Origin of the sequence: Myceligenerans salitolerans (assembly GCF_017349295.1) — a bacterium.
In the GTDB taxonomy this organism is placed as follows: domain Bacteria; phylum Actinomycetota; class Actinomycetes; order Actinomycetales; family Cellulomonadaceae; genus Myceligenerans; species Myceligenerans salitolerans.
In genome coordinates this window covers 1-51403 of record NZ_JAFMPK010000018.1, presented here as the reverse complement: position 1 = coordinate 51403, position 51403 = coordinate 1, and the positions used below count along the sequence as shown (strand labels likewise).

At 72.8% G+C, this 51403-nt stretch carries 46 protein-coding genes; 12 read left to right on the top strand and 34 right to left on the bottom strand.

Annotation, left to right across the window (positions count from 1 at the left end; translation table 11 throughout):
* Positions 1 to 57: 57 nt before the first annotated feature.
* The 3 genes from J0911_RS01970 to J0911_RS20680 all read right to left on the bottom strand — a co-directional run bounded on the left by J0911_RS01970 (position 58) and on the right by J0911_RS20680 (position 1788).
* Positions 58 to 966: an asparagine synthetase B family protein gene (locus tag J0911_RS01970; protein WP_207273722.1), complete on the bottom strand. Its 909-nt coding sequence runs from the start codon at positions 964 to 966 to the stop codon at positions 58 to 60.
* Positions 967 to 971: 5 nt separating this feature from the next.
* Entirely contained in the window at positions 972 to 1568 is a 597-nt protein-coding gene (locus J0911_RS01965; RefSeq protein ID WP_207273721.1) for a hypothetical protein, read from the bottom strand.
* A gap of 88 nt (positions 1569 to 1656) precedes the next feature.
* Positions 1657 to 1788 (bottom strand): hypothetical protein, encoded by a 132-nt coding sequence (locus J0911_RS20680; RefSeq protein WP_278186731.1) that lies wholly within the window; start codon positions 1786 to 1788, stop codon positions 1657 to 1659.
* Between the two features lie 162 nt (positions 1789 to 1950).
* Here J0911_RS20680 and J0911_RS01960 point away from each other — a divergent pair, with 162 nt between their 5' ends.
* On the top strand, positions 1951 to 2613 hold the full coding sequence (locus J0911_RS01960; protein WP_207273720.1) for a YdcF family protein: 663 nt from the start codon (positions 1951 to 1953) through the stop codon (positions 2611 to 2613).
* A gap of 6 nt (positions 2614 to 2619) precedes the next feature.
* Here J0911_RS01960 and J0911_RS01955 read toward each other — a convergent pair whose 3' ends face one another.
* A complete protein-coding gene (locus tag J0911_RS01955; RefSeq protein WP_207273719.1) occupies positions 2620 to 3855 on the bottom strand; it encodes a hypothetical protein in 1236 nt (411 codons plus the stop codon).
* A gap of 293 nt (positions 3856 to 4148) precedes the next feature.
* Between J0911_RS01955 and J0911_RS01950 the strand changes: the two genes are divergently transcribed.
* Genes J0911_RS01950 through tmk form a run of 3 tightly spaced genes read left to right on the top strand, consistent with a single transcriptional unit; the run spans position 4149 to position 7728 of the window.
* A complete protein-coding gene (locus J0911_RS01950; protein WP_207273718.1) occupies positions 4149 to 5300 on the top strand; it encodes a radical SAM family protein in 1152 nt (383 codons plus the stop codon).
* Entirely contained in the window at positions 5297 to 5938 is a 642-nt protein-coding gene (locus J0911_RS01945; protein WP_207273717.1) for a 3'-5' exonuclease, read from the top strand. Before J0911_RS01950 ends, J0911_RS01945 begins: the two co-directional genes overlap by 4 nt.
* Positions 5935 to 7728: a dTMP kinase gene (gene tmk, locus J0911_RS01940; RefSeq protein WP_207273716.1), complete on the top strand. Its 1794-nt coding sequence runs from the start codon at positions 5935 to 5937 to the stop codon at positions 7726 to 7728. Before J0911_RS01945 ends, tmk begins: the two co-directional genes overlap by 4 nt.
* Positions 7729 to 7731: 3 nt before the next feature.
* Here tmk and J0911_RS01935 read toward each other — a convergent pair whose 3' ends face one another.
* The 8 genes from J0911_RS01935 to J0911_RS01900 all read right to left on the bottom strand — a co-directional run bounded on the left by J0911_RS01935 (position 7732) and on the right by J0911_RS01900 (position 15115).
* Positions 7732 to 8136, bottom strand: a complete 405-nt coding sequence (locus J0911_RS01935; protein ID WP_207273715.1) for a metal-sulfur cluster assembly factor — start codon at positions 8134 to 8136, stop codon at positions 7732 to 7734.
* Between the two features lie 10 nt (positions 8137 to 8146).
* The gene (sufU, locus tag J0911_RS01930; RefSeq protein ID WP_207273714.1) at positions 8147 to 8638 is read right to left on the bottom strand and encodes a Fe-S cluster assembly sulfur transfer protein SufU; all 492 of its coding nucleotides are present in this window, start codon (positions 8636 to 8638) and stop codon (positions 8147 to 8149) included.
* A 57-nt stretch (positions 8639 to 8695) separates the two neighbouring features.
* Positions 8696 to 10111 carry an aminotransferase class V-fold PLP-dependent enzyme gene (locus J0911_RS01925; protein WP_372434804.1) on the bottom strand — a complete coding sequence of 472 codons (1416 nt, stop codon included), beginning with the start codon at positions 10109 to 10111 and terminating at the stop codon, positions 8696 to 8698.
* 170 nt (positions 10112 to 10281) lie between these two features.
* Positions 10282 to 11052 (bottom strand): Fe-S cluster assembly ATPase SufC, encoded by a 771-nt coding sequence (gene sufC / locus J0911_RS01920; protein WP_207273712.1) that lies wholly within the window; start codon positions 11050 to 11052, stop codon positions 10282 to 10284.
* A 99-nt stretch (positions 11053 to 11151) separates the two neighbouring features.
* Entirely contained in the window at positions 11152 to 11499 is a 348-nt protein-coding gene (locus J0911_RS01915) for a non-heme iron oxygenase ferredoxin subunit (protein WP_207273711.1), read from the bottom strand.
* Between the two features lie 7 nt (positions 11500 to 11506).
* Positions 11507 to 12778, bottom strand: a complete 1272-nt coding sequence (gene sufD / locus J0911_RS01910; RefSeq protein WP_207273710.1) for a Fe-S cluster assembly protein SufD — start codon at positions 12776 to 12778, stop codon at positions 11507 to 11509.
* Position 12779: 1 nt separating this feature from the next.
* Positions 12780 to 14210 carry a Fe-S cluster assembly protein SufB gene (gene sufB, locus J0911_RS01905; protein WP_207273709.1) on the bottom strand — a complete coding sequence of 477 codons (1431 nt, stop codon included), beginning with the start codon at positions 14208 to 14210 and terminating at the stop codon, positions 12780 to 12782.
* Positions 14207 to 15115, bottom strand: a complete 909-nt coding sequence (locus J0911_RS01900) for a helix-turn-helix transcriptional regulator (RefSeq protein WP_207273708.1) — start codon at positions 15113 to 15115, stop codon at positions 14207 to 14209. Before J0911_RS01900 ends, sufB begins: the two co-directional genes overlap by 4 nt.
* A gap of 292 nt (positions 15116 to 15407) precedes the next feature.
* Here J0911_RS01900 and J0911_RS01895 point away from each other — a divergent pair, with 292 nt between their 5' ends.
* The 6 genes from J0911_RS01895 (at position 15408) to J0911_RS01870 (ending at position 21798) form a co-directional block, all read left to right on the top strand.
* Positions 15408 to 15785 (top strand): PadR family transcriptional regulator, encoded by a 378-nt coding sequence (locus J0911_RS01895; RefSeq protein WP_207273707.1) that lies wholly within the window; start codon positions 15408 to 15410, stop codon positions 15783 to 15785.
* A complete protein-coding gene (locus J0911_RS01890; protein WP_207273706.1) occupies positions 15782 to 16771 on the top strand; it encodes a permease prefix domain 1-containing protein in 990 nt (329 codons plus the stop codon). The genes J0911_RS01895 and J0911_RS01890 overlap by 4 nt, the downstream gene beginning before the upstream one ends.
* A gap of 45 nt (positions 16772 to 16816) precedes the next feature.
* Positions 16817 to 17896, top strand: a complete 1080-nt coding sequence (locus tag J0911_RS01885) for an ABC transporter ATP-binding protein (RefSeq protein ID WP_207273705.1) — start codon at positions 16817 to 16819, stop codon at positions 17894 to 17896.
* Positions 17893 to 18747, top strand: a complete 855-nt coding sequence (locus tag J0911_RS01880) for an ABC transporter permease (RefSeq protein ID WP_207273704.1) — start codon at positions 17893 to 17895, stop codon at positions 18745 to 18747. The genes J0911_RS01885 and J0911_RS01880 overlap by 4 nt, the downstream gene beginning before the upstream one ends.
* Before the next feature lie 223 nt (positions 18748 to 18970).
* On the top strand, positions 18971 to 20605 hold the full coding sequence (locus J0911_RS01875; protein ID WP_207273703.1) for a S8 family peptidase: 1635 nt from the start codon (positions 18971 to 18973) through the stop codon (positions 20603 to 20605).
* A gap of 152 nt (positions 20606 to 20757) precedes the next feature.
* Positions 20758 to 21798 (top strand): COX15/CtaA family protein, encoded by a 1041-nt coding sequence (locus J0911_RS01870; protein ID WP_207273702.1) that lies wholly within the window; start codon positions 20758 to 20760, stop codon positions 21796 to 21798.
* A 138-nt stretch (positions 21799 to 21936) separates the two neighbouring features.
* Here the strand turns inward: J0911_RS01870 and J0911_RS01865 are convergent, their stop codons facing one another.
* The gene (locus tag J0911_RS01865) at positions 21937 to 24408 is read right to left on the bottom strand and encodes a glycoside hydrolase family 48 protein (protein ID WP_207273701.1); all 2472 of its coding nucleotides are present in this window, start codon (positions 24406 to 24408) and stop codon (positions 21937 to 21939) included.
* A gap of 214 nt (positions 24409 to 24622) precedes the next feature.
* Between J0911_RS01865 and J0911_RS01860 the strand changes: the two genes are divergently transcribed.
* Positions 24623 to 25561 carry a hypothetical protein gene (locus tag J0911_RS01860; protein WP_207273700.1) on the top strand — a complete coding sequence of 313 codons (939 nt, stop codon included), beginning with the start codon at positions 24623 to 24625 and terminating at the stop codon, positions 25559 to 25561.
* 201 nt (positions 25562 to 25762) lie between these two features.
* On the opposite strand, the gene J0911_RS01855 is transcribed toward J0911_RS01860, so the two are convergent.
* The 21 genes from J0911_RS01855 to J0911_RS01755 form a co-directional block, all read right to left on the bottom strand.
* The gene (locus J0911_RS01855) at positions 25763 to 26752 is read right to left on the bottom strand and encodes a hypothetical protein (protein WP_207273699.1); all 990 of its coding nucleotides are present in this window, start codon (positions 26750 to 26752) and stop codon (positions 25763 to 25765) included.
* Positions 26753 to 26871: 119 nt separating this feature from the next.
* Complete coding sequence (locus tag J0911_RS01850; protein WP_207273698.1) at positions 26872 to 27642, bottom strand: DUF4230 domain-containing protein; 771 nt, start codon at positions 27640 to 27642, stop codon at positions 26872 to 26874.
* A gap of 90 nt (positions 27643 to 27732) precedes the next feature.
* The gene (locus J0911_RS01845; RefSeq protein ID WP_207273726.1) at positions 27733 to 28305 is read right to left on the bottom strand and encodes an NUDIX domain-containing protein; all 573 of its coding nucleotides are present in this window, start codon (positions 28303 to 28305) and stop codon (positions 27733 to 27735) included.
* A 154-nt stretch (positions 28306 to 28459) separates the two neighbouring features.
* The gene (gene pyrG, locus J0911_RS01840; RefSeq protein ID WP_207273697.1) at positions 28460 to 30136 is read right to left on the bottom strand and encodes a CTP synthase; all 1677 of its coding nucleotides are present in this window, start codon (positions 30134 to 30136) and stop codon (positions 28460 to 28462) included.
* 103 nt (positions 30137 to 30239) lie between these two features.
* The gene (gene murJ, locus J0911_RS01835) at positions 30240 to 31982 is read right to left on the bottom strand and encodes a murein biosynthesis integral membrane protein MurJ (RefSeq protein WP_207273696.1); all 1743 of its coding nucleotides are present in this window, start codon (positions 31980 to 31982) and stop codon (positions 30240 to 30242) included.
* Positions 31979 to 33001, bottom strand: a complete 1023-nt coding sequence (locus J0911_RS01830; RefSeq protein WP_207273695.1) for a hypothetical protein — start codon at positions 32999 to 33001, stop codon at positions 31979 to 31981. Before J0911_RS01830 ends, murJ begins: the two co-directional genes overlap by 4 nt.
* A 19-nt stretch (positions 33002 to 33020) precedes the next feature.
* Positions 33021 to 34019, bottom strand: coding sequence for a copper transporter (locus J0911_RS01825; protein WP_207273694.1), 999 nt, complete (start codon positions 34017 to 34019; stop codon positions 33021 to 33023).
* Positions 34020 to 34138: 119 nt separating this feature from the next.
* Positions 34139 to 35335 (bottom strand): putative cytokinetic ring protein SteA, encoded by a 1197-nt coding sequence (steA, locus tag J0911_RS01820; RefSeq protein ID WP_207273693.1) that lies wholly within the window; start codon positions 35333 to 35335, stop codon positions 34139 to 34141.
* 5 nt (positions 35336 to 35340) lie between these two features.
* Positions 35341 to 37110, bottom strand: coding sequence for a DNA repair protein RecN (gene recN / locus J0911_RS01815; RefSeq protein WP_207273725.1), 1770 nt, complete (start codon positions 37108 to 37110; stop codon positions 35341 to 35343).
* A 1-nt stretch (position 37111) separates the two neighbouring features.
* Positions 37112 to 38041, bottom strand: coding sequence for an NAD kinase (locus J0911_RS01810; protein ID WP_207273692.1), 930 nt, complete (start codon positions 38039 to 38041; stop codon positions 37112 to 37114).
* Entirely contained in the window at positions 38038 to 39024 is a 987-nt protein-coding gene (locus J0911_RS01805; protein WP_207273691.1) for a TlyA family RNA methyltransferase, read from the bottom strand. The genes J0911_RS01810 and J0911_RS01805 overlap by 4 nt, the downstream gene beginning before the upstream one ends.
* Before the next feature lie 15 nt (positions 39025 to 39039).
* Positions 39040 to 39303 (bottom strand): hypothetical protein, encoded by a 264-nt coding sequence (locus J0911_RS01800; protein WP_242636153.1) that lies wholly within the window; start codon positions 39301 to 39303, stop codon positions 39040 to 39042.
* 176 nt (positions 39304 to 39479) lie between these two features.
* On the bottom strand, positions 39480 to 40472 hold the full coding sequence (locus J0911_RS01795; protein WP_207273690.1) for an HAD-IIA family hydrolase: 993 nt from the start codon (positions 40470 to 40472) through the stop codon (positions 39480 to 39482).
* Positions 40469 to 41473, bottom strand: coding sequence for a hypothetical protein (locus tag J0911_RS01790; RefSeq protein ID WP_207273689.1), 1005 nt, complete (start codon positions 41471 to 41473; stop codon positions 40469 to 40471). The genes J0911_RS01795 and J0911_RS01790 overlap by 4 nt, the downstream gene beginning before the upstream one ends.
* Entirely contained in the window at positions 41443 to 42627 is a 1185-nt protein-coding gene (locus tag J0911_RS01785) for a hypothetical protein (RefSeq protein ID WP_207273688.1), read from the bottom strand. The genes J0911_RS01790 and J0911_RS01785 overlap by 31 nt, the downstream gene beginning before the upstream one ends.
* 128 nt (positions 42628 to 42755) lie before the next feature.
* Positions 42756 to 44123 carry a heterodisulfide reductase-related iron-sulfur binding cluster gene (locus J0911_RS01780; protein WP_207273687.1) on the bottom strand — a complete coding sequence of 456 codons (1368 nt, stop codon included), beginning with the start codon at positions 44121 to 44123 and terminating at the stop codon, positions 42756 to 42758.
* Positions 44123 to 45571 (bottom strand): FAD-binding oxidoreductase, encoded by a 1449-nt coding sequence (locus J0911_RS01775; protein WP_207273686.1) that lies wholly within the window; start codon positions 45569 to 45571, stop codon positions 44123 to 44125. Before J0911_RS01775 ends, J0911_RS01780 begins: the two co-directional genes overlap by 1 nt.
* Entirely contained in the window at positions 45571 to 47073 is a 1503-nt protein-coding gene (locus J0911_RS01770; RefSeq protein ID WP_207273685.1) for an FAD-linked oxidase C-terminal domain-containing protein, read from the bottom strand. The genes J0911_RS01775 and J0911_RS01770 overlap by 1 nt, the downstream gene beginning before the upstream one ends.
* Before the next feature lie 142 nt (positions 47074 to 47215).
* The gene (gene aceB, locus J0911_RS01765) at positions 47216 to 48802 is read right to left on the bottom strand and encodes a malate synthase A (protein ID WP_207273684.1); all 1587 of its coding nucleotides are present in this window, start codon (positions 48800 to 48802) and stop codon (positions 47216 to 47218) included.
* Between the two features lie 62 nt (positions 48803 to 48864).
* The gene (locus tag J0911_RS01760; protein WP_307864865.1) at positions 48865 to 49617 is read right to left on the bottom strand and encodes an IclR family transcriptional regulator; all 753 of its coding nucleotides are present in this window, start codon (positions 49615 to 49617) and stop codon (positions 48865 to 48867) included.
* Positions 49618 to 49790: 173 nt separating this feature from the next.
* On the bottom strand, positions 49791 to 50204 hold the full coding sequence (locus J0911_RS01755; RefSeq protein WP_207273683.1) for a MerR family transcriptional regulator: 414 nt from the start codon (positions 50202 to 50204) through the stop codon (positions 49791 to 49793).
* A gap of 64 nt (positions 50205 to 50268) precedes the next feature.
* Here J0911_RS01755 and J0911_RS01750 point away from each other — a divergent pair, with 64 nt between their 5' ends.
* Positions 50269 to 51255, top strand: a complete 987-nt coding sequence (locus J0911_RS01750) for an aldo/keto reductase (protein WP_207273682.1) — start codon at positions 50269 to 50271, stop codon at positions 51253 to 51255.
* The last annotated feature ends 148 nt before the right edge of the window (positions 51256 to 51403 follow it).

Here is a 51403-nt window from a genome sequence, read left to right as displayed (position 1 = left end):
GATAGGGCTTGGGCACGATGACATCCTTCCAGCCCGCCGAAGCAGGCAAGTCAGTTGTCACCTATCCGTGCAGCAGACCCACTCGAACCTCCCGGTGCGTTCCAGGTCCCCGGTCGCGACCCGCAGTATCTGACCGTCGAGGTAGCCGCCGTCGACCAGAATCGACTCCGCGAGCATGGCGCGCAGGTGCGCCACGCCGTACTCGCGCATTCCGCGGTCCATCAGGGACAGGAAGTTCTCGGGCTGAGTCGGCCGCACGACACGTTCGGGTAGCCCTGCCCGCCGCAGACGCTCGCGCAGGAGGTGTTTGCCTCGCCGGTACTCCACAGGTAGTTGTTCGGCGAACCGGACCACGAGGGGGTGGGCGAGGGGCGCGACGGGCCAGATGCCGGCGTCGAGGTAGGCGGGGTTGTGCAGGGTGAAGGCGTTCAGGGTGGGGATCGGGACCGCCGAGACGGGTGCGGCATCGGCGGCCAGGTCGCCCGCTACAGCACGGACCACCGGCCCAGCCCAGTCCGGCAACGGCACACTCCCCCGCTGGTTGTCCAGCTTGTCGGCTCGGTCGGGCGCGCGCTCGTGTGGGTGCAGTGCGCTGATCTCGTCCCCGCCCAGGCCCGTGTAGACGAGGGTGGCCGCGTGGTCGCGGGCGGCGTCGCGCAGGGCGTCGAACGCCTCCCGGTAGAACGCGGCCTCCGGATCGTGAGGCTCACACCGGCCACGGACGCCGTCCGGCGCGAACGGCGGATGCGAGGCAGCGGCGATGGCGACGTCGTGAGCACCGAGGTGGCGTACCAGGGTCTGGCGGCGTCCGGCCTGGGCGCGGCCGATGTCGCCGTCGACCACGAGCCCCACGGTGCGGATGGTGCCGTGCCGCGCAGCAGCGGTCAGGGCGACGCCCGCCGAGTCCGCGCCGCCGGACAGCTCGGCGGCGACCTGTCCCCCGGGAGCTGGCAGGCGAGCGACCACGTGGCTCAGACTTCGTCGAAGGACGCAACCAGGTCGGTGCCGCCCGGTTCCCGCGCGGCCAGGACATGCTCGGCCGGGTCCGGGTAGGTGACCTGGACCCCGCGCGTGTCAAGGTGGGCCGTGGCGCGCTCGGTCAGCCGCAGTACGCCGTCGAACAGGGTGGTGCTGGAGTACACCGGCGTACGCAGCAGAGCTCGGGTCACGGCGGTGTCGACGAGCTTCGCGGGCTCGAACCGGCCGAGCAGATCGGTGACGTTCCACGAACCCGCCGCTATCCCGTCGGCGACGGTCATGTACAGGGGCGCAGTGCCGAACTCTCCGTTGTGAACGGCGATGCCCTGCGGGGTCAGCTCCACAGTGACGTGATCGCCCGGCCATGCCAGAGCGTCGGCGAGGGTGCGGGGCGCGGGGAACAGGCGACCGCGCAGGTCGCGCTCGCGGGCAATGACCAGACACGACCGCTCCCCCGTCACGACCAGGAACGACTCCACCGACGGGTTGACCAGCGGTTCGATCCAGCCGCCGCCCGAACGCCACGCCCGGGCGTCCCAACTCCAGGCTGGGTCGGTCAGGTCGGACAGGCGGATGGTGAATTTCAGCATCGTGGGCCTCCGCGAACAACGAGTGGGAGCTCGCGGGGACCGGGCGCTCCAGGCGGCCCGGTCCCCGCGAGCGGTCAGGGGCGGCGGGTCAGCCGCACAGGTCGCCCTGCTTGTCGGAGTCGGCGGCGCCGGGCATCTTGCGGCCGGCCTGGTCCCGCAGCTCGGGCACGCCCGCCGTGATCGGGCCGGTGAAGAACTCGTCCACGTTCATCGTCTTCATGTCGGCTGCCTTCCATTCGGTGACGCCGCCGACCGTGTTCGACGGCGTCACCACCCTCGCCGGACCGGGAGCAGGAGGGCATTCTGCGACCGGCCACCCGGCAATCTGCCGCTCCCGAGGACAGCAACTCGCCCGGTTCTGCCCCGTGCCAGACTGGCGGCCATGCCTTCTGCGAGCGTGATCCGGGACGCCCAGGTTCTGTGGGAGTTCCATCAGATGCCCGACGAGCGCCGTGCCACCGATATCGCGATCGGGCTGGGTGGTCATGACATCAGCGTGGCCGAGCACGCGGCCGACCTGTATCGCCAGGGCCGGTTCCCCTTGGTCGTCTTCACCGGCGCGAACGCCCCCACGACTCTGGAGCGGTTCCCGCGGGGAGAGGCGGTGCACTTCGCCGAACGAGCCGAAACCCTCGGCGTCCCGCCCGAGGCGATCGTGCTGGAGACGAAGGCGACCAACACCAGCGAGAACTTCACGTTCACCCGCGAACTGCTGCTGGGGCGCGGGCTGGATCCGAAGTCGGCGACGATCATCAGCCGCCCCTATCAAGGCCGGCGGGCGTGGGCCACGGTCCGGAAGGTGTGGCCGGAGCTGGAGGTGGTGTGTTCTGCCCGGTGGTTGGCGCTGGAGGACTACATCGCGTCCATCGGGGATGAGCAGCGGGTGCTGAACATGCTCGTCGGAGACACACAGCGGCTGTGGGCGTACGCAGACGCCGGGTTCGCCGTGCCGGTCGAGGTGCCCGACGACGTCCACGGCGCGTACGAGCGACTCGTGGAGGCCGGGTACACCAAGCGACTGATCGCAGAAGCCGGTGAGTCCTGACCGTCCTTAGGTGGTGGGGACGCCGACCAGGCCGGCGAGGCGGGTCAGTTCCGGACCGGGTCGCCGAACAGCCTCCGTGATCAACGAGGTCACGACGTCTTTGGTGATGTGATGGTGCCGCACCTGCGAAGGCGCGGCAGCCTCGGCGCGAACGAGCGTGGCGAGGGCATCCCCATGATCCCCGGCGGCGAGGCTGGCGCGCGCGACGTCCAGGTGCAGCCGCACGCGCCGTTCTGCGGGCAGGTGTTCGACCCGGAGGGGGCCGCCGACGGCCAGGACGGTGTCCATGTCACCGGCAGCGGCCGCGACGTTGGCCCGGTGGATCGCGACGTTGGTGGGGCCGAACGCGGTCCACAGGTCGTTGCGATCGGTATCGGTGACCATGGCGGCCCGCTGTGCTTCGTCGAGGTAGGTCGCGGCAGCCTTCTGGTCGCCGGCTCCGGCCAGCAGGACCGCGCCCGTCAGCAGGATCGTGCCGTAGACGGCTGCCGACGTCATGGTCCTGGACATGCGCCCCTGGAATTCTCTGGTGGCGGTCTTGATCGTGACCAGCGCGTCGCCCCTGTGACCGGCGGCGGCCATCGAGAACGCGGCTGTACGCAGTAGTGACAGGCGCAGGCATGCGTCGTTGCTCGCCTCGGCCGCTGCGACTCCTCGGTCCGCGGCGATCCACGCGATGTCGGTCCGGCCCGCCTTCGACAGCACGATCGCGGCGACCTGGTACGCCAGCGCCCGCACCCTGGCATCGGTGGTTGCGCGGCCGTGTTCCGCCGATCGCAGAGCGGCAAGAGCCTTGGACGCCCTTAGCGCCGCCGCTTCGAAGCTGCCGGCCTGGTACGACGCGAAGGCGCCGGCGACGGCTGGCCTGGCTCGCTCCAGCCGATCGAGTCCGCCCTCGGCAGGAGGGTAGGACAACACGGCGCGGCACAAGAGATCGATCGCCGTGGCCGGGATCTCGGAGTCGGCGCTGGCCACTGCATCCTTGTGGGCCCAGGTGGCGATCCACGCTCCCACATCGTGCGTCGGTGCCGCGGTCCGACCGCGCCGGGTCGGGTGGAACCCGAGGTCGGCGTCGGATCCCACGCCGAGCACCGCGCGTAGCCCGTCCCGGTAGTCCGCCCCTGGCCAGCGGGGCTGTCCGTTCTCGTAGCGGCGGAGGGTGTCGACATCGAGGTGGACCTCCTTGCCTGTGGTGCGCCAGAGGTACTGGTTGACCGCCTCGGCCAGCTCTCTGCGCGACATCGGCAGACCGCTGCCCGAAGGCGAGGGCGTGGATTCGCGTCGCTGTCGCAAGTGGTCGTTGGCCATGACGTCCTCCGCCGACGTTCGTGGTCCCTCTGGAGTGCCGCCCGTTCAGGGTAGTGAGCCGTGCCTCGGTGTGTGCGAGGTCACTCCAGATTGCCGGACTCTGCCGCCCAGAATGCCCTCCAGCACAAGGCGGTGGGTGACAGACAGTGGGGGTGCGCCGCCGGCCTGGTCGGCGCGGTGGAATCCACGTCCTTGGGGAGGCGCCCGTGCCCGTCACTGTTCCGCTCTTGTCTCGTGAACAGATCGCCCGGCTGCCCGAACGTGCTCGTGAGGTGGTCGAGTACCGCAAGTCCGGCCTGTCGCTGAACCACATCCAGGGCTGCCCGCTGGACTGCGCGTACTGCATCCGGCACACCTACGGCGTGTGGGACATGACCCAGCCGCGTGCCCTGATGTCCGACGACGACGCCGTCCGGGAACTTATCTCCCACCCCTACTTCCAGCCGCACAAGACCCCGATCCAGATCTTCAACCGCGCCACCGACCCGTTCCTGCCCCGGGTCAAGGAGCACCTGTTCACGGTGCTGGAAGCACTGGACACACTCGGGCTGACCAACCACGTCCTGGTCATCACCCGCTACCGGATCGACGCTGAGGACTGCGCCCGGCTCAACCGGCTACGGCACATCCGGCTGACGCTCCTGATCACCTACTCGGGGATCGCCGACGAGCGGATCGAGCCGGTCAAGTCCTCGATCGCCGAGGCGTCCTTGAAGACGGCGTTCGAGCATGCCGACCGGTACCGAGTCATCCTGTACTGGCGCCCGCTCGTACCCGGCGTGAACGACACCCCCGAACACCTGGGCAAGGCAGTCGAGCTGTCCCGGCACGCGCACGCGACGGTGTTCACCGGGCTGTTCTACCGGGGCGAAATCGCCGACTACTACAAGGCCAACGATCTGCCCGAGCCCTACAGCGACACGGCCCGGCGCAAGATCGTGCCCGAGACCCTCGAGCGGCGCATCCTGGATGCGTTCGCCGACGGCGCGGGCGGACCGTTGTTCCGCAAGACGTCCTGCTCGGTGTCCTTCGCCCACCAGGAGGCCGACTACAACGGGCACTACGGTATCCGGGAACTGTGCGACATCTGCCCGGCCAAGCAACTCAAGATCTGTGCCGACGCTCACCACGTCCCGGCCTCTGACGACATTCACGACCTCGCGCAACGGCTCCCGGGCAGGGAGGATGTCGAGATCGTGGAGATCACCGAACGTGCCGCCGTCGTGGCCGGCCTGGACGAGCAGCCCCGCTACTTCCTCCAGCACGGCCTCGGCTTCCAAATCCACGACCAGCGCCACCCGCACAAGCACCGCTTGCACGGCCGCGCCGACCTCGGTTGGGACTCGACCACGCCGTCGGACCAGGAGGACCCGTCATGACCACCGGCCGCTGGGATGAGCTCAACTATGTCGTCGTCGACGTCGAAGGCAACGGCTACCGGCCACCCGACCTCGTCGAACTCGCCGCCGTTCCGATCCGGCACGGCCGGATCGGCCAGCCGCGCTCCTGGCTCGTACGCCCGCCTCACCCGATCCAGTGGCAGGCTCGCAACATCCACGGCATCAGCAACGATGACGTCGCCGGCTCCCCGACCATCGCCGAGGTGGCCGACGACGTTCTTGCGGCTCTCGGCGACGCGGTCCCGGTCGGGCACAACGTCCACGTCGACCTCGACGTCCTGACCCGCTCCCTGCCCGGCTGGAAGCCGGTCGAAGCGTTCGACACGCTCAAGCTCGCGCGCCGCGCCTGGAGTCTGCCCAGCTACCGGCTCGGCGCCCTGGTGCGGCACCGGCGTCTCGACACCGACCTTCCTGGCGGCCTGCGACCCCACCGCGCAGGCTACGACGCACTGGTGACGGCCCGGCTGTTCGTGGACCTCGTCGCAGGCAGCGACGTGGGTGAAGGCGCGATGCTCCAGGAGCTGCGCCAGTTCGGCCTTGCCGCTGGGCTGGGTGCAGCTTCTGCGGCCGCCGTCAGACCTGCGGCGTCCGACCCAACCCTGTTCGACCTGCCATGACCACCACACCGCCCGCGAGCGGTGGGATGTTCATCGCGGTCGATGGGCCCTCCGGCGTCGGGAAGTCGACCCTGACTCGCGCGCTGACGATCCAGCTGGGCCAGGACGGGCACGCTGTCCACCGCACCGCGGAGCCCTCGGACGGGCCGATCGGGACGCTGGCGCGCGGGATGACGAACGCCGCTGACGGCCTGACGCTCGCGTGCCTGTACGCCGCCGACCGGTACCACCACCTGGCGCACGAGATCGAACCACGCCTCGCCGCAGGTGCCATCGTGATCACGGACCGGTATGTCGCCTCCGGCCTGGTCATGCAGCGTCTCGACGGCGTCGACCCCGACCTGTTGTGGGCGCTGAACGAGCAGGCCCGCACGCCTGACCTGCTCCTGAGCCTCACCGCGGACGACGACGTCATCCGCCGCCGCCTGACCCGGCGCGGGACGCACAACCGCTACCAGGATCAGCACACCTCCAGCCGCGACGAAGCCACCTGGCACAAGGAAGCCGCCGAACACCTCGCGGCCACCGGCGCCGTCGTCCACGCCATCGACACCACTCACCTCAGCGCCAACGCGGTCACCGCCCTGGCCCACCGGCACGTCCATGACGCCCTGGCCGCCCCACGAAGAAGACACAGCGGCATGACCGCTACCACGCTCGATGCTGCCAGCCCCGCGGCAGCCTCCGGAACGTTCCTCCTCGGCGGGGACCTGCCCGTGCATCGGATCGGGTACGGCACCATGCAACTCACCGGCCCCGGGCATTGGTACCACCCCGCCGACATCAACGCGGCGAAGCAGGTGCTGCGCCGCGCCGTCGACCTGGGCGTCAACCATCTCGACACCGCCGACGCCTACGGTCCCGAGACCGTCGAACACCTCATCCGCAAGGCACTGCACCCCTACCCCGACCACCTGGTCATCGCCACCAAGGGCGGCATGACACGACAAGGACCCAACAGGTGGGCACCCGTGGGACGGCCGGAGTACCTGCGGCAGTGCGTGGAGATGAGCCTGCGACGCCTCGCGGTGGACCGGATCGACCTGTACTACCTCCATCGCGTTGATTCCAAGGTGCCGCTCGAGGACCAGGTCGGCGAACTCGCCGCGCTCCGCGACGAGGGCAAACTCCGGCACATCGGCCTGTCCAAGGTCACCACCATCCAGCTCGAGGCAGCACGACGGATCGCGCCGATCACAGCCGTCCAGAACAAGTTCAACCGCCACGAGCCAGACTGGGCGATGTTCGACCACTGCACCAGAACGGGGACCGCGTTCGTCCCGTACGCGCCGCTGGCCGCCGGAGCCCTGGCCGGCAGACCGGGAGCGGCCCGCCGGGAACTCTCCTGGCTTCTCGGACTGTCCCCAGTGGTCTTACCGATACCCGGCTCAACGTCGATCCAGCACCTCCAACAGAACGTCCACGTCTGGTGGTGTCGCTCCGTGTCCGGCCCGACATACCGGGCCCTCCAGCCCGTGACCTGGCCGGTCTTGGCGTTCTTGCGCTTCTCCACCTCACCGAAGACGCGCTTGCCCGGTTTGCCTGCCATGGGTGGTCCTCTCCACCCGACAGGTGTCCCACCGGCTCCCTGTGGGGGAACGACGCACCGCACACTTCCGCGAACTGAGCCTCCACCTGCGAGAACGCCTCGGATCCCGTGGGGGAACTGTGGGGCAACGGATGGCCTCAGAAGGTCATCCCTGTCCACCACCGTCCCGCACGCCCGAAAGCGTTGTCGCAGGTCATCCCGCATCCGGCCTGGTCAGCCGACCAGCCCGAAACCCGGGTGAAGCTCAGACGTTGAACCCCAGCATCCGCAGCTGCTCCTTGCCCTCGTCCGTGATCTTCTCCGGGCCCCACGGCGGCATCCACACCCAGTTGATGCGGTGGCCGGTCACGATGCCCTCCAGGGCCTGGGCGGACTGGTCCTCGATCACGTCGGTGAGCGGGCAGGCCGCGGACGTGAGCGTCATGTCGATCGTGGCGAAGCTGTTCTGGTCGATCTGCACGCCGTAGATGAGGCCCAGGTCGACGACGTTGATGCCCAGTTCCGGGTCGATCACGTCGCGCAGCGCCTCCTCGACGTCGGCGACGTTCGCGGGCGTGCCGGCTGCGGCCGCCGCCTCGGTGGTGGGAGCCTCCGTCGTGGGCGCCTCGGGCGCTTCCTGGCCGACGTCGGTCGTGGTTCCCTCGGTCATGTCTGTCACCTCAGTCGTTGGTGGCCGACGCGCCGCTGCGCACCAGCGAGTCCTTGAGCGCGGCCCAGCCGAGCAGCGCGCACTTGATCCGGGCGGGGTACTTGGAGACCCCGGTGAAGGCGGTGGCGTCGCCGAGGTCGTCCTCGACGCCCTCGTCGTCGAGCCCCTTGCCGCGCGAGCCCATCAGGTCGTGGAACAGCGCGTCGAGGCGCGCCACCTCGTCCAGCGGCTGGTCGCTGACCAGCTCCGTCATCACGGAGACGGACGCCTGCGAGATGGAGCAGCCCTGTCCTTCCCAGGACACGCCGGCCACCCGGGCGGGCCCGCCGTCGACGCCGGGCAGGACGTCGACCCGCAGTGTCACCTCGTCGCCGCAGGTGGGGTTCACCTGGTGCGACTCCCCGTGCAGGTGGTCGGCGTCCACCGCGACCAGGCCCCGGCCCACGGGATGCTTCGCGTGATCCAGGATCACCTGCTGGTACATCTGCTCGAGCGAGCTCACGCCTGTTCCTTCCGAAGTTCTCTGGTCCAGCCTAGGCGCGACCGCGCCGCGCCGTCGTCATTCCGCTCCGAAGAACGCCCGGACCCCCGCCAGAGCTTCCCGGAACGCCGTGACCTCGTCGACCGTCGTGTACACCGACGCCGACGCGCGCGCCGTGGCGGCGATCCCGAACCGGCGGTGCAGCGGTTGCGCGCAGTGGTGCCCGACCCGCACGGCGATGCCGGCGTCGTCCAGCACCTGCCCGACGTCGTGCGCGTGCACGCCGTCCACCACGAACGACACGGCCGCGACGCGGTCGGGCAGCCCGGCCTCCGGGCCGGCGTCCTGCCCGAGCGTCCCGACCGTCGCGGGACCGATCACCCGGACGCCGGGGATCTCCGCGATCCTCAGGAGCTCCGTGGCCAGCTCCGCCTCGTGGGCGCAGACCGCGTCCATGCCGAGCTCCCGCAGGTAGTCCGCCGCGGCGCCGAACCCGACGGCCTGCGCGACCATCTGCGTGCCCGCCTCGAACTTCAGCGGCGGTGGGGCGAACGTCGTGCCCTCCATGGTCACGACCTCCACCATGGACCCGCCCGTGGTCACCGGGGGCAGCGCCTCCAGCAGCTCGCGTCGCCCGTACAGGGCACCCACGCCCGTAGGCCCGAGCGTCTTGTGCGCGGAGAACACCGCGAAGTCGACTCCCAGCGCGTGCAGGTCGACCGGCCGGTGCGGCACGGACTGGCAGGCGTCCAGCACGGTCAGTGCGCCCACCCGGCGCGCGGCGGCCACGATCCGGGACACCGGGGCCACGGCACCGGTCACGTTCGAGACGTGCGCGAACGCGACCACCCGGGTGCGTTCGTTGATCAGTCCGGCCCCGCCACGGCCGTCGTCGTCGGCCCGCCCGGCACCGGATCCCGTCGTCCCGCCGGCCGCCTCCAGCCCGGACAGGTCCAGCCGCCCGTCGTCCCCCACCGGGATCCAGCGCAGCGTGGCGCCCGTCCGGGCCGCGAGCTCCTGCCACGGCACCAGGTTGGAGTGGTGCTCCGCCTCGGTCACGAGGATCTCGTCACCCGGCCCGACGCGGAACCGCTCGGCCGCCTCTCCCCCGCGTCCGAGCGTCGCGTGCTGGATGCCGGTGGCCACGAGGTTGATCCCCGTCGTGGCGCCCGGCGTCCACACGATCTCGCCGACGTCGGTTCCCACCAGCGCCGCGACCTGCTGCCGCGCGTGCTCGAACGCCTCGGTGGCCTCCTCGGCGAGCGCGTGCGCCCCGCGGTGCACGGCGGCGTTGCGCTGCTCGTAGAAGTCGACCTCGGTGTCCAGCACCACCTGCGGTTTCTGCGACGTCGCGGCCGAGTCGAGGTAGACGAGACGTTTCCCGTCGCGCACCGTACGCCCGAGCAACGGGAAGTCCGCCCGCACGGCGACGAGCTCGGCGGGCGTGAAGGTCCGGCCGCTGGGCCCGGTCCCTACCTCAGTGGTGGTCATCATCTCTCCTCGGCACCGATGTTCTCCGGCGGCGCGAACCGCCCGTGCGGCCGGCCGATGCGCGACCGGCCGGGTGTGCGATCGGCCCTCCACGACGGGCCGGCAGGTCGAGCGACCCGCCGGCCGGCGGACGACCGACCGCGCGGCCCGGCCACCGGGCCGCCGGTCCTGCGTCAGACGGCGGCCGGCGCCGACGTGCCGACGTACTTGTCGTAGCCCTCTTCCTCCAGGCGGTCGGCCAGCTCCGGGCCGCCCTCCTCGGCGATGCGGCCGTCGACGAAGACGTGGACGAAGTCCGGCTTGATGTAGCGCAGGATGCGCGTGTAGTGCGTGATGAGCAGGACGCCGACGTCGGTGTTCTCCTTGGCGCGGTTCACGCCCTCGGACACGACGCGCAGCGCGTCGACGTCGAGCCCGGAGTCGGTCTCGTCGAGGATCGCGATCTGCGGCTTGAAGAGCTCCATCTGCAGGATCTCGTGGCGCTTCTTCTCACCGCCGGAGAAGCCCTCGTTCACGGAACGCTCGGAGAACGCGGAGTCGATGCGCAGGTTGCCCATCGCCTCCTTGACCTCCCGGCCCCAGGTGCGCAGCTTGGGGGCCTCGCCGTCGATGGCGGTCTTGGCGGTGCGCAGGAAGTTCGCCACGGACACGCCGGGGACCTCGACCGGGTACTGCATGGCGAGGAACAGGCCGGCACGGGCGCGCTCGTCGACGCTCATCTCCAGGACGTCCTCGCCGTCCAGCGTGACGGTACCGGAGGTCACCTGGTACTTCGGGTGGCCCGCGAGCGCCGAGGCGAGCGTGGACTTGCCGGAGCCGTTGGGGCCCATGATGGCGTGGGTCTGGCCGGACTCGATGGTCAGGTCGACGCCGCGCAGGATCGGCTTGGGGCCTTCCTTGGTCTCGACGCTGACGTGCAGGTCGCGGATCTCGAGGGTGGACATACGTTCTCTCCAGGTTCTGACGGAAGCTTCGTGTGGTGGACGACGGCGGTCGTGGTGGCGCTGGGTGCCGGGTGTGCGGTTCCCGGCGCCGCCGGGCGGTCAGGTGCCGCCGGTGGGTTGCTCGTCGATGTCGATGAGCACCTTGCCTTCGTCCACCTTCACGGGGTAGACGGGGACGGGCCGGATGGCGGGGAGCTGGACGGGCTGACCGGTGCGCACGTCGAACTGCGAGCCGTGCAGCCAGCACTCGACGAGGCAGCCCTCGACCTCGCCGTCGGACAGGGACACCTGCCCGTGGGAGCAGATGTCGCTGATGGCGTGGTAATCGCCGTCGGCGTCGCGGACGACGGCGACGGGGACGGGTGCCCCGTCGACACCGTCCAGTTCGACGAGCATGGCCTCCTCGGGGGCCAGGTCGTCGGTGAGGCAGGCGGTTTGGAAGGTCACCGGCCGGTCACTCCGCTTCTTCGGCGCCGTCGGCCGGCGCGGCCGCGCCGGTGATGACGCTCATCGACTTCTCCAGCTCGGCCTCGATGGACGCGATGAGGCGCTCCTCGACGGACTCGACGCCGATCTCCTGGATGAGCTCGGCGAAGAAGCCGCGCACCACGAGGCGGCGGGCGTCGGTCTCGGGGATGCCGCGGGCCATGAGGTAGAAGAGCTGCTCGTCGTCGAACCGGCCGGTCGCGGACGCGTGGCCGGCGCCGTCGATCTCGCCGGTCTCGATCTCGAGGTTGGGCACGGAGTCGGCGCGCGCGCCGTCGGTGAGGACGAGGTTGCGGTTGAGCTCGTAGGTGTCGGTGCCCTCGGCGTCGGCCTGGATGAGCACGTCGCCCACCCAGACGGTGTGCGCGCCGGAGCCCTGCAGGGCGCCCTTGTAGGTGACGCGGGACTTGCAGCGCGGGACCGCGTGGTCCACGAAGAGGCGGTGCTCCTGGTGCTGGTCGGAGTCGGCGAAGTACAGGCCGACCATCTCGACCTCGCCGCCCTCGGCCGTGAACTCGGCGTCGGGCGTGATGCGCACGACGTCGCCGCCGAACGTGACCACGACGTGCTTGAGCTTGGCGTCGCGGCCGATGCGGGCGCGGTGGCTGGAGGCGTGGACGGCGCCGTCGGCCCAGTCCTGGACGGAGACGACGGTGAGCTGGGCGCCGTCGGCGACGTCGATCTCGACCGTCTGGTTGAGCGTGGCGAGACCGGCGTGGTCGATGACGACGACGGCCTCGGCGTGGTGCTCGGCCTTGACGAGCACGTGGGCGGCGGACGGCGTGGCGCCGGCCTGCTCGCCGTCGAACCGCACGGAGGTGACGTCGGACGCGACGGCCTCGGCGGGCACGGTCACGATCGTGGCCTGCTCGAAGGAGTTCCAGGCCGCGACGCCGGTGCGGTCGCCGGGCTTGCCGGCCTTGCCGAGGCGGGCGTCGTCGCGCCCGACGGTCTCGACCTTCACCTCGGGGGCGGCGTCCACGCTCACCCGGACGCCGGAGCCGTCGGCGCCCGCGGTCGTCAGGCCGCCGTCGAACAGCGGCTGGATGCGGGCGACCGGGGAGAAGCGCCACTCCTCCTCGCGTCCGGTGGGTACGGGGATGTCGTCCAGCGAGAACGAGGTGAGGCGTTCGGCGCGCGAGCCCTGCGGGGCCGCCGACGCCGCGCCCGGTGAATGGGTGTGGGAGCCGTCGGCCACGGCGCGCGAGTGGTCCGTGGTCAGATCAGTGGTAGTGGTCATGTCAGCCGACGGAACCTTCCATCTGGAGCTCGATGAGGCGGTTGAGCTCGAGCGCGTACTCCATGGGCAGCTCGCGCGCGATGGGCTCCACGAACCCGCGCACGATCATCGCCATGGCCTCGGTCTCGTCCAGGCCTCGGGACATCAGGTAGAACAGCTGGTCCTCGCTCACGCGGGACACGGTGGCCTCGTGGCCCATGGACACGTCGTCCTCGCGCACGTCCACGTACGGGTACGTGTCGCTGCGGGAGATCTGGTCCACGAGCAGGGCGTCGCACAGCACGTTGGACGCGCTGGCGCTGGCGCCCTCCAGCACCTGCACGAGGCCTCGGTAGGACGTGCGGCCGCCGCCGCGCGCCACCGACTTGGACACGATGGAGCTCGACGTGTGCGGTGCGGCGTGCACCATCTTCGCGCCGGCGTCCTGGTGCTGGCCCTCGCCCGCGAAGGCGATGGACAGCGTCTCGCCGCGGGCGTGCTCGCCCAGCAGGTAGATCGCCGGGTACTTCATGGTGACCTTGGAGCCGATGTTGCCGTCGACCCACTCCATGGTGGCGCCCTCGGCGGCCGTGGCGCGCTTGGTGACCAGGTTGTACACGTTGTTCGACCAGTTCTGGATCGTCGTGTAGCGCACGCGGGCGTTCTTCTTCACGACGATCTCGACGACGGCCGAGTGCAGCGAGTCGGACTGGTAGATCGGCGCGGTGCAGCCCTCGACGTAGTGCACGTAGGAGCCCTCGTCCGCGATGATCAGCGTCCGCTCGAACTGGCCCATGTTCTCCGTGTTGATGCGGAAGTAGGCCTGCAGCGGGATCTCGACGTGCACGCCCGGCGGCACGTAGACGAACGAGCCGCCCGACCACACGGCCGAGTTCAGCGCGGAGAACTTGTTGTCACCGGCGGGGATGACGGTGCCGAAGTACTCCTGGAAGAGCTCCGGGTAGTCGCGCAGGCCCGTGTCGGTGTCGACGAAGATGACACCCTGCTTCTCCAGGTCCTCGCGGATCTGGTGGTACACGACCTCGGACTCGTACTGCGCGGCGACGCCGGCGACGAGACGCTGCTTCTCCGCCTCCGGGATGCCGAGCTTGTCGTACGTCTGCTTGATGTCGTCGGGCAGGTCCTCCCAGGAGGTGGCCTGCTTCTCCGTGGAGCGGACGAAGTACTTGATCGCGTCGAAGTCGATGCCCGACAGGTCCGAGCCCCACGACGGCATCGGCTTCTTGTCGAACAGGCGCAGCGCCTTCAGGCGCTGCTTCAGCATCCACTCCGGCTCCTTCTTCAACTCCGAGATGTTGCGGACGACATCCTCGTTCAGGCCGCGCTGAGCGGCCTGACCGGCTTCGTCGCTGTCGCGCCAGCCGTACTCGTAGCCGCCGATCGAGGCAATGATCTCCTCGTCGGTGCGCTGCTCCTGCGTCGGTGCACTCATCGTGTTCCTTCGGTGGTGGGGGTCGTTCCCAGGGGGATGTTCGTGGTGCAGGCGTGCGCTCCGCCCGCGATGGTCGCCAGGCGCTGCACGTGCGTCCCGAGCAGCTCGGTGAACGCCCGCGCCTCGGCCTCGCACAGCTCGTTGTGTTCCTCGGCCAGGTGCTGCACCGGGCAGTGTCCCTGGCAGAGCTGGACGGCGGGGACGACGCCGCCGACCGCGACCGCGCCGCTGGGTGCGGACGCGGGGGCGGCTGCGTCGGTGGTGTCCCCGGACAGTGTCGCCGCCGCGGGCACGGGTCGCACGGAGGCGGCGTAGCCGTCCTCGCTCAGGAGTGCGGCGAGCCGGGCGGCGCGGGCGGCGACGTCGGGCGCCGCCGTGGCTGTCTCGGGCGCCGCCGTGGCGGTGCGGGACGCGCCGGCCGCCGAGGCGTCCGGGCGGGACGAGGCGTCGTCGGACCCCACGGACCCGGCACGGGCGGCGGGCGCGTCGAGCCGCGCGGCGTAGCGCCGCACGAAGGCGTCGTACCGCTCGCGGGCGAACGCCGCCACGGCCTCGTCGCCACCCTGGCGGCGCAGGTGGCGCAGCAGGTCGGCGGCGATCTCCTGATAGCCGCCGGCCAGTTCGGACTGCCCGCCGTGGGTGACGACGTAGTGCCTCGCCGGACGGCCGCGGCGGGCCGGGCCCGGCTGGCCCTCGTGGACCTCGATCCGGCCCTCGTCCTCCAGGAGGGTGAGGTGGCGGCGGACCGCCGGTGCGGTGAGGCCGAGCGTGGAGGCCAGGTGCGTGGCCGTGACGGGGCCGTCGGAGGCGACGAGCTGCAGCACGCGGCGGCGGGTGGTCCCGTCCGTCTCGTGCGGATGCGCGGGCTGCGACGCGGTGGCGGCCGCGGAGACCTGTGTGCTCATCTCACCTCCCGGGTCGTCGTGCCTGCTGTCGCCGGGCGGCGGGCCCGGCGGGTGGTGCGGCCCCTCGGCGGGAACCGGCACGATGCGGGTGCCGTGGCGACGCCACGTTCCAGCACTCCGCAACGCTTTACGGAACATCCTTGTTCCCTAAATCGCGCTTGGCAAGGAAGGCGAACCTCAGAACTCCTCGGATCGAGGCGAAGATCACATCCGCGCCCCCGGAGACGCGCCGATGACGCGTGGTCGAGAAAAGTCTTTGTCATCAGGTAGTTAATCAGATACAGTACTCGGCGTGAACGAGACCGACTCCTCCGACGCCTTCGCGGCCGACCTGCTGCGCGGCCACACCGACACGATCGTGCTCGGCACGCTGCGCACACGAGACCGGTACGGCTTCGAGATCTACAAGGCCATCCGCGAGGCGACCGGCGGCGGCTACGAGATCAAGGAGGCCACGCTCTACGCGGCCTACCGCCGGCTCGTGAAGGACGGTCTCGTCGAGGCCTACTGGGGCGACGAGACCCAGGGCGGCCGCCGCAAGTACTACCGGATCACGGACGCCGGCCGCGCCGTGTACCGGAACAACGTCCGGGCGTGGGTGGCCACGCGCCGGATCATCGACTCGCTCCTCGGCACCGAGGGCGACCGGACGAAGGGAACCCACCGATGAGCGACAACACCTCGGTCCACCGGCTGCTCGACGAGGCGTTCGCGGGCGTCGCGATGACCCCCGAGGTCCAGGACCTCAAGGAGGAGATCCGCACCAACCTCGTCGACCGCGTCACCGAGCTGGCGGTGGGCGGCGCCTCCCCCGTCGACGCCGCCCGCCGCGCCGTCGACGAGCTCGGCGACGTCCGCGCGATCGTCCAGGGGCAGTTTCCCGGCTCGGTGCCCGACGGCGCCGCACGCACCCACGGCGACGTCGACGACGACGCCCTCCTCGCCGCGGACGGCCATGCCACCCGCGCGCGACATGAGTCGGCGGCAGCCCTGGCGGCGCGGCACCGCGTACGCCCCCGGCCCGGCTACGTCGCCGTGACGGTACTGATGTCGATCGTGCTCGCGGGCTCGCTGGTGGGCACGGTGCTCGCGGCTGCCGGCGTCGCGCGGGCGGAGACCGGCCCCTGGCTGCCGACGCTGTTCACAGCGGCCGCCGCCGCAGCGCTCGGCTGGATCGTGGGCGCGTCGCTCGCCCAGGAGACGACGAACAACTACCCGATGCCCGCCGGCCGCGCCGCGCTGTTCGCGCTCGGCTGGGCGCTCGTACTCCTCGGCGCGCTGCTCGCGGTCGCCCACCTCCTCGGCTCGGCACCCCCCGCATGGCTCGCCCTGGACGGACTCGCCCTCGTGGCCGGCGTCGTGCTCCTCGCCTACCTGGCGACCACCTCGACCAACCGCACCAAGCCCTGGGCGCTGGAGCAGAGCCGCCGCCACGCCGAAGCCGGCAGCCGCTTCGACGAGGACCCCGCCGCTGCCGCCCGGTTCGGCATCTACACCGTCGTCCTGTGGACGCTGACCGGCGCGGCGATCTTCGTCGTCGGCTCCACGGCAGGCTGGACGTGGGTCCCGGTCCCCGCACTGATCGGCTTCGCGGTCTTCATGCTCCTGCTCGCCAGGATGAACTTCGGGCCCGCCTCCACCAGGCCGCGCGAGTAGACCCGCCCGGCAGCGCCGCTCGGCGCGGGCCATAGGATTGCCCGGGTGACCGTCTCCCCGCCCGCACCCGGTCGCCCCGCCGTGGAGGTGCGCGGCCTCGTCAAGCGGTACGGAGGCCGAGCCGTCGTCGAACACCTCGACCTGACCGCCCGAGCGGGTGCCGTGACCGCCGTGCTCGGCCCCAACGGGGCCGGCAAGACCACCACCGTCGAATGCTGCGAAGGCCTGCGCACGCCGGACGGCGGAACCGTCCGGGTCCTCGGCCTCGACCCCGCCGCCGACGCCACCGTCCTGCGCCCGCACGTCGGCGTCATGCTGCAGGACGGCGGCCTGCCCTCCGGCGCACGTGCCGGCGAGGTACTGCGCCACGTCGCCGCCATGTACGCCACCCCGCGCGATGTCGGAGAACTGACCGAACGGCTCGGCATCGGCGGCTTCGCCCGCACCAGCGTCCGCCGGCTGTCCGGCGGGCAGCGGCAGCGGCTCGCGCTCGCGTGCGCTCTCGTCGGGCGGGGACAGGTCGTCTTCCTCGACGAGCCCAGCGCGGGCATGGACCCGCAGTCCCGGCGCGCCGTGTGGGACCTCGTCCGCGAACTGCGCGACGACGGCGTCGCCGTCGTCCTCACCACCCACCTCATGGACGAGGCCGCCGACCTCGCCGACCACGTCCACGTCGTCGACCACGGCCACGTCATCGCTGCCGGGACGGTCCCGGAACTGCTCGCGGCCGACGGCCCGCAGGCGTCCACGGCCTCCCGCGTCCGTGTCGAGGCCCGGCCCGGACTCGACACGGACGACCTGGAAAAGGCGCTGCACGACACGACGCGCCGCCCTGCCGCGGGGCCCGCCGGAGCCTCGACCGGGCACCCCGGCGCACCGGCGGCCTCCACCGGCCCACCGGCGGCACCCGTCCCCGCAACGGCCACGCGACCGGCGGGAGCACGCTGGCGCGTCGCCGAGACGGAGCCCGGCGTGTACCTCGCCGAGGGCCCCGTCGACCCGGCGGCGCTCGCCGCGGTCACCGCCTGGCTCGCCGGCGCCGGGGCGCTCGCCCGGACGATCACCACCGGCGGCCGCACCCTGGAGGACGTGTTCCTCGACCTGACAGGAAGGCAGCTGCGGTGAACGACACGACCCGCCCGGCCGGCGGCGCACGGACACCGCACGCCGAACCGCACGCCGAACCGCACGACCGCCCCGGCTCCGCCCGCCCGGCGGACGCCACCGCCCCTCCGGCCGCCGCCTCCCCCTCCCGGCGCGTCCTCACCCAGGCCGCGTTCGAGGCCCGCACCCTGCTGCGCAACGGCGAGCAGCTGCTCGTCTCGCTGATCCTGCCCGTACTCGTCCTGATCGGGATGGCCACCGCACCGTTCCTCGGCATCGCCACCGGCGGCACCAGCCGCATCGACTTCGCCGTACCCGGCGTCCTGGCCCTGGCCGTCGTCTCGAGCGCCTTCACGTCGCAGGCGATCGCGACCGCCTTCGACCGGCGCAACGGTGTGCTGCGCCTGCTCGCCACCACCCCGCTCGGGCGCGGCGGCCTGCTCGCCGGCAAGGCGCTCGCCGTGCTCGCGGTACTCGTGGTGCAGCTCGCGGTCCTGGGTGCCGTCGCCGCGGTCCTCGGCTGGAGCCCCGACCCCGCCGGCCTCGCCCCTGCCGGCGTCGCCCTGCTGCTCGGCACGGCCTGCTTCACCGCGCTGGCGATGCTGCTGGCCGGGACGATGCGCGCGGAGGGCGTCTTGGCCGTCGCGAACCTCGTGTGGATCCTGCTGGTGGTCGGCGGCGGACTCGTGGTGCCGCCGGACCGGCTGGGACCGCTGGGCCCGCTCGCGGCGGCGCTGCCGTCCGGCGCACTGGGCGAGGCGGTTCGCGCCGCCCTGCTCGACGGCGCCCTGACGGGCGGGCCGCTGCTCGTGCTGACGGCCTGGACGGTGGGTGCGGCACTCGCGGCGGCGCGCTGGTTCCGGTGGCACTGAGCCGCACACGGAACCTGCGGCTCCCGGGGCGACACGGACCCTGCGCCCCCCGGGGCGAGCGAGGTTCTCCCCATACACATCCGGTATGACTTATTTGGCATCGGACAATCTTCCCGTAAGCCTACGTTTTTTCTTGATGCAAACCTATGCTTCCCGTGACCCTTGCGATGCTTTGCCGCATCGCAGTCCGATTCCGGAGAACCCGGACACCGGGAGGTACACCATGAAGCGCGTCACCCCACACGACCCCGGCTCACACCGGAGCCCCCGCGCCAGGCGATGGGCCGCGACCGCGGCCGGACTCGCCGTCATCGCCGCACCCGCACTGGCCGCACCGGGCATCGCCCACGCCGCGGCACCCTCGGACGACAAGTCGCGGATCATCGCCGCCGACTCCCCCGACGCCGTCCCCGGCGAGTACATCGTGGTGCTCGACGACTCCGAGGTCGGCATCCAGCAGGTCAACGGCAAGGCCCACGGACTCGTCAAGAAGTACGGCGGGACGGTCAAGGACGCGTACAAGACCGCGATCCGCGGCTTCAGCGCGAAGATGACGCCCGGCCAGGCCGACAAGCTCAGCCGCGACCCGTCGGTCGCGTACGTCGAGCAGAACCAGGTGGTGCACGCCACCGCCACGCAGGCGCCCACGCCGTCGTGGGGTCTGGACCGGATCGACCAGCGTGACCTCCCGCTGGACGACTCGTACACGTACCCGAACACCGGGTCCGGGGTGACGGCGTACATCATCGACACGGGCATCCGCACCAGCCACCAGGACTTCGGTGGGCGTGCGGTGCACGGCACGGACACGGTCGACGGCGACAGCGACGCCACCGACTGCAACGGCCACGGCACCCACGTGGCCGGCACCGTCGGCGGCTCCGCCTACGGCGTGGCCAAGGGCGTCACCCTGGTCGGCGTCCGCGTCCTCGACTGCGCCGGGTCCGGCACCTACGCCGGCGTGATCGACGGCATCGACTGGGTGACGGCCGACCACGGCGCGGGCGAGCCCGCCGTGGCCAACATGTCCCTCGGCGGCGGCTTCTCCCAGGCCGTCAACGACGCCGTGGCCGACTCCATCGCCGACGGCGTGACCTACGCGCTGGCCGCCGGCAACGAGTACGCCGCGAACGCGTGCAACACGTCCCCGGCCTCGACGCCGGAGGCGATCACCGTCGGCGCCACCCAGAGCAACGACGCCCGTGCGTCCTACTCGAACATCGGGACGTGCCTGGACATCTTCGCGCCGGGCTCGTCGATCACGTCGGCGTGGCACACGTCGAACTCCGCGACGAACACCATCTCCGGCACGTCGATGGCTTCGCCGCACGTCGCCGGCGCGGCCGCCCTCGTCACGGCGGCCAACCCGGGGTACACGCCGCAGCAGGTGCGCGACCAGCTCGTCGCCGACGCCACGACCGGCGCCGTCACCAACCGCGGCTCCGGCTCGCCCGACGCCCTCCTCTACGTCGGTGACGAGGCGGACACGCCTCCGGACCCGGACCCGGAGCCCGAGCCCGGTTGCTCGGCCAGCAGCACCGCCGACGTGGACATCGACGACAACGCCACCTCCGAGTCGCCGATCACCATCTCGGGCTGCGCCGCGCCGAGCGGCACGGCCACCGTCGACGTCGACATCGTGCACACCTGGGTCGGTGACCTCACCGTCTCGCTCGTCTCGCCGGACGGCAGCGTCCACACCCTGCGGGAGCGTTCGGGCGGCAGCGCGAACGACATCACCGAGACCTACACGGTCGACGTGAGCGGCGAGTCGCCCGACGGCACCTGGGTTCTGCGGGTGCAGGACTCGGCGACCTGGGACACGGGCTACATCGACGGCTGGAGCCTCTCGCTCTGAGGTCCGGACACCGGCGAGGCCACCACGTCAGGACCCGCACGGACCCCGCGGCCCCGTGACATCCTGACATCTCGTCCGGCGTGACCAGCACCACGCACGACGGCGGTCGTCCGTAACCCGGGCGGCCGCCGTCGGGCATTACCGTTGAGGGCGTGAGCACGCCCGACACACAGGCCGCCCCGGACGCCGCCCCGGCCGGCGGCGCAGCGGCCGACGCCGCCCCCGGCCCGAACCTCCTCGCGCGCCTGCACGCGCGGTTGCGCCGATGGACGCCCGCGATCCTCGTGGCGAACCTGATCGGGCAGATGGGCATCATCGTGACCGGCGGCGCCGTGCGTCTCACCGAGTCCGGCCTGGGGTGCTCCACGTGGCCCGAGTGCGAACCCGGCCGGTTCACCCCCGCGTTCCACGAGGCCACCACCCTGCACCCGTACATCGAGTTCGGGAACCGCACCCTGACCGGTGTGCTCGGGCTCCTCGCGCTCGCCGTGTTCCTGGTCATGTTCTCGGACACCGCACGGACCCGGGGCTATCGCCTGCTCGGGCTGGTCCCCGGGATCGGCGTGATCGCGCAAGCGGTGATCGGCGGCGTCGTCGTACTGCTCGACCTGCACCCGGGCTGGGTCTCCCTGCACTTCGGCGTGTCCGGCGCACTGGTGGCCCTGTCCCTGTACCTGCTGCACCGCAGCGCCGAGGGCGACGGGCCGCCGCGGGTCGTCGTCCCGGCACCGGCTCGTGCGCTGGCGTGGGCGCTGGGTGCCCTGACCGTCGTCGTGGTCGTCCTCGGTGTGCTGACCACAGGCGCCGGGCCGCACTCCGGCGACGCCGAGGTCGGGTACCGGCTGGCGCTCGATCCCGCGGAGATGTCGAAGGCCCACGCGGCCGTCGTGTGGGCGTTCCTCGCCGCACTGGCGGCCTACCTGGTCGTGCTGCACGGGCCCGGCGCACGCACGGGACGCGAGCAGGCGCCGCCTGCCGCGGCCACCGGCCACGACGCCGCCGGACCGGACCGGCTCCGCGTCGCCCGCCGGTCGGCCTGGCTGTTGGTCGCGATCACGCTCGCACAGGGCGGGATCGGCTACGTGCAGTACTTCACCGGCCTGCCGGCCCTCCTGGTGGGGCTGCACATGCTGGGTGCGGCCCTCCTGATCGCGGGCACCACCCGCGTGTTCCTCACCACCCGGGTCCGCTGACCTCCCGCGCCGGACCCGAGCGCGGCGACGGCGTGGCCCCGGAACTCCGGAGCCACGCCGTCGTCACGCTCGGCGGGGGGTGCACCCGCCGGCCGGCCCGCCGCGGACCGCCGCCGGGTGTTCCCCGGGCCGCTCAGGTCAGTCCGCGGTGCAGCCGACCGTCGCCGACGACGGCGGGCTGCCGTTGCCGAGGAAGCCGAACTCCGTGGACCCACCCGCCGGCAGCGAGCCGTTCCAGCCGACGTCGGATGCCGTCACCTGGGAACCCGACGTGCTGAACTGCGCGTTCCAGCCCTGGGTGAAGGTGGCCGGGGAGAGGTCGAACGAGGTCGACCAGCCCGAGACCGCCTCGTTCGCCGTCACCCGGACGGCCGCCTGGAAGCCGCCGTCCCAGGAGTTGACCACGGTCAGCGTCGCCTCACAGGCCGACTCGGGGTCGTCCGTCGGCGGGTCCGTCGGGTCGTCCGTGGGCGGGTCCGTCGGGTCGTCCGTCGGGGTCGGCGTCGGACCCGGGTCGCGCGGGTCCGCGATGAGGCGGTCGTACTCGGCGAACGCCGTGGCCACGGCCGTCTGCGCCCAGAAGCGGTGGTACCGGAACTCGGGCGCGGGGCCGCCGTCCAGGTGCTCCTGAACCTCCGCGAACATCGGGTCGTCCTCGTAGAACGAGCGGATGTCCAGGAAGGACACGCCCGGCTCGATCACGTCGCCGTTCGGGTAGGTACCGCTCCAGTCGCTCGGCACGTAGATGCCGTCGCCGCTGCCGCCCTCGTAGACGTCGTCGAACCGGCTGTAGTCGCTGCGGGTCTCGAGGGTGGACACGCCCAGGTCGTCGGTGTTCTGCTCGTAGATGGCGTCGAGCAGGGCACCGGCGGTGTCGGCCGCGGCCTGGTCACCGGAGGCAGCCGCCCAGTAGGTGAGCGTCTTGGCGATCGCACCGGCCACACCGACGTCCTGGCCGTGGTCGGTCACCTCGACGTGCAGCCCGGAGTTGTCACCCGGGTTGTCCGGGTTCCAGGTGTCGGGTGCGCCCGTCCAGCTCAGCGTGGCCGGGACCGCCCAGTCGGTGTCCGTGATCGTGATCTCGGAGATGACCCACGGCACCCACTTCTCGAGGATCTCCTCGGCGCGGGAGTCACCGGTCTCGTGGTAGATCTGCGCGATGCGCTCCACCCCCCAGCCCTGCATGCCGAACCACTGGTTCGACGGCGGGTCGTGGTAGACCGGGGCCACGTCGTAGGCCATGCCGTAGAAGGTGGGCGTGCCCGCCGGGTGCGCCGAGTAGTCGCCGCCCACCGAGTTCGTCGCACCGCCGGCGATACCGCCCTCGTCCGACTGCAGCCACTGGAAGAACTCGACCTGCCGGTCGTAGCTCTCGGCCCAGTCCGACTCCGCCGACGCGGACGCCGGGATCAGGTCGGGATCGTTGGACAGTGCCCACGCCGCCATCGGGTTCTGGTAGCCGAAGTGTGCGTGGCTGGACCCGATGCGCCAGGCCCACGGGCTGCTGGTGTCCAGCGCCCCGCCCCACGCGTAGTACCAGGACAGCAGGTAGTGGGCCGAGCTCTTGCCGGAGCCCGCCGGGCACGACGGCGACTCGCAGCCCGGCTCCTTGTAGTACTTGTCGAAGAGCGAGTACCGCAGGTAGTCGCCCATCTTCGACGCCTTGTCCACGGTGCCGGAGATCTGCCCCTCGGCGCCCTGGGCCTCGGCGAACTTCTTGGCCCAGTACACCGCCTCGACGGAGCGTGCGTCCGCGTCGGGGGCGTTGGTGTACTTCCACTGCTGCGCGTACTGCGCGTCACCCGTGAACAGGTCGAGGTAGCCGTTCGGCCCGCCGTAGCTGAAGTCGTCGATGGACGGCTGCGGGATCGTCTCCCACACGGACTCCTGCTCGCCACGCTGGAAGGTGTTGATGTAGCTCGTGCCCTCGTAGTCCGGGCCGAGGAGCTCCGAGGACCCCGGTGCCGCGCCGAAGCCGTACACGTTGTCGACGTCCGCGAGCCAGTGCATGCCGTAGATCTCGTCGGTGCCGTAGGTGCTGCTCAGCTCGTCGGCGATCGGGTCGGTACCCACCGAGACCCCGCTGTCGAGCTCCGACGGGTACTCGCTCGGGTGCCCGTGCTCGGGGGCGTAGGTCGCCGGTTCGGCCGGGTTGTACGCCCCGTTCGTCGGCTGGTTCTCGGTGGTGGGGATCATGTACGCCTCGAGCGTGTCCCACGCGTCGTTGAAGGGTGCCCAGTCTCCGGTCAGCTCGCCGTACGAGGCCTCCAGCCACAGCCAGAACGAGTACGCCTCGCTCGTGGTCTCGTGACCGTAGTCGGGTGCCTCGACCATGAGCGTCTCGACCGCGTGGTACGGGATGCCCTGATCGGAGAAGTAGCCGTTGGCCGGGTCCTTGATCTTGTCGTACATCTCGAGGAAGCGGTCGCCGTAGGGGCCCGCCAGCGCACGGGCCTCCTCCACCGACGTCGGCGTCCCCTGCGTGACACCGGTCCGCGTGGTCTCCACGCCCGCCGCCGTCGCGCCCGCGGTGGCGAAGGCCACCGCGGCGAGGGTGCCGACGGCGACAGCAGAACGCCGCCATCGTCTCCGGTTCGGTTCTCGGGTCATTGCTGCCCTCCTGGGTCCTGCGCCATCGGCGCGACACCCGCGACGGTGCGGGCGCCTGGACGACGGTCCGGCACAGCACCCCGCGGCAACAACGGCGTTAACCGATTCACAACCCCGTCGCCGAACCGGGTTCACGCCCAGTTCCGTCCGGGATGTCCTGCTCCGCTGTAGAGTGGGCCAGACCTCGGTACAACAGAACCACACGCGGAGCACGATGACGGACAACGCCGGTCCCACCACATCCGAGACGCCCGGCGCGGACCGCGGCGCCGAACGCCTTGCCCGCGAGGAGGAGCTGGCGCAGCTCGGCATGGAGCCCGCACCGCAGGACACGGTCCCGGCCGATGCCGCGAGCGCCTGGCCGGCGGTCACGGTCGTGCTGCTGACGGTCGCCGCGTGGGCGCCGGTGGTTCTCACGTTCCTGCGCGTGGGCGTCGACCTGGACCCGTTCGCGTTCCGCACGGACAACGTGTTCTGGGTGCTCGCCGTCGCCGGCGCGGCCGCCACCATGACCCTTGCCGCCGGTGTCTCCGGCCTGCGGCCCCGTGCGGCCGGTGCAGGTGCCCTGCGGGTGGCCGCAGCCGCCCTTCTGGGCGCACAGCTCGTCGTGCTGGTCGTGATCGGAGTCATCCAGGTGCTCTGGGAGGCGCGCGCGGCGATCATGGCTCAGACGGCCTTCACGGTCGTGGCCCTCCTGTTCGCGGGGGCGGCCGTGGTGCTCGCCCTGGTCACCGCCCGGAGGGAGCGGAGCGGTGCCGCGCCCTCCGAAGGGGACCGGGCACCGGTGATCGGCCTGGTCTGCGTGCTCGTGGGTGAGGTGATCCTCACGGTCGGCATCACGACGCAGTTCCCGGGAGAGTTCGCGATCTACGTCGTCTCGTTGCTGATCAGCACGCTGACCGCGGTGGGCACGCTGACCGGGCTGTGGCTCGTGGGCCGGGGCCGCCGGGCCGCCGGGTGGGTCGGTGCGGCGCTCCTGTGCGTGCTGACCGTGCTGTCGATCGGATCGATGATCAACCTGTTCACGCTCGTGGACCTGCCCGCGGCGCATCGCACCGTCGAGATCGTGCAGTACCTGGTGTACGCGGCCGGTGCGGTCACGGCCGTGCTCGCGGCACGTGCGACCGCGCGGCCGGCACGCGCGGGTCGCTGACGGGACGGCGGACGGGCGACCGGCGCGCCGTTCCCGTCCGTTCGGGTGCCGGACCGGCACGACGCACACGACGGGACGGGCCCGGCGGTCCGCGACCGGTCGTGGTCGCGGAGCGTCGGACCCGTCTCGCGCGGACCGTGCGCCCGGCCGTGGACGTGTGGATCCGAGCGCTGAGGCGCAGACCTGTGGCGGCGTCCCGGCTCAGATCTCCGGCATCGCCGGCACCTCGACGGGCGGGGCCACGTCGAGGTCCACCGGGGCCGGCGGGATCGCCGTGGCACCGCCGAGGGCGCGCGTGCCCACCACGCCGGTCGCGAAGTTCGCGTGGCACTGCGGGCAGTACCACTCGGGCGTCGGGACCGGCACGTCGAAGCCGCCGTAGACGACGTCGTGCTGCAGGTGCATCTCGTCGTGGATCGCCTCGTTCCAGACGATCCGCTTCGCCGTGCCGCGCGAGTGGCAGGACGGGCACGCCGGGCGCATGCGGGCGCGCTGCGCGCCGATCGGGTGGGGGTGCAGGAGCTCGTGACACGGGTCGCAGACGAGGTACGTGTCGCCGATGAGCCGGTTCAGGTCGCGCGGGGCGGCACCGTCCTTGCCGGCGGCGCGCGCGCCGTCGTCGTGCGGGCGCAGCTCGGTCACGTCGACGAACTGCTCGCACGAGTAGCAGCGCTCCTCGTGCCGCAGGTCGGCGCCGGTGATCTGGCGGTGCCCCAGCAGGCGCAGCACGTGCAGGTTGGGTGAGAGCCGGCCCGTCTCGCAATCGCCGGGCTCGAGGGTGCCGGTGGCGCCGTTGCGGAACTGTCCGGCGATGCCGTCGAGCACCAGCCGGGCGTGCTCCTGCGGCAGCCAGCCGGAGGAGCGCGCGTACGCCGACGCGCCGCTGAACAGGTCGTCCCAGAGCACGGGCTTGTCCGGCCCGAACAGCTCGTCGGCGATCCAGTCCTCGCCCTGCGTGGTGCCCATCAGCTCCACGGACGCCACGATGCCCGGGTCCGACCCGACGACCGTGACCACCACGTCACCGCGCTGCGGACCGTCGGCCCCGCGGGGCAGCAGGTGCTCGTTGCCACCGGTGGCGACGGCGACGGCCTCACGCAGCCAGTCCTCCGACCAGTTCAGGTACACGGAGGGGACGAGCCACGCGGGCAGGGACGAAACAGGGGGAAGCATGTCCGGTTCGCTGGTCACCGCGGAAGAGTAGCGCAGCGCGCGCCCACGGTTAAACCCGCCCGGATTGATACGTTCGCCCGTGACGGGCGGCCCAGGTCCGTGCCGGCGCCGCGGCGCGCGGGGCGACGCCTCGGCCGTCAGCCCTCTCGCGGTTCCTCGAACTCGACCGTCACCGTCTCGTAGCCGAACGACCGGACCAGGACCTCCAGCGTCTTCGTGGTGTTCTCGCGTGCCCGTTCGGTGAGCCCGGACTCCTCGGCCGCCGTGGCGATCTTGTCGGTGCCCTGCGCCAGGGCCTCCTGGCGTACGTCCGTGTTGCTGTCGAACAGGTCTCCGACTCGGTCGACCAGTCCCCTGTCCTCGCTCAGGGCGTGGCTGGCGGCCAGGTCGACACGCGGGTCGGCGAGCTGGGGCGCGGGTACGGTCACCGTGACGGCCGTACCGTCGTCGGACACCTCGATCGCTCCCGGGTCCAGGTCCGAGAAGTCGACGTACGACTCCACCGACCCGTTGACCACGAGCGCCAGGCGCGATCCCGCGAGCCATCCCGGCAGGTACCGCACGTCCTGCTCGAGGTCCACCAGCACCTCGTACTCCGCGTCCGCCGCGACGAACCGGGCCAGGTCACGCATGCCGAGCAGGACCGGTTCGGTCGAGTGGTCCACCTCCGACGTGGTGAACGGGTTGAGGTCGTCCAGCAGTACGCGCACGAAGGCGTCCCGCAGTTCGTCCTTCAGGCCGGCCAGGACGCCCGCCACGATCCCTGCCGCGAGCACGAGGCCGGCGACCGCGCCCAGGATCGCGGCGAGCCAGGCGGGCATCCGCCGCCCCTTCCCGGCCCGCGGCGGCGGCCCGGACCGGCCGGCCGCGGCAGTACGGTCGTCGACGTCGCCCGTCCCGGTCCTCATCCGTACCCCTTCGTCATGACACATGTCCGACGTGTCGCACTCCAGAGGCACACGGTAGCGGCCCTGGCAGGAGCCGGGTAGGCCGGGCGGTCAGTTGCGGCGGTACTCCCACGGCGACGTGACGGGGCGCAGGGTCCTCCAGGAGTTCGCCCGGCCGATCACGGCGGCGAGGATGCCCGAGACCGTCGGCCCGTTGTGCAGGTGCCCTGCCAGCGCGAGCGCCGCCGCCTCCTCCAGCGGGACGGGGACGGCCACCATGTCGGCCTCCTCGGCCTCCCGGGTGTGCCGCTCGGGCTCCGGGACGGGCGTGAGATCGCGCGCCAGGAACACCCGGGTCGCCTCGTTGCTGCCGCCGGGGCTGGGCAGCAGGTCGACGAGCACGTCCCAGCGGGCGGCGCGGACGTCGGCCTCCTCCGCGAGCTCGCGGGCGGCCGCGATGTGCGGGTCCTCGCCGTCGATGTCGAGCAGTCCGGCCGGCAGCTCCCACAGGAACGCCCCCACCGGGTGCCGGTACTGGCGCAGCAGCAGCACGTTGCCGTCGTCGTCCAGCGCGACGACGATCACCGACCCGGGATGGTTCGTGTACTCGCGCCGGACCACGCCGGCCGCACCCAGGTCCACCTCGTCGACGGCGATGTCGACCACGCGCCCCTGGAACGGCATGTCCAGGCGGCGCGCCGGACGGGGCGCGACGACGTCGGCGATGCCGCTCGCGGCGGGCCGGCGTGTCTCGTCCGGCCGTGGGCGCGACAACTCCTCGAGGGGTTCCAAGGACTCGGACCGTCCCGTGTGCTCGCTACTCACCAGCTCCACCAGTTCAGGCACCCTGATACTCGAGCGCGGCCGCGATGAGGCCCGCGAACAGCGGGTGCGAACGTGTGGGCCGGGACTTGAACTCGGGGTGCGCCTGCGTGGCGACATAGTACGGGTGCACGTCGGCCGGAAGCTCGACGAACTCCACGAGCGAGCCGTCCGGGCTCGTCCCGGAGATCACCAGGCCGGCTTCCTCCAGCTGTCCGCGGTAGGCGTTGTTCACCTCGTACCGGTGGCGGTGGCGCTCGGCGACCCGCTCGGTGCCGTACGCCTTGGCGGTCACGGACCCGGGCACGAGGTGCGCGTCGTAGGAACCGAGACGCATGGTGCCGCCGAGGTCTCCCGCACCGTCCACGATGGCCTTCTGCTCGATCATCGTCGCGATCACCGGGTGGGACGAGTCCGGGGTGAACTCGGTCGAGGAGGCGTCGTCGAACCCGAGCACGTTGCGGCCGTACTCGATGACCATCGACTGCAGGCCCAGACAGATGCCGAGGGTGGGCACTCGGTTCTCCCGCGCCCAGCGCAGCGCGCCGACCTTGCCGTCGATACCGCGCACGCCGAAGCCCCCGGGAACCAGCACGGCGTCCACCCCCTCGAGGCAGGACTCGGCGCCGTCCGGGGTGTCGCACTCGTCCGCGGCGACCCAGCGGATCGTGACCTTGGCGTCGTTCGCGAAGCCGCCGGCCCGCAGGGCCTCGGTCACCGAGAGGTACGCGTCCGGCAGGTCGATGTACTTGCCGACCAGCGCCACCTCGACGGTGTGCGCGGGGCTGTGCACGCGCTCCAGCAACTGCACCCAGCCGTCCCAGTCGACGTCGTGGAACGGCAGGTCCAGGCGGCGCACGACGTAGGCGTCGAGCCCCTCGGCGTGCAGCACGCGCGGGATGTCGTAGATGCTCGGCGCGTCGACCGCGTTGACCACGGCCTCGTTGTCGACGTCGCACATCAACGCGATCTTGTTCTTCACCGACTCCGGCACGACGCGGTCGGCGCGCAGCACGATCGCGTCGGGCTGGATACCGATGCTGCGCAGTGCGGCCACCGAGTGCTGCGTGGGCTTGGTCTTCAGCTCACCGGACGGACCGATGTACGGCACGAGGGAGACGTGCAGGAAGAACACGTTGTCGCGCCCGAGCTCGTGCCGCACCTGCCGCGCGGACTCGAGGAACGGCTGCGACTCGATGTCCCCCACCGTGCCGCCGATCTCGGTGATGATCACGTCGACGTCCTCGGACGCCTGGTCGCGCATGCGGCGCTTGATCTCGTCGGTGATGTGCGGGATCACCTGCACCGTGTCGCCCAGGTAGTCGCCGCGCCGCTCCGTCGCGATCACGTGCGAGTACACCTGGCCGGTGGTCACGTTCGAGGAGGCGGGCAGCTCGACGTCGAGGAAGCGCTCGTAGTGACCGATGTCGAGGTCGGTCTCCGCGCCGTCCTCGGTGACGAACACCTCGCCGTGCTGGAACGGATTCATCGTCCCCGGGTCGACGTTGAGGTACGGGTCGAGCTTCTGCATCGTGACCCGCAGGCCACGCGATCGCAGGAGCCGGCCGAGCGAGGAGGCGGTGAGCCCCTTACCGAGCGACGAGGCAACACCTCCGGTGACGAAGATGTGCTTCGTCGTCGCGGAGCGGGAGCCGAGGCGGTTCAGGAGCTGTCTGTTCAGGGGATCGACCACGGAACTCCAGCCTACCCGCTCACCCCCCGTCCGCCCGGGGAAAACGCGCGAAGAACTCGCGTAGTTCGTGTCACACCGCGGTCGCCGCGCGACCACGGGCCGTTCACCGCCTGGTCAGCTGCCGGAGCCGTGCGCGCAGACCACCGTCGGACATCGCCGCCACGGTGACGACGACGGCCGCGGCCACGACCCCTGCCGCCAGTCCCGAGCCGAGCGCCGCGACGAACTCGCCCACCACGAACGGCCGGTCCCCGCCGGGGTACGCGACGAAGCCCGGGTCGATCCGCAGCCCTTCCGGCCGGATCAGATACCCGGCGCCGTATCCGGCGGCCGCCCCGAGCACGGCCCCGGCCACGAGCGCCAGCCCCGTCCGCCCCGTCCCGGCGAGCGCCGCACTCCCCAGGTACCGCCGCACCGCGACCAGCAGTCCGGCGCCGGCGACGGCCATGCCCAGGGTCCCCGCGGCACCGAGCGCGCCGAGCACCAGGGCGGGAGCCGGCTCGCCGTCGACCACGACGAGGCGGTCCAGGAGCGTGGCCGCCGGCGTCCCCGGTGACGCGTCCCCGGACCGGGGGGCACCCGGCCCGCCGAGCCCCACCCAGACCGCGAGCAGGGCGGCCACCATGACGCCCCAGCCGGTGGCGGTGGCCGTGACCGCGGCGCGCCCGTGGTCGACGACATAGAGGGCGCGCGACAGGTGCAGGACCAGCGCGTAGCCCACGAGACCGGGCGCCATCCACGCGAGGGCGGAGGCCATGCCGGGGGCGTCGCCGCTGACGAGGAGGTCGAAGACGAGCTCGACGGCGGGCGCGGCGGCGACGAGGGCGGCGACGCCCGCCGCGGTGACCACCAGGAGCGTACGGGTGGTGCCGGCGACGAGGGCGCGCAACTCGTCACGGCGGCCGGCCGCCGCATGGGCGGTGAAGTGCGGGAAGGCGCTGGTCGCGATGGGGAACGCGAGCACGGCGTACGGCAGGAGGTAGACGTTGTAGGCGTACAGCCAGGTGGTGTACCCGCCCAGGTCCGTACCCACCTTCATGACGACGACGAGGGCGAGCTGCTGCGCCACGAGGGCCGCGACACCGGCGAACGCGAGGTGCGCGGCGCGCCGGCCCTCGCCCTGCGGGAACCGGAGCGTGGGCCGCAGCCGCAGCCCGGTGCGCGTCGCGGGCAGCAGGAGCGGCAGGGCGAGGGCGAGGACACCGGCCGTGATGCCCCAGGCGAGCCAGTCGAGGGCGCGGGCCGGGATCTCCGCGAGATCCTGGGTGCCTCGCTCGGACAGCTGGGCGCCGTAGCTCCAGTACGCGCCGATGACGACGAGGCTGGAGACCAGCGGGCTGAACGCGGGCCAGAAGAACCGCTGGTGGGCCTGAAGGATGCCGCCGAGGACGACGGCGATGCCGTACATCGGCACCTGGAGGGCGAAGACGCGGAGGAACGCGGCGACGACGCCGACCAGTTCGCCGTCCACGAGCCAGGTGGCGACGGGTCCGGCGAGCAGCGCCATGAGCCCGCCGGCGGGCACGAGCACGAGCAGCGTCCAGCCGAGCAGTGCCGAGGCGGAGCGGGATGCCTGCTCCCGGTCGGAGTCGGTGCCCTCGCCCGTGAGCGACGCGCGGCTGAGCGGCCCGGCCACGAGGGGGACGACGGCGCCCGCGAGCGCCCCGCCGGCCGCGACCTCGAACAGGACGTTCGGCAGCAGGTTCGCGGCGTTGAACGCGTCGGTGAAGGTGCCGTTGCCGACCCAGTGGCCCTGGGCGAGCCAGCGCCCGAAGCCGACGACGCGGCTCGCGAGGGTGACGGCGGTGACGAGCAGCGCGGCCCGCGCGAGGCCGGATCTCGTCAAGGCGTGCCGCCGGGCTCCCCGGCGGCCGGGTTCGTCGCCGCCCGAGCGGCCGGGGTCGCCGCCGGAGCGGCCGGGGTCGCCGCCGGAGCGGCCGCGTCCCGGGGTCCGGTGGTGACGGGGGTCGCGGGCCGCCGTCCCAGCATGTCGATCCGGTGCAGCCACGGGGTCGACCGGATGACCTGGGAGAAGCTCACCTTCTCGGAGGCGAGCGTCAGGCCGACGACGCCCGCCAGCGCGGCGAGCCGCACCGTGCGCGGGGCGCCGAAGGCGAGCTGGGCGCCGACGATCGCACCGAGCGCGTTGGCGCCACCGTCGCCGAGCATGTCGCGCTCGCCGAGGTCGGCGGGCGCGGCCGCGGCGACGGCGCCGAGCAGTGCTCCGGTGGCCGCGCCCGCTGTCGGCGTGGCGCCCGGGCCCGGGGTCCCGGCACCCGCCACGATCCCGGCGGCGAGGCTCGCCGCGGTCGCCGCCTTCAGCGCGCGCCCTGGCCGCAGGTCGAAGAGGTTCACCAGATTCGCGGTGCCGCCGATGAGCGCGCCGTTGACCCCGATGTCCACCAGGTGGGCGAGGGCGCCGCCCCGGCGCGGGGTCCCGGCGGCGGCAGCGACCAGAGCGGACGTGCAGATTCCCAGGACCTTGAGCCCACCCGTGGTGACCTGGCCGCGAGCGAGCGCACCGAGATGCCCGCGCAGCCCTTTCGCGGCGGTGTCGGCGTCCTCGGCGACGTCGTCGATCACGCCGAACGCCCCGGCGGTGGCGGTCGCGAAGGCCGTCGGCCCCGCGGCGGGGCCGCCGGCCACGACCGACCCGGCCACGAGGCCGGCTGCCACGGCCGGCCCCTCCAGCAGGCTGACGGGTTCACCGCGGTGGTTGGTCCGGGTCCATGCCTCGGGGGTCGCGACCTTGTCGTGCAGGTGCTTCAGCGCGCCCGAGCGCACGGCGTCGTCGAGCCGCCCCCGTGCCCACGCGGTCGTCGCGCCCGCGGCCAGGGCCGCGGCGGCGAACCGGAAAGCTCCCATGTCAGCGCTCCTTCGTCGGTCAGTCCTCGGGCATCGGCGGGATCACGGCCGTGTCCGGCTCGGTGCCGTACTGGTCCACGTGTCCGGCGAGGGCCGCCGCGAGCGCCAGCGGCACGGTGATCCGGCCGGCCAGTTCGGTCACCTCGCTCACGGTGCTCACCTCGCGTGCGAGATCGTCGTCGGAGCGTACGCGCTGCACGACGTCGTCGCCGTCGGCAGCGGGGCCCGCGACCACGGCCGTCCCGGCGACCTGTTCGACGCCCACGACCACACCGGTCCACACGTCGCCGACGTAGCGGGGGCTGGCGGGCTCGAGGGTCGCCGTCTCCGACTCGCCGGGTTCCGGCTCGGCCTCGGTGTCCTCCACCGCGCCGGGCTCGGCGGCCGTGGACAGGAGGACGACGGAGGTGGCCGGGACGGGCTGGTCGTCGGCTGTCCGCAGCAGCCCGAACGTCTCGAGCTGCTGTTCCAGGTCCAGCGCGGTCGTGCTGCGTTCGCCGGTGGAGTCGGTGCCGGTGAGCGCGAGCGTCACGGCCGAGGCCAGTGTGGCGGCCGCGTTGTCCTCGATCGTCTCCACGCCGGCGTCGGCGAGCGTGTTCCGCAGCCCGTCGGCGACGGTCGTCCGGGTGGACTCCTCGTCGACGTCGGTCCAGTTGGTGGGGAGCTTCGCGCTGACGACGACCTCGGCCCCGGCCGTCTCGAGCTGGTCGATCACGCCCGAGCGGACGCTGGAGGGCACGTCGCCCAGGCCGACGACGGCGACGCGGCGGCCGGTGAGCGTCTCGTCCAGGAGCCGTGGCGCGGCGGCGGCCAGGAAGGCCTCGTCGGCCGCCAGCCTGCTCGTCGTGTCGTCGAGCTGGGCGCGCAGGATGTTGCGCTCCTCACGCAGCGTGTCGACCTGCCGGGTGAGGGTCTCGCCGAGCGCCCCCTGGAGTGGCCCCGCTCCCAGGATGATGCCCACCGCGAGCGCGAGGAACACCGAGATGAGCGAGACGAGGTGGTAGCGGAAATCGATCACGAGGGGCGAAGGTCCTTCATTTCTGTGCGCGGGCGGCGGGTCGGGGGCCCGCGGTGCGACGTTGCGGGTGGGGACACGATACGGCGGTGGAGGGACGGACGGTGGAGACGTGCGGCGGGTCAGCCGCCGAACAGGCTACCCAGCCACGACCAGAGGTCGTCGAAGCGCGCGCCCAGGATGCCGAAGAACGTCTGGCCGGCGGACGTCGCGGCGATGGCCGCCAGGACGGCCGACACGCCGGCCAGCGACAGCATGGTGAGCTGCGTGTTGGAGATGCGGGTGCGGTACAGCCGGGAGACGCCCTTCGCGTCGATGAGCTTGCCTCCCACGCGCAGCCGGGTGAGGAACGTCGACGCCATCCCGGCGCGCCCCTTGTCCAGGAACTCCACCAGGGTGGCGTGGGTGCCGACGGCGACGATCAGTTCGGCGCCCTTGTCGTCGGCGAGCAGCATCGTGATGTCCTCGCTGGTGCCCGTGGCGGGGAAGACGACGGGCTCCACGCCGAGCTCTCGCACGCGCTCCAGGCCCGGGGCCTTGCCGTCCCGGTAGGCGTGCACCACGACCTCCGCGCCGCTGGCGAGCGCGTGGTCCGAGACGGAGTCCATGTCCCCCACGATCATGTCGGGCTTCCAGCCCTCGTCGATGATCGCGTCCGCACCGCCGTCGACGCCGATGAGGACCGGGCGGTTCTCCTTGACGTACGACCGCAGCATCGCGAGGTCCTCGCGGTAGTGGTAGCCGCGCACCACGATGAGCACGTGACGCCCGGCGATGGAGGTACGGATCTCCGGCACGCCGACGCCGTCGAGCAGCAGGTCCCGCTCGCGGCGCAGGTACGTCATGGTGTTCTCGGCGAACCGCTCGATCTCCACCGACAGTCCCTCTCGGGCGGCGGTCATCGCCTCCTCGAGCGACGCGGCGGTCTGACGCTCCCCCTTGGCGACGACCTCGCCGCCCGCCATGACCTGGCCTTCGAGGATCTCCAGCGGGGTGCGCTCGTCGAGCGCCATGACGGCGGGCCCGAGGTCGTCGACCAGCGGGATGCCGGCTTCGAGCAGGATCGCCGGACCGGTGTTCGGGTAGCGGCCGGAGATGGACCGGGCGGCGTTGAGCACGGCGGCCGGCTGGGCGGCGACGAGCGCGTCGGCGGCCACGCGGTCGATGTCCGCGTGGTCGATCACGGCGACGTCGCCGGGGTTCAGGCGGCCGGTGAGTTCCTTGGTCCGCTTCCCGACGCGCGCGGGCCCCGTGACGGGCCCGCCGGGGTCCGCCCGCTCCTCGTCGCGCTGGCCGGGCCTGGTCAGGATGAGCTTCATCGCCCTCATCGTCCCACGACCGACGACTCCAGGAGCTCCAGGGCGTGCCGGCGAGCGGTGGCGGAGTCGTCCTGGCCCGAGAGCATGCGCGCCAGCTCGACGACACGGCTCTCGTCCGTGACCTCACGCACGCCCGTGACGGTGATCATCCCGTCGCCGGCATCGTCGTCGCCCGCCGTGTCGCCCGTCGACTTCGTGACCACGAGGTGGGCGTCGCCGAACGCGGCGACCTGCGCCAGGTGCGTCACGACGACGACCTGCGTGGTGCGTCCCAGGCGCGCCAGCCGCCGCCCCACCTCGACCGCGGCGCGCCCGCCGACCCCGGCGTCGACCTCGTCGAACACGAAGGTCCGCCGCATGGCGGCGGCCTCGGCGCCGTCCCGCGTCCCGCTCTCCTGCTTGTGCGGCGACGTGGCGAGCGCGACCTCCAGCGCGAGCATGACGCGCGACAGCTCACCTCCCGAGGCGCCCTTGCCGAGCGGACTCGGCGGGGCGCCCGGGTGGGGCACGAGCAGCATGGTGACCTGGTCGGCGCCGTACGGACCGAGGGTGTCCGCCGGCGCGACGGTGACCTCCAGGTGCGCACCGCCCATCGCGAGGCCGTGCAGCTCGGCGGTGACGGCCTCGGCCAGCTCGGCCGCACCCGCGGTGCGCGCCTCGGTGAGGACGCCCGCCAGCCGGTCCAGCTCGGCGTCGAGCTCGGCCACGCGCCGTTTCATGGACTCCAGTCGGTCGCCGCCGTCGTCCAGGTCCAGCAGGCGCAGGCCGGCGTCGCTCGCCCACTGCAGCACGTCGTCGATCGTCTCGCCGTAGCTGCGGGTCAGCCCGTTCAGGTCGGCCATGCGCGCGTGGGCGGCCTCCAGGCCACCGGGGTCCGCCTGGAGATCGTCCAGGTAGGCGGCGACGTCGGTCGCGAGGTCGTTGATCAGGTAGCCGACCTCGGCGGACCGGGTCGCCAGCTCGCCCAGCGCCGGGTCGGACCGCGCGCCGCCCTCCAGCGCTCTGCGCGCGGCCTCGATCAGCGCGATCGCGCTGCGCTGCGCGCCGGTCTCGTCCTCTCCGGCCATCGCCTGGTGCGCCTCGCCCGCCGCGACGCGCAGCGCCTCCGCGTTCGACAGCCGCTCGATCAGCGCCGCCAGCTCCGTGTCCTCGCCCGGCTGCGGATCGACCCGCTCGATCTCCTCGAGCCCGATCCGCAGCAGCTCCACCTCGCGGGCCCGCTCCGCGGCCCTGGCCTCCGAGCCGGAGATCTCCGTCAGCAGGCCCGCGCGCTCGGACCAGGCCGTCCGGTACTCGGCGAGCACGCCCTGGTGGACGGGCCCGGCGAAGTCGTCCAGCGCGTCGCGCTGCTTGGCACTCGTGCGCAGGCGCAGCTGCTCGGCCTGCCCGTGTACGGTGACGAGGTCGTCCGCGATCTCGGCGAGCACGCCCTGCGGGACGGCACGGCCGCCCAGGTGGGCACGGGAGCGGCCGTCGGCGATCGTGCGCAGCACCACGACGGTGCCGTCGTCCTCCAACTCGCCTCCGGCCTCGTCCACGCGCGCCGCCGCCGTGGGATGCCCCGACACGCGGATCCTGCCCTCCACGGCCGCGCGGTCGGCGCCCGGACGAACCGACTGCGGGTCGGCCTTCCCGCCCATGAGCAGGTTCAGTCCCGTGAGCACCATCGTCTTGCCCGCGCCCGTCTCACCGGTGATGACGGTCAGCCCCTCGGACAGGGGCACGCGAGCGCCGCGGATGACGCCCAGGTTCTCGATAGCGATCTCCTCGAGCACGTCACTCCTCACCACGCTCGAAAGTTTGTCCGGACGGATCAGACCGTACCGCCCGCTCGCGCCAGCCCGCGACGGGCAGGTCGAACTTCGACACCAGCCGGTCGGTGAACGGCGCCTGGCTCAGCCGCGCCAGCCGGATCTCGCCCGCGCGCCGCACGAGCACGTTGGACCCCTGCGGCACGTCGATCCGCCGCCGCCCGTCGCAGGTGAGCACCCCGGGCACGGCCGACGCGGGCAGCACCCGCACCCCGATCTCGTTACGGGGCCCCACCACCAGCGGGCGGGCGAACAGGGCGTGCGCACTCAGCGGGACGAACAGCACGGCGTCGACGTCCGGCCAGATCACCGGCCCGCCGCCGGAGAAGGCGTGCGCCGTCGATCCGGTGGCCGTGGACATCACGACGCCGTCGCAGCCGAAGGAGGACAGCGGTCGCCCGTCCACGCTGACCCCGACCTCCAGCATGCGCCCGCCGAGTCCCTTCTCGATGGTCACCTCGTTCAGCGCCCAGCCGGAGAGGACCTCGCCGCCGTCGGGCAGGTGCACGTCCACCTCGACGCACGCGCGCTTCTCGACGGTGTAGTCGCGTGCCGCGAGGCGCTCGACCGCCGCGTGCAGGTCGTCCCGCTCGGACTCCGCGAGGAAGCCGACGTGGCCCAGGTTCACGCCGAGGAGCGGCACGTCGGTGCCGCGCGTGAGCTCCGCGGCCCGCAGGATGGTGCCGTCCCCGCCGAGCACCATGACCAGCTCGGACTCGGTGACGCCCTCACGCAGGCGTGCGACGTCCATGTGGTCGCCGAAGTCCTCGGTGAGCGCGTCGTCGTGCAGGGCCGGGTCGAAGCCCGCCGCCTTGAGCTCGCGCACCGCCTCGGTGGTCGCCGCGACGGCCGCGGGGCGTCCGCCGTGCGTGACGATCAGCACCCGCCGTGTCATGCCTGCTCCAGATCGTGGTGGTGCCGCGTGTCGGCGGGCACCCGGCCGTTCCGGTCCAGGGTGCCGGGGGCGACGGCCGCCGTGACGGCGTCGGACAGTTGCCGTGGGCCGACGGCCGGGACCTCGTCGTCGGCCACGAGCCACACGAAGAACTCGCGGTTCCCGCTCGGGCCGGGCAGCGGGCTGGGGACGATCGCGCGCAGCCGCAGGCCCGCGTGTTCGGCCGCGCGGACGACGGTCGTGATCGCGGTCGCGTGCAGGGCCGGGTCCCGGACGACGCCGCCCCGGCCCAGCTGTTCCCGCCCGACCTCGAACTGGGGCTTGACCAGCAGCAGCGCGGTGCCGCGCGGTGCCAGGACGGCGGCGATCGCGGGGAGCACGAGGGTCAGTGAGATGAACGAGAGGTCCCCCGTGACGACGTCGGGCGCGCGCTCCAGGTCGGCAGGGCCGAGGTCGCGCACGTTCCTGCCCTCGACGACGGTGACCCGGGGATCCTCGCGCAGCCGTTCCAGCAGCTGTCCGTGGCCGACGTCGATCGCGACCACGTGGGTGGCCCCGCGCCGCAGGAGCACGTCGGTGAACCCGCCGGTGGACGCCCCGAGATCGGCGCACCACGCGCCCTCGAGGACGGGAGCCGCGGGGGTGGACGCCGCGGTCGTGGGGCCTGGCGGGGCGACGAGGAACACGTCCCCGGCCCGGGTGACACCGGCGACGCCGGACCCGGTACCGGCAGGCCGGCCCGCGGCGAGGGCGTCGAGCGCGCCCGCGAGCTTCAGCCCGGCACGCGAGGCGTACGCGGCCTCCCCCGGGTCACCGGGCGTGACCGCGACACCGGCGTCGTCCGCGACCGCCGCGGACGGCTTGGCGACCGTCCGGCCGTCGACCGAGACCCGGCCGGCCGCCACGAGCTCGGCCGCGTGGCGGCGCGAGCGGGCCAGGCCGCGCCGGACGAGCTCGGCGTCCACGCGGGCGCGCGCTGTCATCACCGTCGCCACGACTCAGGCGTCGCCGCTCAGGTGGGCGCGCAGGGCCTCGTGCACCTGCTCGAACCGCTGCACGTGCTCCGCCGGCGGAAGCTCGTCCAGCCCGTCCAGTGCGCGGAGCGCCTGCTCCACGACCGCCTCGGAGCCCTGCTCCACGCCGGGACCGCCCGCCGGGGCTCCGTCGGCGTGTCCCCCACCGATCACGGACGTGCCGGCGAAGGCTTGTGCGTCCACGTCCCAGCCGCCGTCGCGGGGCTCGGACTCGTACGACTCGGTCACTCGGTCACCCTCTCGTGCCGGACTGGGACATGACATGCTGCGACAGCGCCGCGACTACACGGTACCTGCCGTACCTGACACTGCCGGGCAGGCGCGCGCCGCACGTTCGCCCGGCACGTGCCGGGGCCGGGCGGCCACCGGGCACGCCGTCGGACGCGCCGCAGGGCCCCGCTCCGTCAGATCAGGTCGGGCACCGCCGTCACCGGCCGGCCGGCGTCCGCCGCCGCCCAGGCCGCCGCGCAGGCCGCCCGGACGAGATCGATGCCCTCGCCCTCGACCGGTCGCAGCACACCGTCCTCCACCCGGGCGGACGCCGTGCCGCACACCCAGGAGCCGCCGTCGTGCACGGGCTCCGGATGCGGCTGCAGGAGCGCTCGCAGGTCCGCCCCGAGGAAGGACGGGCGTTCGCCCGGCTTCGCCAGGACGGCGTCCCGCGCGGTGGACACCCCGGTCAGCACGTGCAGGCCCGGGTATCCGGCGGCTCGCGCCCCGGCGAGGTCGGTGTCCAGCCGGTCACCGATCACGAGGGGGCGTGCCGCCCCGGCCCGTTCGGCGGCCATCCGGAACATGTCCGGCCCCGGCTTGCCCGCGCTCGACGGGGTCACGCCCGTCGCCGCGGTGACCGCGCCCACGAGCGCCCCGTTGCCCGGGGCGAGGCCACGCGCCGTGGGCAGCGACAGGTCGAGGTTGCTCGCCACGTGCCAGGCGCCCCGCCCGACGGCGTACGCCGCCTCGGCGAGGTCCTCCCACGCGAGCTGCGGCGCGTATCCCTGCGCGACGGCGTCCGGACGGTCGTCGGCGGACGCCACCACGTCGAATCCTGCCGCCCGCACCGCCGTGACCAGTCCCTTGCCGCCCACGACGAGCGCCTTCGCGCCGGGGTCGAGCCGGGTACGCAGCAGGGTGGCGCACGCCTGGGCGGCGGTCATCACCTCGTCGGCGTCGGCCGGGATGTCGAGCCCGGTGAGCTGGGCGGCGACCTCCTCGGGCTCGCGGGAGGCGTTGTTCGTCACGAACACGAGCGCCATCCCGCCCGCGCGCGCCGTGGTCAGGCTGGCGGCTGCGTGATCGATCGGCAGGTGGCCGCGGTAGGCCACACCGTCCAGGTCGACGAGCGCGAGGTCGTACGCCTCGGCCAGAGGGACCGGGCTGGCAACGAGTCCGCTCATGCCGCCGGGCCCTGGTTCGTGCCGGTCTCCTCGGCGTGGCCCGGCTCGTCGGCTTGGCCCGGCTCGTCGGCAGGGGCCCGCTCGGCGGCGGGGGCCGGCTCCCCAGCGGAAGGCGGCTCGGCGGACGCGTCCGTCGCCCCGGCGGCGGCCTCGTCGTCGATACCGGCCTCGGCGAGGATCTCGGCGACCTCCGCCTCGATCTCCGCGTCCGACGGCACGGGGGCGTCGGCGGGGATCTCGGCGGCGTCACCCTCGGCGGCGTCACCCTCCGCGGCGTCCTCGTCCGCGGCCAGCTCGTCCACGGCGTCGTCGACGTCCGCCTCCTCGTCGTAGACGTCGTAGACGACGACGTCCTCCTCCGGTTCCTCGGCGCCCGTCGCCCGCGCGAGGGCCTCGGGATCGACGTCCGCCAGCACGGCTGCGGCTTCGTCGGCGCGGCCCGCCGCCTCCAGCGCGACCGCACGTGCCTGCAGGACCCGCAGGCCGAGGTCACCGGGCGCCTCGTCGGCGGGGATCTTGTCGAGCACGGCGAGCGCCGCATCGTGCTCGCCGAGATCGCTCCGCGCCCCCGAGACCACGATCGCCAGCTCGGTGCGCCCGGCGGCGTCGAGGGTCTCGGCCTCGGGTGTGGCGGCGAGTGCGATCGCGCGCTCGGGCCGTCCGAGCCCGCGTTCGGCGTCAGCCATCAGGGGCAGGTGCTCCGAGCTGCCGTTGAGTCGCCGGACGGTCCGCAGTTCGCGCAGCGCCTCCGCGAAGCGGCCGGTCCGGTACGCCGTCAGACCGGCAGCCTCCCGTACGACGTCGATCCGGCCGGCCCGGCGCACGGCCGCCTGGGCGTGCAGGTAGGCGGTCTCCGGGTCGGCGTCGAGCAGGCGCCCGGCCATGACCAGGTGCAGCCCGACCCTCTCCGCGTTGTCCTTGCCCAGCCCGCGCATCCGTGCTCGCGCCTCACGGTCGAGCTGGCCGATCGTCACGTCCTCGGCGATCTCCGGATCGGGCACCCGCTCGGGACGGCCGTCACGCCGGTCGTCGCCGTCACGCGCACGCCGGTCGTCCCGGAAGTCCCTGCCGCCGCCCCGGTCGTCCCGCCGCGGACCGCGGTCGTCACGGAAGCCTCCGCGTGTCCCACGGTCGTCGCGCGAGTCCCGACGTGGCCCGCGGTCGTCGCCCGAGCCTCGGCGATCGCCCCGGAAACCGCGGTCGTCGCGACGCTCGGACCCCCCACGGCGGTCACCGTCGGGCCGGTGGTCCCGGCGTGGACCTCGATCGTCGTGCCGCCGGTCGTCCCGGCGGAAACCCTCGCGGCGATCACCGGAGCGACGCTCGTCCCGCTCCGGACGGCCGCCGAAGCCCCGGTCGTCACGCCGGGGACCACGCTCGTCGTCGTGCCGGCGCCACGGCCGGTCACCGTGGTCGCGGTCGTCGCGGCGGTAGCCGTGACCGCCCCGGTCGTCGCCGCCCCGGCCCGCGCCGCGCGGACCGCGGCCGTCACGTCGCGGACGATCACCGTAACCGCCGGTACCGGGCCGTTCACCGGTGCGGTCGTCCCGTCGGGGGCCGCGGTCACCGTCGTACCCGCGCCGCGGCCCACCGCGGCCGTCCTCGCGACGGAACCCGCCGTCCCGGTCGTCACGGCGCCGGTCCGCCCCGAAGTCGCGGCGGGGCCGGCCCCCGGAACCGCCGTCCTCGCGGCGCGGTCCGCGATCGTCGTCCCGGCGGACACGCTCGCCGTAGCCGCGGCCGCCGGACCGGTCGTCACGGCCGTCGTTGCGCCCGCCGTGGCCGTCACGGCCGCGATCACCCCAGCGAGGCCCACGGTCGTCGCGCTGCCGGCGCTCGCCGTAGCGGCCGCCCGGACGGTCACCGGCGCGGTCGTCCCGGCGCGGTCCGCGCTCGTCGTCGCCGCGGCGCGGACGGTCGTCACGACGGGCACCGCCGTCACGACGGCCGTACCCGCCCCGGCCATCACCCTCACGCCGGAACCCGCCGCCGCGACGGTCCCCGGAGTCATGCCCGCGATCGTCGCGACGGAACCCGTCACGACGGCCGTCGTCACCGCGCTCGTCGCGACGCCTGTCGGCGCCGAGGTCGCGCCGCGGCCGGTCACCGTATCCCCGGCCGTCACGGCGGGGGCCCCGGTGCCCCTGACCGTCACGGTCGGATCGGTTGCCCTCGCGGTCATTCCCCTGGTCAGGGGGCGAATCGTTCACTGTGGTCCTCTCTGGCGGCAGATGCGGGCTCCATTCTCCCACGCGCCGTCACCGAGGCCCGGCCGCTTCCGGGTCACGTCCGCGCGACGTCCGTCACCGTCCCGGCGAGCGTCTCGGGTCCGGCGCCGCGTATCGAGGCGTCGAGCACCTGGACCAGGTGCGCCGTCGCGATCGTGCGACCCTGGCGCCCGGTCGCCGCGGCGATCTGCATCAGGCATCCCGGGTTGGACGTGACCAGGAGGTCCGCGCCCGTGGCGGCCACGTTCACGGCCTTCCGGTCGCCCAGCTCCCGCGCCGGCTCGGGGTGCGTCAGGTTGTAGATCCCCGCGGAGCCGCAGCACAGGTCGCCCTCGGCGATCTCCCGCAGCACCAGCCCTGGCACGGCACGAAGGAGCCGCCGCGGCTGTGACCGGACCCGCTGGGCGTGCGACAGGTGGCAGGCGTCGTGGTACGCGACCGTCAGCGGCAGCGGGTGCCGTGCCGCGACGGGTCCGAGCTCGTCGAGGATCTCCGCGACGTCCCGGACCCTCGCCGCGAACTCGGCGGCACGCCCGGCGTAGGCGGGGTCGTCGGCCAGCAGGTCCGCGTACTCCTTCGTCGTGGAACCGCAGCCCGCCGAGTTGACCACGACCCGCTCCACGCCCGCGTCCGCGAAGGCGTCCACGAGGGCGCGCGCGTAGGCCAGGCCTTCGGCCTCCCGCCCCGCGTGCACCGAGAGGGCCCCGCAGCAGCCCTGGGCGGACGGCGCGACGACGTCACATCCCTCCGCCGCGAGCACGCGCACCGTGGCGGCGTTGACCCCGGGGAAGAACTCGCGCTGCACGCATCCGAGCAGCAGCCCCACGGTCATCCGCCGGGGCGCGGACGCCCGGGTGAGCGGCGGCACCGGCTCGGCCCGCCCGAGCGGCGGCGCCACCGACTCCATCGCCGCCAGCGACGGCGAGAGCCGTTCCAGGACCGGCCGCACCACCCGGGACAGTCCGGTCCGCTGGTACAGCGACAGCAGCGGTCGCACGGCTCGCAGCCGGCGCGGATGCGGGAACAGCGCGAAGACGGCCGCCCGCAGCAGCCGCAGCCCGCGCGGGCGATGGCCGGTGCCGCGCCGTTCCACCTGCGCCCGCGTCGCCTCGACCAGCTTGTCGTACCGCACGCCCGACGGGCAGGCGGTCACGCACGCCATGCACCCCAGGCAGGCGTCGACGTGCCCGACGAGCGACGCCGACATCGGCTCCCCCTCCAGCCCCTGCTTCATCAGGTGGATGCGTCCGCGCGGTGAGTCCATCTCCTCACCCCAGAGCGTGTAGGTCGGGCAGGCGGGCAGGCAGAAGCCGCAGTGGACGCAGTCGTCCACGAGTTCCCGCGACGGCGGGTGGTGCTCGTCGAACGCGCCCGGGCGGCCGCCGTCGAACGACCCGAGCAGGTCCGGCTTGGTCTCGCTCATCAGATTCCTCCCACGAACCGCCCGGGCGCGAGGTTCCGCCCCGGATCCAGCCGCCGCTTGATCGCCTGCATGAGGTCCAGCCCGCCCACGGGCCCCCACACGTCCACGGCCTCGCGCACGTCCCGCGGTGCGCGCAGCACGGTCACGGTCCCGTCCCGCGGGGACGGCGCGGCGGCCCGCAGCACGCGGACGACGGCGGCCACCACCGCGGGATCGAGCCCCGCGGCCGCCCGCGGCCGCTCCGAACCGGTCGCGCTCCCGGACGGCCCGTCGTCCCGGCGGCCGAGTTCTCCCGGGGCTGACGGCCCCTCGTCCCGGGCGGCGCCGGCCGGGTGTTCACCGATCGCGACGTACAGCACGCCGGCCGCCGTCCCGCGCACGGCGACCCCCGCCCCGTGCGTGTCCTCCGCCTCCCGCGCCGCCGCCAGCAGCTCACCCACTCCCGTGAGGGTCGCGGTCGCCTTCGCGAGGACCGCGGGGCCGGCTGCTCCCGCGGCGCGGCCCGCGTTCGGCGCAGGCGCCGCGCCCGATCCGCCGTCGTCGGGCAGCGCCCCCCACCAGGCCGGTGGACCGGTCCGCACGTCGCCGCCGGTGAGGGAGGCCACCTGCGCGGCACGCCGGACGACGGCGGTCTCCTGACCCTCCAGCAGGACCGCGACGGTGACCTCCCGGGAACCGGCCGGACGGTCGATCTCCACCGCGGCGGGAGCGAGCTGGGACGTGACCACGTCCCGCGCACGAGCTGCCGCGTCGGCCGGCGGACCGGCCGCCACCACCCAGCGGCGCGCGGGCCGGACCGGGTGCAGCCGGAACGCGGCCCGCACGACCACACCGAGCGTGCCGTAGGAACCGGTCACGAGTTTGGCGAGGTCGTACCCGGCGACGTTCTTGACGACCTTGCCGCCGCTGGACGCCACCGTCCCGTCGGCCAGCACCACGGTCGCGCCGAGCACGAGGTCCCGCAGCGCTCCCCGCTGCAGGCGCCGGGGCCCCGACACGCCGGTCGCCAGCGCGCCGCCGACGGTCGATCCTCCGGACAGCCGCCGGGGCGGCAGGTCCGCCACGAGCTCCTGGCCGGCCGTGCCGGTGGCCTCCAGCAGCGCCGCGACCGGGAGGCCCGCCTCCGCGACCACGACGAGGTCACCCGCCTCGTGCTCGACGAGCCGGTCCAGGCCCGTCATGTCGAGGAGCAGGTCGGCCCGCTCCGGCGGAGCGGCCCAGTCCAGCGCGCTTCCGCCGCCCCGGGCGACCGTGGCCAGTCCCTGCGACGCCGCCTCGCGCAGCACGGCCGCCACGCCGTGGACCGTCGCCGGCCGTGCGACGACCGCCGTGGCGACCCCGTCGACGACGTCGCCCGGCCCGGCCTCGCGGACCTCGCCGGCCGTATCGGCTTCCCGCAGGCGGTCGGCGATCCGGTCCGGGTCCGGTTCCTGTGCGGGGCGCGCCATCAGAACACCTCCGCCACGCCGGCCTCCGACAGGGGATGCTCACCCTGCTTGCGCCCCGGCCGCTCCCCGCACAGCCGCGGGGTCGGGAAGATCTTGCCGGGGTTCGAGAGGTTGTCCGGGTCGAACGCGCACCGGACCGCCTGCATGACGCCGAGGTCCTCGGCCGTGAACATGCGCGGCATGTGCTTGGCCTTGTCGGCCCCCACGCCGTGCTCGCCGGTGATGGAGCCGCCGTGCTCGAGGCACAGGTCGAGGATCCCGCCGGCGACGCCCTCGGCGCGTTCCACGGCGCCGGCCTGCGACCCGTCGAACAGCACGAGCGGGTGCAGGTTGCCGTCGCCGGCGTGGAACACGTTCGCCACGCGTACCCCGGCGGCATCGCCCAGTTCGGTGATCCGCCGCAGCACCTGGGGCAGCGCGGTGCGCGGGATGACGCCGTCCTGCACGATGTAGTCGGGGCTGATCCGCCCCACCGCCGCGAACGCGGACTTGCGGCCCTTCCAGACGAGCGCTCGCTCGGTGTCGTCGGCCGCGACCCGCACCTCGAACGCACCGTTGTCCTCGCACAGCCGCACGACGTCGTCGAACTCGCCGGCCACGTCCGCGGCGTGCCCGTCGAGCTCGACCACGAGCACCGCACCCGCACCGGCCGGGTAGCCGCAGTGCACGGCCTCCTCCGCCGCCTCGACGGACAGGGCGTCCATCATCTCGATCGCCGCGGGGATCACGCCCGCCGCGATGATCGCGGACGTGGCGGCGCCGGCGTCGTCGATCGTGCGGAACGCGGCCAGAAGGGTCCGCACCTCCTGCGGCAGCCGCGTGAGGCGGACCGTCACCGCCGTGACGACCCCGAGCGTGCCCTCGCTGCCCACCAGCGCACCGAGCAGGTCGTAGCCGGGCGGGTCGGGCGCCTTGCCACCGATCTCGACCTGCTCCCCCGCGGGCGTGACGAGGTCCAGCCCGGTGACGTGGTTCGTGGTGAAGCCGTACTTGAGGCAGTGCGCTCCACCGGAGTTCTCGGCGACGTTCCCGCCGATCGAGCACACGGACTGGCTGGAGGGGTCGGGCGCGAAGTAGTGGCCGTCCGGGGTGGTGGCCGCGGTGAGCTGCAGGTTGATGACACCGGGGTCGACGACGGCGCGCTGGGCGCGGACATCGATCTCGCGCAGGGCCCGCATCTGTGACATGACCACGAGCACACCCTCGGAGTGCGGCAGCGCACCGCCGGACAGGCCTGTCCCCGAGCCACGTGCCACGAAAGGGACGCCGTGGGTGGCGCAGGCACGGACGGTCGTCACGACGTCGGCGGCGTCCCGTGCCAGGACCACCAGCCCCGGGACCACGCGATAGGCGGCGAGCCCGTCGCACTCGTAGGTCCGGCGCCGTGCGCGGTCCGTGATGACGCGCTCGCCGCCGAGCGCGGCGGAGAGGTCCGCCGTCACGGCGGCGAGCGCCGCGTCGGACGCGCGTGCGGCCGTCCGACCGGACGTCCTGTCGGGCATCGCAACCTCCTCGTCGCACGGGCCCTGCCTCTGCGGGAACCGGCCCCGCCGAGGTAGCGGCCTTCAGGGCGAAGGTACTACCTCGGCGCGGCCGGACCGCGTGGACGGGCCCACGGTCCGTACGGCGTCAGTCCATGCGGTGTCAGTCCATGCGGCGGTACGCCGGGAGCGTGAGGAAGTCCGCGTACTCGTCGGCGACCGCGACCTCGAGGAACGTCTGCTTCGCCTCCTCGTAGCCGGCGGCGTCGCCGGGCAGCTTCGCGATCTCCTCCGCGACGAGCTCGTGCACGAGCTCCTTCGTGACCCGGCGCCCGGTGTCCGCGAGCGTCACGTCGTTGTGCAGCCACTGCCAGACCTGGCTGCGGGAGATCTCGGCCGTGGCGGCGTCCTCCATGAGGTTGAAGATCGCCACGGCACCCAGCCCGCCCAGCCACGCGCGCAGGTACTGGATCCCGACCGAGATGTTGTTGCGCAGGCCGGTCTCCGTGATGTCGCCGGGAGTGGCGGCGACGTCGAGCAGCTGCTCGGCGGTGACCTCGACGTCGTCGCGCGTGCGGTCGATCTGGTTCGGCCGGTCGCCCAGGACGTCGGTGAAGACCTCCTTGCACAGCTCCACCATGCCGGGGTGCGCCACCCACGACCCGTCGAAACCGTCGCCGGCCTCGCGGGTCTTGTCCTCGCGCACCTTGGCGAAGGCCGTGGCGTTGACCTCTTCGTCCTTGCTCGGGATGAACGCGGCCATGCCGCCGATCGCGTGCGCGCCGCGCTTGTGACACGTCCTGACCAGCAGCTCGGTGTAGGCGCGCATGAACGGCACCGTCATCGTCACGGCGTTGCGGTCCGGCAGCATGAACTCCGTGCCGCGCGTCCGGAACGACTTGATGACGGAGAACATGAAGTCCCAGCGGCCCGCGTTCAAGCCGGCGGAGTGGTCACGCAGCTCGTAGAGGATCTCCTCCATCTCGAACGCGGCCGGGTAGGTCTCGATGAGCACCGTGGCGCGGATCGTGCCTTGCGGGATGCCGAGATACTCCTGCGCCAGGACGAACGCGTCGTTCCAGAGCCTCGCCTCGAGGTGGGACTCGATCTTCGGCAGGTAGAAGTAGGGGCCCAGGCCCTTGGCGAACTGCCGCATGCCCGCCGTGGCAAGGTAGAGCGCGAAGTCGACCAGTGAGCCCGAGGTCTCACGCCCGTCGACGAGCACGTGCTTCTCCGGGAGGTGCCACCCGCGCGGGCGCATGACGATGGTGGCGAGCTCGGCGTCCGGCTTCAGCGCGTACGTCTTGCCGTTCTCCGCCGTGAAGTCGATCGTGCGGTTGATGGCGTCGAGCAGGTTGAGCTGACCGCCGACCACCGAACTCCACCGGGGCGTGTTCGCGTCCTCCTGGTCCGCGAGCCACACCTTGGCGCCGCTGTTGAGCGCGTTGACGGTCATCCTGCGGTCCGTGGGGCCGGTGATCTCGACACGGCGGTCCACGATTCCCGGCGCCGGGTCCGCGACACGCCACGAGTCGTCCTCGCGGATGTGGCGGGTCTCCTCCAGGAATCCCAGCGTGCCGCCGGCCGCGAGGTCCTCGACGCGGCGCTCGCGGGCCTCCAGCAGTTCCAGGCGCCGGTCGGCCAGTTCGCGGTGCAGCCTGACGATCAGTTCCAGGGCGGCCGGCGTGAGCACCTCCTCGTACCGCTCGCCGATCTCGCCGGTGATCTCGATACCGTCCGGAGTCTCCACGTCGACACTCTCCTCGCTCAAGATTCCGCTATGCGGAATTGTGTATTCTGATCGTGGAAAGTCTAGCGTCCGGCGAGCCGGTCACCCACTCTCGCCGCCTCCTCGCGCAGCACGGGCACGGCGTCGTCGGCGAACTCCCGGGGCACCCGGGCCGCCGGGCCGGACACCGACAGCGCCGTCGCCAGCGGCGCCCCGGGCACCGCCACCGCGAAGCAGCGGACGCCGATCTCCTGTTCGCCGTCGTCGATCGCATAGCCGCGCCCGCGGATCCGGTCCAGCTCGGCGACGAGCTCGTCGGCGTCGGTGATGGAGTGGTCGGTCGCGGCGGGCAGCCCGGTGCGTTCCGCGATGGCCCGGACCTGCGATTCGGGGAGCGCGGCGAGCAGCATCTTGCCCACGCCCGTGCAGTGGAGGTGGACCCGGCGCCCCACCTCGGTGAACATCCGCATGGACCGGGTGGACGACGCCTGCGCCACGTACACGGCCATCTCGTGGTCCAACATCGCGAGGTTCGCGGTCTCGCCGAGTGCGGCGGCGACCCGCTCGAGGTGCGGACGGGCCGCGGCACCGAGTTGCCGGCCGGCCGCGTCCGCGAGCCGCAGCACCCCGGCCCCGAGCGCGTACCGGCGCGACGGCATCTGGCGGGCGTAACCCCGCTGCACCAGGGTGCGCAGCAGCCGGTGGATGGTCGGGAGAGGGAGCCCGCTCCGGTCGCTGAGCTCGCTCAAGGTCGCGTCGCCCCCGAGATCCGTCATGATCTCCAGCAGGTCGATCGCGCGTTCGACGGTCTGCACGCCGCCGGTGCTGCTTGCCACGTGGCTCCTCACGTCTCGGTGAACCGGGTCGCCCCGCGGTGTCACCGATCCGCGGGGCAGAACCAGGATTCCACAGCGTGGAACCGCCGTCGCCGGCGCGTTGGACGGTGGGCCATGCCATGGCCGGTGCACACACTGGGGACCAGTTGGTGTGTGGATATGTGCGGCGGGGATCAGCTCCGCGCAGACGCTCGTTCCTGCTCGGCGGGCGTGGCACCGTTGGCCAGGTACCAGCCGATCTTCTCCCGCAGGCGTTCCTGCTGCCCCACCAGCAGGTCGACCTGTTCCTGCACCCGCCGGTCGTGCTCCTGGAGCAGGGAGAGCCGCTCATCCATGGTCGAGGCGTCGAGGCAGAGCTGCGCATACTGCTTCAGGTCGGCGATCGGCATGCCCGTGTCCCGCAGACAGCGCACAAGGCCCAGCCATCCCAGGTCGGCCTCGGAGTAGGTCCGCCGGCCACCGGACGTACGGGAGATCGGCGCGAGCAGGCCTTCGCGCTCGTAGTAGCGCAGGGTGTCGATGCTGAACCCCGACTCGGACGCGGCCTCCGCGGGCGTGTAGGTACGGGTGCTCGAGGTATCGGTCATGGATCCATGATGCCGGTCCTCACCGCTTGACCTGGAGCGCGCTCCAGGTCGCACGCTATTCGTCATGGACACGATGAACCTTGCCCTCGGGGCCATGAAGTTCGGCACCACTGTCGACGAACGGACCGCGTTCGACCTGCTCGACCGGTTCGTGGAGGCGGGTGGGACATGGATCGACACCGCGGACTGCTATGCGTTCTGGGACAGTGACACCGGCTACGGCGGGCAGAGCGAGGAGGTCCTGGGCCGCTGGCTCGCGGCTCGTCCCGGCATGCGCGAGCGGGTGCGGATCTCCACGAAGTTCGGCGCCGAACCCGTGATCGCCGGCCGCTGGCCCGCGTCACGCACGGGCCTCGGGAGCCGGGAGGTGCGCGCCCAGCTCGAAAGCAGTCTCCGCCGCCTCGGCACGGACCATGTCGACCTGGCCTGGGCTCACATGGAGGATCGGACCGTCCCGATCGAGGACGTCGCCGATACCCTCTCGGCGCTGCACGACGGCGGTCTCGCGACGCGGCTCGGCATGTCGAACCATGCGGCCTGGCGGGTCGCGACCGCCCGCACGCGAGCGCTCGGCCAGGGGCGCGAGCCCGTGCGTGCGCTGCAGTACAGCTACTCGTACCTGCATCCCCGCCCGGGCATGCCAGGGGCCGGGCACCGCTTCGGGTTCCTCACCGACGAGCATCTCGACCTCGCCGCCTCGTCCGGCGACCTGGAGATCTGGGCGTACACACCGCTCCTGTCGGGCGCCTACGACAACCCCGCCAAGCAGATCCCCGAGGAGTTCCAGCACCCGGGAACGGACCGTCGCCTCGCCGTTCTCGACGAGGTCTCCGGAGCCCTGGGGTTGACCCGCGGCCAGGTCGTCCTGGCATGGCTGGCGGGTCACCAGCCTGCCGTCAAGCCCATCCTCGGTGGCAGCAGGCCTGAACAGCTCGATGCGGCCGTCACCGCGATCCGGACCGGCCTGCCGGACGACGCCCGAGCTCGCCTGAACGCCGTCGAGCCGCTGACGCCGCGCGTCGAGCACGAGCGGGTCGTGGAGCCGGCGTAGGGCACGCAGCTTGTGCCGGTACCGAGCCGCCGTGTTGGGGTGTGTGGGTGTTCGTGGCTGGGCGTGCGTGGTTGTTTGGTTGTGGGTGTGTTGAAGGCCCCCGCTCACGTGTGTGAGTGGGGGCCTTCATGAAGAGGGGTCCGGCGGC

What these genes read in the sequence shown, in the direction of transcription:
- J0911_RS01935 (WP_207273715.1), bottom strand. Translation starts at nt 8,136, where the DNA reads ATGACCGAGGGAACCACGACCGACGTCGGCCAGGAAGCGCCCGAGGCG.
- J0911_RS01845 (WP_207273726.1), bottom strand. Translation starts at nt 28,305, where the DNA reads ATGCCGTTCCAGGGGCGCGTGGTCGACATCGCCGTCGACGAGGTGGAC.
- J0911_RS20680 (WP_278186731.1), bottom strand. Translation starts at nt 1,788, where the DNA reads ATGAAGACGATGAACGTGGACGAGTTCTTCACCGGCCCGATCACGGCG.
- J0911_RS01830 (WP_207273695.1), bottom strand. Translation starts at nt 33,001, where the DNA reads ATGGGAGCTTTCCGGTTCGCCGCCGCGGCCCTGGCCGCGGGCGCGACG.
- J0911_RS01755 (WP_207273683.1), bottom strand. Translation starts at nt 50,204, where the DNA reads ATGACCGATACCTCGAGCACCCGTACCTACACGCCCGCGGAGGCCGCG.
- J0911_RS01775 (WP_207273686.1), bottom strand. Translation starts at nt 45,571, where the DNA reads ATGGCGCGCCCCGCACAGGAACCGGACCCGGACCGGATCGCCGACCGC.
- J0911_RS01850 (WP_207273698.1), bottom strand. Translation starts at nt 27,642, where the DNA reads ATGAGGACCGGGACGGGCGACGTCGACGACCGTACTGCCGCGGCCGGC.
- steA (WP_207273693.1), bottom strand. Translation starts at nt 35,335, where the DNA reads ATGAAGCTCATCCTGACCAGGCCCGGCCAGCGCGACGAGGAGCGGGCG.
- J0911_RS01965 (WP_207273721.1), bottom strand. Translation starts at nt 1,568, where the DNA reads ATGCTGAAATTCACCATCCGCCTGTCCGACCTGACCGACCCAGCCTGG.
- J0911_RS01770 (WP_207273685.1), bottom strand. Translation starts at nt 47,073, where the DNA reads ATGCCCGACAGGACGTCCGGTCGGACGGCCGCACGCGCGTCCGACGCG.
- J0911_RS01925 (WP_372434804.1), bottom strand. Translation starts at nt 10,111, where the DNA reads ATGATGACCACCACTGAGGTAGGGACCGGGCCCAGCGGCCGGACCTTC.
- J0911_RS01875 (WP_207273703.1), top strand. Translation starts at nt 18,971, where the DNA reads ATGAAGCGCGTCACCCCACACGACCCCGGCTCACACCGGAGCCCCCGC.
- J0911_RS01795 (WP_207273690.1), bottom strand. Translation starts at nt 40,472, where the DNA reads ATGAGCGGACTCGTTGCCAGCCCGGTCCCTCTGGCCGAGGCGTACGAC.
- J0911_RS01955 (WP_207273719.1), bottom strand. Translation starts at nt 3,855, where the DNA reads ATGTCGCGCAGAGAGCTGGCCGAGGCGGTCAACCAGTACCTCTGGCGC.
- J0911_RS01890 (WP_207273706.1), top strand. Translation starts at nt 15,782, where the DNA reads ATGAGCGACAACACCTCGGTCCACCGGCTGCTCGACGAGGCGTTCGCG.
- J0911_RS01945 (WP_207273717.1), top strand. Translation starts at nt 5,297, where the DNA reads ATGACCACCGGCCGCTGGGATGAGCTCAACTATGTCGTCGTCGACGTC.
- sufB (WP_207273709.1), bottom strand. Translation starts at nt 14,210, where the DNA reads ATGAGTGCACCGACGCAGGAGCAGCGCACCGACGAGGAGATCATTGCC.
- J0911_RS01865 (WP_207273701.1), bottom strand. Translation starts at nt 24,408, where the DNA reads ATGACCCGAGAACCGAACCGGAGACGATGGCGGCGTTCTGCTGTCGCC.
- J0911_RS01860 (WP_207273700.1), top strand. Translation starts at nt 24,623, where the DNA reads ATGACGGACAACGCCGGTCCCACCACATCCGAGACGCCCGGCGCGGAC.
- tmk (WP_207273716.1), top strand. Translation starts at nt 5,935, where the DNA reads ATGACCACCACACCGCCCGCGAGCGGTGGGATGTTCATCGCGGTCGAT.
- J0911_RS01780 (WP_207273687.1), bottom strand. Translation starts at nt 44,123, where the DNA reads ATGAGCGAGACCAAGCCGGACCTGCTCGGGTCGTTCGACGGCGGCCGC.
- J0911_RS01810 (WP_207273692.1), bottom strand. Translation starts at nt 38,041, where the DNA reads ATGACACGGCGGGTGCTGATCGTCACGCACGGCGGACGCCCCGCGGCC.
- sufD (WP_207273710.1), bottom strand. Translation starts at nt 12,778, where the DNA reads ATGACCACTACCACTGATCTGACCACGGACCACTCGCGCGCCGTGGCC.
- J0911_RS01900 (WP_207273708.1), bottom strand. Translation starts at nt 15,115, where the DNA reads ATGAGCACACAGGTCTCCGCGGCCGCCACCGCGTCGCAGCCCGCGCAT.
- J0911_RS01750 (WP_207273682.1), top strand. Translation starts at nt 50,269, where the DNA reads ATGGACACGATGAACCTTGCCCTCGGGGCCATGAAGTTCGGCACCACT.
- J0911_RS01805 (WP_207273691.1), bottom strand. Translation starts at nt 39,024, where the DNA reads ATGACAGCGCGCGCCCGCGTGGACGCCGAGCTCGTCCGGCGCGGCCTG.
- sufC (WP_207273712.1), bottom strand. Translation starts at nt 11,052, where the DNA reads ATGTCCACCCTCGAGATCCGCGACCTGCACGTCAGCGTCGAGACCAAG.
- J0911_RS01960 (WP_207273720.1), top strand. Translation starts at nt 1,951, where the DNA reads ATGCCTTCTGCGAGCGTGATCCGGGACGCCCAGGTTCTGTGGGAGTTC.